Here is a 49,126-nt window from a genome sequence, read left to right as displayed (position 1 = left end):
AACCTCCAGCTACGGTCCGTCGAGCCTGGCTGGAATCGAATATGATCGACAACCGACTCACTGCCTGACTGGCTACAAATTATCGACGCAGGTCACACTCCAGGAAATCCAAACCTTAGATTTATACACAGCCTGCGCCAATAACCCCAGTAGCAGTTAATTTATGCACAGGCAAAAATCTAACATTCAGGAGCAGGTCAGTCCCCGCCTGATATGCAACAGCAGTCATTCGCCACTCGCGACCCTCTCTCAAAACAACAGACGATAAAAAAGCCGGCAAAGCCGGCTTCTTCATTTTCAGCAGTACAAGCTCAGATCATCAGAACTTGTAAGCCACACGTGCCACGGCAAAGTTCACGCCGCCGTTGGGTTGCTTGATGCCACCGTTGGAGAAGTGTTGCAGGCGGATGCCCAGGTCCAGGCCATTGCTGAACACATAGCCGGCACCGATGTGGTCACCGAACTGGAAGGCGGTCGACAACACCTTGTCGTTGTTGCGGTAGAGCTTGGAGAACAGGTGCACGCCGATACCGGCTTCACCGTAGAAACCCTTGCCGTCGTCGCGCTGGAAACGCAGCACCGGGGTCAGGCCCAGGTCGATCAGGTTGCCGCTGTCATTGGTGTTGTTGTAGTGGTTCATGCGCCAGTTGGCCAGCGACAGATCCCAGTAACCACCGATGTGGGTGCCGTTGGACTGCCAGAAATTCCAGTTCGGACCCCAGTTGAACTGCGCACCGATACGGGCCAGCTGGGTGTTGTTGCCAGTACCGTACTCCAGCGACATGCCGTCGATGGCGTAGCTGGGCGACTGGATGGCAATGGCGGCAACGCCAGCAAAAGCGATCTTGGCGACCAGGCTCTTCAATTTAGTCATGGATTCTCTTTCAGCGCGTAAATGGTTTTGAAGGATCTTTGCTTGTATTCGGCGCGGCGCAAGGGCAGCCGCGGGGACGCGATATTCTCTCATAATCATCACAAATGCATACTCGCGTGAAATATTGTGCCGCGTCCTTACCACAGACGGCGCGCAGCCTCATGGGCGATAGCTGTACTCAAGTCTTCCCGCCACCTCCACGCGAATGGCCAGCACATGTCCAGACAGCGGATATTGGGCAAGCTCCGCCTCGCTGCGGCCATTGCGTCCGGTCGTGATGAAGAGCGTGCGCAGATCCTTGCCCCCAAATGCCACCATCGTCGGACAGCGCGCCGGCACGCGGATCTCCTGCAGGATCTCGCCCTGTGGCGACAGCCGCAACACCCGCCCTCCCTCGAACATCGCACACCAGTACGCACCTTCGCTATCGACCGCGGCACCATCCGGACGTCCGCCGTAATCGGGCGCAGTCTTGTCGCTGTCGAACTGGCGCAGCAGGCGGCAATTGCTGGTCTGGCCGGTAGCCAGATCATAGTCATGGACGTTGATGCGGTGCGCCGGCGTATTGGCGTGATACATCAGGCGCTGGTCCGGGCTGAACGCCACGCCATTGGAAGTGACCACGGCATGATGCGCATCACGCAAGGCATTACGTTCGAAGCAATACAAGGTGCCGCCATCGCGATCACGCGGCTCATAGATGGTGCCGCACCAGAAGCGGCCAGAGGCATCGCAGCGCCCGTCATTGAAGCGGATGCGTGCCATATCGTAGGGCGCTTCCAGCAGCGCCGTCAGCGCCCCATTGCCAGTATTGAGATGGAACATGCCCGACCGCAACGCCACCACCAGCCCGCCTTGGGCATGCTTGACGATACTGCCGGGTTCTTCCGGCATGTCCCAGCGCTGGTGCTGCTGCGTGGCCAGCACACGCTTGTGGACGGCTTTGCCGGGAATGTCGATCCAGTAGAGTGCTGCTTCCTCCGCGTGCCACAGGGGCGATTCGCCCAGCAGCATCGGTTCGGGAGAGACGGTGGTGAAGGTGTCAGCAGTCAATGCGGGAGATGCCTGGGACATGGAGCTTGCCTGTAAGCATGAATGAGTAAGCGCTCATTATGCCGCGCGGATCTGGTTTGATAAACCTGATCCGCAACATCCCTCACACCAGCAGGAGGATCAGCGCGCAGCGCGCCAAAAGAAAAACGGCATGCGCGCAGCATGCCGTCCTGATCTGGCGGACCGTTCGTATCATCCGCATCGTCCTGATGCGAGACCCTCGAACGATCCTCCCATCCCCTGCTTAGTTGGACCACCCACCATCAATCATGTGGATCGATCCGGTAGTGAAGTTCGACTCGTCCGATGCCAGGTACAAGGCCAGTGCCGCCACTTCCTCGGCCTTGCCGATGCGGCCCATGGGCTGGCGTGCCACGAAGGCGGCGCGGACTTCGTCTTCGCTCTTGCCGGTCTCCTTGGCTTGCGTGCTGATGCGCTGGTTCAGCGAAGGCGATTCAATGGTGCCCGGGCAGATCGCATTGCAACGGATGCCCTGCGCCACGAAGTCCGCCGCCACCGACTTGGTCAGCCCCACTACGGCCGCCTTGGAGGCTCCGTAGGCAAAGCGATTGGCCACGCCCTTCACGCTCGATGCGGCCGAGGCGATGTTGACGATGGAGCCGGCCTTCTTGGCCAGCATGCCCGGCAGCACCGCACGGATGGTGTGGAACATGGCCTTGGCATTGAGATTGAAGGAGAAATCCCAGGCCTTGTCATCGCACTCCAGAATGTTGCCGGCTGCCACGTAGCCCGCGCAGTTGAAGAGGACATCGATGGTGCCGACCTTGGCCACCAGTGCCTTGATGGCGTCGTCGTCGGTGACGTCCAGCAGATGTGTCTCCACACCAGCGATGGAGGCGAGCTCCTCCAGATGCGTCTTGCTGATATCGGTAGCGATCACGCGCGCGCCTTCACGCGCAAACAGTTCAGTGGAGGCGCGGCCAATACCTTGGGCCGCAGCAGTGATGAGAACGGTCTTGCCGGCGAGGCGGCCAGTGGATGCGGACATGCTTGTTCCTTTGCGATTAAACGAGTTTGCGATTGGCGAGATTCTTGTACAGCGCGGTGAGCCCGAAAGTCCACGGTGCGGTCTGGTCGCTGAAGTTCACGGTGTTCACCAGCGCACCCAGCTTGGGGGTGGAGATCGTCACGATGTCGGCGACCTGGTGGGTGAAGCCCTGGCCGGGACCAAAACGGTCCTGGGTCGGTGCGAACATGGTCCCCAGGAACAGTACCAGTCCATCCGGATACTGGTGATTGGGACCGATCGCATGCTCCACCAGCTGCAGCGGATCGCGGCTGATCATGGACATCGAGCTGCTGCCCTTGAGCGTGAAGCCTTCCGTACCATCGACCCGCATTGTAAGTTCGGCGCGACGCACATCGTCAATTGAAAAGTTTGCATCGAACAGGCGAATGAAAGGCCCGACTGCGCAGGAAGCATTGTTGTCCTTGGCCTTGCCCAGCAGCAGGGCGCTGCGGCCTTCGAAGTCGCGCAGGTTCACATCATTGCCCAGGGTCGCACCGACCACCTTGCCACGGCTGTTGATGGCCAGCACGATTTCCGGCTCGGGATTGTTCCAGGCCGACTTGGGGTGAATACCGACTTCATCGCCCAGGCCCACCGACGACATCGGCTGTGCCTTGGTGAAGATTTCCGCATCCGGGCCGATGCCCACTTCCAGGTATTGCGACCACACGCCTTGCTCCAGCAGCACTTCCTTCAGGCGCGCAGCTTCCGGCGAGCCCGGCACCACGCTGGAGAGATTGTCGCCAATCACCGCCGTGATCGCCTTGCGCACCGATTCCGCCTTGCCGGCGTCACCGCGCGCCTGTTCCTCGATCACGCGCTCCAGCATGCTGGCCACGAAGGTCACGCCGCTGGCCTTGACGGCCTGCAGATCGATGGGGGCCAGCAGCCAGGGGCGCGAGGTATCACGATGGGCGGCGTCGGCATTGTCGAGCAACTCCTGCAAGGTCGCGAGGCGGGTCATGTTGGTGGCGGCGCGTACGGCGGCGGCCGGGTTGTCGAGTTCCAGCAATTCGCTGGAGGTGGCGGCGATGAGCGTGAGGTCATACGCACCGTCGGCGTCGATCCGCACCAGCACCGGGCCCACGCCGGGTTGCCAGAGGCGGCCGATCAGCGTGGCCTGCGCGTGGTCTTCAGGCAGGTGGGCCTGAAGCGAATAAGTGTGTGCCATGTTCTTGATTCCTTATGTTGGAGGCGGACCCGGATGACTCGGGAAGCGGGCGTCGCCACGATGTCGTGTTCTGCAAGGGGGAAGACTCACTGCGGGCGAAACATCCTCGTCCCCGTGGATGCCCGAAGGCAAGGATGCTTGGCCGGCAGTCCGTATTACGCGACCCGGGCCGGCGTAATACGGATCACCATGATTCACTGCGGGATAACACTAGCCCGGCCGCAGCCGGGCCTTCATGATCTGCATCAGCATCAGGTATAGACACCGATGTGCCAGGGCACGAATTCATCCTGTCCGTAGCCATGCAGCTCGCTCTTGGTCTTCTTGCCCGATGCCGTATCGAGGATCATCTGGAAGAAGCGTTCACCGACCTCCTGCGGGGTGACATTGCTGTCGGCAATCTCGCCGCAGTTGATGTCCATATCTTCTTCCTGGCGTTGCCACAGCGCAGTGTTGGTGGCCAGCTTGAGCGACGGTGCCGGTGCGCAGCCATAGGCCGAACCGCGGCCCGTGGTGAAGCAGATCATGTTGGCCCCTCCGGCGACCTGGCCGGTGGCCGAGATCGGGTCGTAGCCCGGCGTATCCATGAAGACGAAGCCGCGTGCGGTGACCGTCTCCGCATACTTGTAGACATCCACCAGATTGGTGGTGCCGCCCTTGGCGACCGCGCCCAGCGACTTCTCGAGGATGGTGGTCAAGCCACCGGCCTTGTTGCCCGCTGAGGGATTGTTGTTCATCTCGGCATCGTTCTTGGCGCAATACTCCTCCCACCAGGCGATGCGGGCCAGCAGCTTTTCACCGACTTCCGGCGAGACCGCTCGGCGGGTGAGCAGGTGTTCGGCGCCATAGATTTCCGGCGTCTCCGAAAGAATGGCCGTGCCGCCATGCCGCACCAGCAAGTCCACTGCCGCACCCAGCGCCGGATTGGCCGTGATGCCCGAATAGCCATCCGAACCACCGCACTGCAGGCCCAGCGTCAGGTGCTTGGCCGACACCGGCTCGCGCTTGATGTCATTGGCCTTGGGCAGCATCTTCTTGATCTTCTCGATCCCCAGCGCCACGGTCTTGGCGGTGCCGCCGGTGCCCTGGATGGTGAAGGTGTGGAAGTATTCGCCTTCCTTCAGGTTGTGGCTTTCCATCAGGCCCGAGATCTGGTTGGTCTCGCAGCCCAGGCCCACTACCAGCACCGCAGCGAAGTTGGGATGCGTGGCATAACCCGCCAGCGTGCGGCGCAGGATCTGCAGCGGCTCGCCTTGCGAATCCGTGGCGCAACCCTGGCCGTGGGTCAGAGCCACCACGCCATCGATGTTGGGATAGTCGGCCAGCACTTCGGGATGGATGTCGCGGCGGAAGTAATCGGCGATGGCGCGTGCCGCGGTGGCCGAGCAGTTCACCGAGGTCAGTACGCCGATGTAGTTGCGCGTGGCCACGCGGCCATCGGGGCGCACGATGCCCATGAAGGTGGCCGGTTCGGCGACGAAATCGACCGGCTTCACGTCCGCGCCGAAATGGTGTTCACGCGAGAACTCGGCCATGGCCAGGTTGTGCGTGTGCACGTGCTGTCCGGGCGCGATGTCCTGGCTGGCCGTGCCGATGATCTGGCCGTAGCGCTTGACCGGCTCGCCCGCAGAGATGGCGCGGGTCGCCATCTTGTGGCCGGCGGGAATGAGGCCCTGGACTTTGAGGCCGCCTTCGTCCTGCAGCACGGTGCCGGAGATGAGCTGCTGGCGGGCGATGACGACATCATCGACCGGGTTCAGGCGGATGATGGGAGAGTTGGCTTTCATGTTGGTCTCGGAGAACGTGGATGCTGCAGGCTGGCCGCTCGGGCGGCGGGCGCATGCCGCGCTGGCTGGCGCGGCATGCCGGAAACGACGGTCTTACTTGGGCGCGAACTGCGCCAGGTCAGGCATGGGGCTGCCTACCCATTGCTGGTAGATGCCGGGCAGCTTGCCATTCTTGAGGTTGGCGGTGATCCATTCGTTGAGCCACTTTTCCAGTGCCGGCTCGCCCTTGCGCAGGCCGATGGCATAGGGAATGTCCTTGATGGCGAACTTGGTTTCCAGGTTCTTGGACGGGTTCTGCTTGGCAATGGCCGAGGCCAGCGAATTGGGCGTGCACAGTGCATCGACCTGGCCCGAGATGATGGCCGCGGTCACGGTGGCATCGTCATCGAAACGCACGATGTTGGTTCCCTTGGGGGCCAGCGGGGTCAGCAGCGAATCCTGCATGTTGCCGCGAACCACCGCCACGCGCTTGCCGACCAGATCATTGAGGCCCTTGATGTTCTCGCCCTTGGGCGCGGCCACCACGAACTGCGAGGCACCGTAGGGCTGTGTGAAGGCCACCACCTTCTGGCGTTCCGGCGTGATCGAGAAGGACGAGATCACCATGTCGGCCTTGCCGGTCATCAGGAAGGGAATGCGATTGGGGCCGGTGACCTGCACGATCTCCAGTTCCACACCCATGTCCTTGGCCAGCAGGCGCGCGGTTTCCACATCCGAGCCCTGCGGCTCCAGCTTGGCGTTGGTCATGCCGAAAGGCGGCGCGCCGAGGTCGATGGCGATCAGCACCTTCTTGCGCGCCTTGATGTCGGCCAGGGCGTCGGCATGTGCGGCCTGGGCAAAACAAGCCAGGCCCAGCACGACGGCGGCGGCCTTCCTGGTGAAGTTGAACAGTTTTTTCATTGATGTCTCCTGGGTGATTGTAGGGATGCTGCTGACAACAAAATCCATACAAGATGGATATGCGATCTTTTACAGATCGCTTGATACGAACTTCTGCAACTCGGCGGTCTTCGGATTGCTGAAGAGTTCGTCGGGCGGACCGATCTCCCACACCTGGCCCTGGTGCATGAACACCAGCACATCGGCCAGCTTGCGGGCAAAGGCCATCTCGTGCGTGACCAGCACCATGGTCATGCCGCCACGGGCCAGGTCTTCCATGACCTTCAGAACCTCGGCGGTCAGTTCCGGATCCAGCGCCGAGGTCACTTCGTCGAACAGCATCAGTTCCGGCGCCATGGCCAGCGAGCGGGCGATCGCCACGCGCTGCGCCTGGCCACCCGAGAGCTGCTCGGGATAGGCTTCCTTCTTGTTCTCCAGGCCCACCAGCTGCAGGACCTTGTGGGCGATCTTCTTGGCTTCCTCGGTGGACATCTTCTTGATGGTGGTCAGCGCCAGCGTGATGTTGCGCTCCACCGTCAGATGCGGGAACAGGTTGTAGCTCTGGAAGACGATGCCGACCTGCTTGCGCAATTCGCGCAGGTTCAGCTTGTCCGGATGATGAATATCATGTCCGCATACATGGATGTTGCCGCCATCCACTTTCTCCAGACCGTTCAGGCAGCGCAGCAGCGTGCTCTTGCCCGAACCGCTCTTGCCGATGATGGCCACCATCTGGCCCTTCTGCACATCCAGCGAAACACCGTTCAATACCTTGTTGCTGCCGAAGCTCTTGTGCAGATCATTGATCTTAACGATGGCTGACATTCAATTTCCTTTCAAAGTGCTTGGACAGCGCCGACAGCGGGAAGCACAGGCAAAAATAGATGAGTGCGACGCAGCCGAACACGGTGAACGGCTGGAAGGTCGAGTTGTTGATGATCTGGCCGGCGCGCGAGAGATCGACGAAGCCGATCACCGAGGCCAGCGAGGTGTTCTTGACGATCTGCACCATGAAGCCCACGGTGGGTGGCGTGGCGATCTTGACCGCCTGCGGCAGGATCACCTTGGTGAGCTGCTCGAAGCGGTTGAAGCCCAGGCATTCCGAGGCTTCCCACTGGGTCTTGGGGACCGCCTGGATGCAGCCGCGCCAGATCTCGCCGAGGAAGGCAGCGCAGTAGATCGCAAAGGAAATCCCGGCCGCCACCAGCGGGGTGAGCTTGAAGCCGGCGATGGCGAGCCCGAAGTAGGCCACGAACAGGATCACCAGCAGCGGGATGCCCTGCACCACCTGGATGTAGGTACTGGCGATGCCCCGCAGCAGGGCATTGGGCGAGACCCGCCACAAGGCGATCACGAAGCCGGCCACGCCGCCGAAGACGAAGGCCACCAGCGACAGCACCACGGTCCAGACGGCGGCTTGCAGCAGGTATTCCACGTGCAGGAAACTGAATGCGTTCATCGCGCCTCCTTACAGGTTGGTGCCAAGCTTGCGCTTGCGCACGAAGGCCATCTGGCTGATTGCCCAGAATGCGCCACGGAACAGGAAGGACAGGGCGAGATACGCCACCGCGATGACCGCATACACCTCGAAGCTGCGGAAGGTTTCCGACTGCACCAGGTTGGCGGTGGCGGTCAGCTCTTCGGCCGAGATCTGCGAGGTGATGCTGGAGGCCAGCATCAGCAGGATGAACTGGCTGGTCAGCGAGGGATAGACGCGCTCCACCGCCGGCAGCAGCACCACGTGCCAGTACACGTGAAAGCGCGACATGCCCAGGCATTCGGCCGCCTCGATCTGGCCCGGATGAATGGAGTTGATGCCGGCGCGCATGATCTCGGTGGTGTAGGCGCCGACGTTGACGGTGAGCGCAATGACGGCAGCGGTCTCGGCGGTGAGCTTCCAGCCGATGCTGGCCAGGCCGAAGAACACCAGGAACACCTGCACCAGCAGCGGCGTATTGCGGATGATCTCGACATACGCCTGTACCAGGCCGCGCACCAGCGCCAGCCGGCTCTTGCCGGCAATCGCACCGAGCGTGCCGACCACGAAGCCCAGTGCGATGGACAGGGCCGAGAGCTGTATCGTCAGCCAGGCACCCATCAAGAGGCGATCCCAGTTGGCGAACACGCTCATGAAATCGAAGGTGTAATTCATCGACGCTCCGTCCGTGCAGCGTCAGGGAAAGGGGGATACAGCAGCATGAGGGTGGTCTCCTTTTTGATTTTCCTGGGGGCGGCCTCTTGTTGGGTGACCTTGAGGTCGGGGCCTTGGCATGATTGCCGGTACTGCTGCGCCTTGCGGCGCGCCTGGGTCCGGGCGGCGCGGCTACAGCTGCCTGACGCCACCCGGTCGCAAGTTCGATTGCACGTGCTGGATGCCATTGACCAGCGGTGCGCCGAAATCGGGAATGCTGATCTCGATGCTGTCACCATCCTCGGTGCGCACGCTGTAGGCGAACGACAGGTTGGCCGCGCCCATGAAGTGCGCATGCACGTCGCCCGCATGCAGCAGGTGCGCGTACTTGAAGGTGTGGTATTCGAGGTTCTCGATGGAGTGGCACATGTTGTCCGGGCCGGTCAGGAATTCCTGTTCCCAGATCACGCGGCCACGGCGACGGATGCGCGTCATGCCGACCAGGTGCGCCGGGGGCAGGCCCACCAGAAGCTCCGGACCGAAAGCGCAGTGGCGCAGCTTGGAGTGGCCTTGATACAGGTAATTGCGGCGCTCCATCACGTGATCCGAAAACTCGTTGCCGATGGCAAAGCCGAGGCGGCGCGGACAGCCTGCGTCATCGATCAGGTAGAGCCCGACGATCTCCGGTTCTTCGCCGCCATCGAGGGCAAAGTCGGGACGCGGCAAGGGCTGGCCGGGCGCGACGATGCAATGGCCATCGCCCTTGTAGAACCATTCGGGCTGCACGCCCACGGTGCCCGGTGCGGGGCGGCCGCCGGCGATGCCCCATTCGATCATCAGTTGCGTATCGGTCTTGTCGAGCTCATCGCCTTCGATGCGGCGATGCATCTTGTCGCGCGTGGTGGCGCTGCCCAGGTGCGTGGTGCCGGCACCGGAGACGCGGCAGTGGGCCGGGTCGGGATGGTCCAGCGGGGCCAGGATGCGGCCCTCGGCCAGGATCGCGGCATAGTCTTCGGAGCGGTCGGTATTGAGCAACTGGGCCAGGCGTTCCAGCCCGGTATGGCGTTCGATGGCCAGCAAGCCGAGTTCGCGCATGGTGTCGACCTCGCCCAGCACCTGGATGCTGGCGCCATTGACGATGCCGACGCGGCGTTGGCCATGCAGATCGCGATATTGAATCAGCCTCACCAGGTCTCCTTTGCCGTCGTCATCCATATGGCCGCCGGTCAGGGGCGGTCAGGGTCCAGGGGAGCGATGTGCAGAACAGGGGCTGCGATTCGCACGCGGCAGGAAACTGCCGCCAGGCGAAGCCACCTGTGGATCAATCTGCCCGTCGTCTCCTGAGCTTTTTTCACGCATCGCCGTGGGCAGGGGGCAGATGCGCTAGCATTGTGTTTTTTCCGGGACGACTATAAGAGGCTGAACCAAGGATGTCTAATGAGCTTAATTCATCGGGTGATAACCGACTCGGCGAGGAGGGCGCGGCAGGCGATGCACTGCCTTCGGTCGGTTCCATCGTCAGCCGCCTGCGCTTTCGCCAGGTCGCGCTGCTGACGGCGCTCGACGAGCAGGGCTCCCTGCACAAGGCAGCCGAAGTGATGCACATGACCCAGCCGGCCGCCACCAAGGCCTTGCATGAAATGGAAGATGCCCTGGGCGTGACGCTGTTCGACCGCTCACCGCGCGGCATCGAGGCCACCGAGCTGGGCCGCTGCGTGATCCGCTATGCGCGACTGATCCAGAGCGATGTCGCCAACCTGCGCGAAGAATTGCAGAACATGATCAGCGGCCGCGGCGGCCGCTTGTCCATCGGCACCATCATGGGGGCGGCGCCCTTCGTCACGCGTGCGCTGTCGCGCCTGCGCGAGATCCAGCCGGACGTCTCCATCGAGATCAGCGAAGACACCAGTGCCCGCCAGCTGCTGCTGCTGGACCAGGGCCGCATCGACCTGATGATCGGCCGTTCCTCGGTCAGCTCGCAGCCCAACCTCTACCATTACGAAATGCTGCGCGGCGAGCCCATGTGCATCGTCAGCGGCATCGACCATCCGCTGGCCACGGCGCAGAAGGTACGCCTGCAGGAGCTGGCCGATGCCTCGTGGATTCTCTATTCGAGCAACATGCCCATGCGCATCTGGATCGAGCACGAGTTCAAGCTGGAAGGCGTGAAGGTGCCGGGCAACGTCATCGAGACCGCCTCCCCCTTCGTCACCATCACCCTGCTGGCGCAATCGAACATGGTGGCGGTGATGCCGCTGGACATCGCGCATTTCTTTGCCGCGCGCCAGATGCTGGGGATCCTGCCGGTGAACCTCAAGACCCGCATCGAGCATTACGGCATCGTCACGCGCAAGAACAGTACCTTGTCGTCGCTGGCCAAGATGTTCATCCAGATCCTGCGGCAGCAAAATTGAGCCAACCGCCGCGTTGCGTTCCTGACGTTTTTTTTACAGGCTAGGGTTTTTCCGGATGCCGTCAGGCGTGATTTTCCTGTTAGTGTTCGTCTGCGGTCGGGGTGGCCGCAGACTTTCCCTCAGAATCCGCTTTCTCCGGTTGGCCTTCATGAATTTGCGTCTTCCGCGTGTGCGCACGCGCCTTGCTGCTCTTGGTCCTGTTTCCCTTCCTGCCTCTGCCGCACGTGCCGTGCTGGCCGCGCTCTGCGTGACGGGGGCCTTGCTGCTGGCCGGCTGCGCCGCGCAGAAGCCCGCGCCGCCGGACGAGGCCGCCCGGCAAGCCAAACAGGCCAAGCTGGACCAGGCCCTGGCACTGTTCTCGGCCAACCCGCCCGAAGGCTTGCCGACCGGCTGGGAGCCGCTGGTGTTCACCCGCAAGAAGATTCCTACTGAATACCGCCTGGTACAGGACAATGGCCGCAGCGTCCTGCACGCCTTTGCCGACCGCGCCTCATCCGGCTTGCGCCATCCGGTCGACATCGACATCAACAAGAAGCCCTGGCTGACCTGGAGCTGGAAAGCCGCCGGCCTGATTCCCACGGCCGATCTCACCCACCGGGAAACCGATGATTCGCCGGTGCGCATCGTGCTGGCCTTCGATGGCGACCACGACAAGCTCTCGCTGATGGATACCATCCTCTTCGATACGGCCAAGCTGCTGACCGGGCATGAGCTGCCTTATGCCACGCTGATGTATGTGTGGGATCCCAAGGCGCCGGCCGGCACGGTGATCGCCAACGGCCGCACCGGCCGCATCCAGATGCTGGTGGTGGAAAGCGGTGCGGAGCATGTGGGGCAGTGGCGCAATTACCAGCGCAACGTCGCGGAAGACTACGAGCGTGCCTTCGGTGAAAAGCCCGGCCGCCTGATCGGCGTGGGCGTGCTCACCGATACCGACAACACCGTGCAGAAGATGGAAGCCTGGTATGGCGACATCCGCCTGATGCGCGATGCGCAGGCGGTGCCGGCTCCCTGAGCATTGACGTGCCGCGGGCTCAGACCCCGCGCCACCAGGCGGCGACGTGGCCCCAGAAGCCCTTGGGGCCGGTCTCGAAGAGCCAGGGCTTTTCGCGCTTGAGCTTGTCCATCATGTCCTGCTCGGCCTTCTCCGAGACATTTCCATAGGCGCGCCCGAGTTTCAGCAGGGTGCGCAGGGCTCCCAGCTTTTCCCGCGCCACCATGCCCGAGGCATGTTCGATGGCGATATGGGTCTCGCGCAATTCCTGCACCATGGCATGGGCCAGTTGCGAGGCCGGTGTCTTCAGGCGTTCCTGCACTACCGCGATATTCGTGGCGGACGCCTTGATCTGCGAGGCCAGCACGTCGATCTGCGTTTCATCGCCCTTGGCCTGCTTGATGATGGCGCCGGCCCAGGCGCGCGAGGCATTGACCAGTTCCTCGGTGCCCCAGTCGTGGCGCACCGCAATCCAGAACCCGTAATTGGCCGCCTGTTCGATCAGGATCTGCACCACGTCCGGGAATTCCTTGTCCATCGCCCGGCGCGCCCACGCATACTGGCCCGAGAGCATCAGGTGCTGCACCGCCTCTTCGGTGAGGAAGTTGGTGTTCTCGGAGAGCTTGGCCAGCAGGTAGCTGTCGAAGGAAGGTTTGACGAAACCCGAATCGATCTTGGTCGAGAGCCGCACGAAGTTGTGATAATCCCGCTCCAGCGAGTCGTAGATATCGTCCTTGAGGATGAGTTTGATCTGTTTCATGCGGCTTCCCCTCGGACCGTGTCCGATGTTGTTGTTGCGCCGGCAAGGCCATGCGGCGTGCCGGACTGGTTGTGATGACGCGGTGTCAATGCTGATGCTGCCAGGAAACTTGTTATCGGCAGCTGTCGTGCCAAACTTTACGCCGCCCCTGCGGCGCGGACCTCAATAACTGCGCAAGCCATAGCGCTGCCGGGTTTCCCCGTCCGGCAACAATTGGTCGCGGTACAGCGCCCAGGCGGGATCGGCCAGGATGGCGGTGCTGGTCTTGCAGCCCTGGCAGAGCTGGGCATGCACGCCGGCCACCACCGCTTCGAGGCCATTGGGATCGGTCACGTAGAACCAGGACTGCTGCTGGCCCTGGCTGAACGCAGTGCCGGCATAGATGCTGCGGGTCTTCTTGCCGATGGCCGCAGCCATCTGATCGGACAGGGCTTCCAACCGGTCCTGCTCGGCCAGCGCCGGCAAACCATCGGGCGTACCCGGCGCATAGCTCACCCGCGTGACCACCACGTACGGAAATCCGGAAAGCGGAAAGCTGCGCCGCAAGCCCATGTCCAGTTTGACCACCGTGAGGCGATCGCCGCGCTGGGCCTGGTAGTTCCACCACTCGGGCTCAGGATCCTGCGCCAGCCCGTGGCGCGCCAGCAGGAGCAGCAGGGTCAGGAGCAGGGCGCGCTTCATGGTTGGCTCGCCGTATCAGCTGGCCAGCAGGGCCAGCAGCGCCAGCAGGGCGGGCAGACCCTGGATGTAGAGGATGGAGCGCTTGGCGGTGAGTCCACCGTAAATACCGGCCACCAGCACGCAGCTCACGAAGAAGATTTGCACCGCATGGTCGCCCGTGGCCAAGCTCCAGAACAGGCCGGCGGCGAGGAAACCGTTGTAGAGACCCTGGTTGGCGGCCAGCACGCGGGTGGCTTCGGCGGCTTCGCGCGACTGGCGGAAGGTCTTCAGACCCAGCGGCTTGGTCCACAGGAACATTTCCAGGATCAGGATCCAGACATGTTCAAGGGCGACCAGCAGGACCAGGATGGTGGCGAGCGTGTGCAAGGTTTCTCCCTGTTGTCGTTATACGTTCTTGCCGCGCCTTCGCAGCGCGTTGCAGAGTGCGCCGGGCGGCGGGCTTTGGCGATCATGCCTGAAATGCGCCCGCGCGCCAATGCCCTGCACGCCGCTGCGGCGCTTACTTCGCCTGCAGGAATTTCTCGGCCAGCCGCACCCAGTAAGTGGCACCGATGGGCAGCAGGTCGTCGTTGAAATCGTAGCTGGGGTTGTGCAGGTTGCACGGACCCAGGCCATGGCCCTGGTCGCGGTGGCCGCCATCGCCATTGCCGAGGAACACGTAGCAGCCCGGCTTGTGCTGCAGCATGAAGGCGAAATCTTCCGCGCCCATGGTCGGTTCGGTCTTGGCATCCACATGGTCGGCACCGAACTGTTCGGTCAGCACTTCGACGGCGAAGGCAGTTTCCTCGGGATGGTTGATGAGCGGCGGATAGTTGCGGTTGAAGCGGAACTCGACCGTGGCATCGAAGGCTGCGGCGGTATGCTCGGCGATCTCCTGCATGCGGCGCTCGATGAGGTCCAGCACCGGCAGGCTGAAGGTGCGCACGGTGCCGACCATCATGGCTTCGTCGGGGATGACGTTGGTGGCGCTGCCGGTGTGGATCTGGGTGATCGACACCACCGCCGGATCATTCGGATTGACGTTGCGCGCCACGATGCTCTGCCAGGCCTGGGCAATGTGGACCGCCGTCATGACCGGGTCGATGGCCTTGTGCGGCTGCGCCGCGTGCGAACCCTTGCCCTTGACGGTGACGTGGAACTCGTTGCTGGAGGCCATCTGCGGACCCGGCGTCACGCCGAAGTGACCGGCCGGGATGCCGGGCCAGTTGTGCATGCCGAAGACGGCATCCATCGGGTACTTGTCGAACAGGCCATCCTGGATCATGCGCTCGGCGCCACGGCCGCCTTCTTCTGCGGGCTGGAAGATGACATACACGGTGCCATCGAAGTCGCCATGCTGCGCCAGGTAACGGGCCGCTCCCAGCAGCATGGCGGTATGGCCGTCATGGCCGCAGGCGTGCATCTTGCCGGGATGACGCGAGGCATGGTCGAAGGTATTGATTTCGGACATGGGCAGCGCATCCATGTCGGCGCGCAGGCCGATGGCACGCGGGCTGTCGCCCTTCTTGATGATGCCGACCACGCCCGTCACCCCCAGGCCGCGCACGACCGGAATCCCCCACTCGGTCAGCTTTTGCGCCACCACGTCGGCGGTGCGCACTTCTTCGTAACACAGCTCGGGATGGGCGTGGATGTCGCGGCGGATCTTCTGCAGGTCGGCGTGGAACTGGACGATGGGGTCAATGAGTTTCATGGAAGTCTGGTGCGATGGCGTTGGTAACAAGTGTGCCTATCTTACCGCGCCTTGGCGGCGCAGGAGCGCCTGTGCAATTTCGTTCAATACAGCGGCCGCGGGCCTGCCTAGCATGCGCATTTTTAACAGGGGGCGCCGGGCAGGCGTCGACACACATGATGCTTTCTTCCGAATTCTTCCTGCTGGCGGGTGCGCATTTGCTGGCGCTGGCCAGTCCCGGTCCGGATTTCTTCTTGCTGCTGCGGGGCAGCCTGCGCCATGGGCGGGGCTATGGGTTGGCAGCATCGTTCGGGATTGCGCTGGCCAACGGACTCTACATCGCGCTGGCCATCGGCGGCTTCAGCCTCCTGCAGCGCGCACCACTGCTGCTGGCGGCCATGCAGTGGCTGGCGGCGCTCTACCTGGCCTGGCTGGGATGGGTCTTCTGGCGCGCCGGACGGCAACCGGCGGTGTTGCCCGCTGCGGGCGTTTCGCCTGCCAGGGTCGCGCCATGGGCCGCACTGGGAACAGGTTTTCTTTCGGCCGCACTCAATCCCAAGAATGGCGTGTTTTACTTTGGCCTGTTTACCGTCATCGTGTCGGCGCAGACCGGCGCGTCGACCAAGCTCTTCTATGGCGTCTGGATGTTTGGGGCCGTGCTGGCTTGGGATGCGGGGCTGGTGTATTTCATCGCGCAGCAGCGCGTGATGCGGGCGCTCACGCGCGTACTGCCGCTCATCGAGCGCGGCGCGGGCTTGCTGTTGATGCTCGCTGCAGCCGCACTGGTGGCCAGCCGCAGCTAGGCCCGCCGATATTGCAGCGGTGTGGCCGCCACCCGCGACTTGAAGGCGCGATGGAAGTGGCTCTGGTCGGCGAAGCCGGTATCGAGCGCGGCATGGACGGTGCTGGCGCCCTGTTGCAGCAGGGTGCGCGCCTGGCGGATCTTCATGTCCAGCTGCAGGGCATGCGGGGTCAGGCCGAAGCGGCGGCGGAACTGGCGGATCAACTGGTAGCGGCTGGTGCCGGCGAGTTCCGCCAGGGTCGCCAGCGAGACGCGGTCGCGGCAATGCGCCAGCAGGAAATCATGGGCACGCTGCAGGCCGTCGTCATCAGGCGCATCGCTGGCCTGCGCGGGCGGGCAGGCATCGGCGCACGCGCGCATCACGTGCTGCAGGCAACGTATTACCTCGCTCTCCAGATCCGGATGGCCGGTCTCCAGTGCGTGGGTCATGCGGTCCAGCCATTGCAGTGCCTCGGGCGAGCGCACCACCTGCGACGGCATGCCTGCGAGCAACCCGCATGTGGCCGGGGTTTGTGCCAGCAGGGTGGCCAGCCAGTTGCTGTCCAGATGGAACATGCGATAGCTCCAGCGCTGCAGGTCCGCCGGATTGCAGCTGTGCACATCGCCTGCCCGCACGAGGATCACGTCGCCAGGGAAAATGGGCTCGCTGCGATCGGCCAGCGTAAAGACGCTGTGGCCGCCATCGACGACGCCGATGGAAAAACTGTCATGCGTATGCGGCGCATAGCAGGACAGGCTGCCGGTAGCGCGACGGCCTTCGAAGAAGGGCAAGGCGGGAGGACGCCAGAAGTGCGGTGAAGGAGACATGGCGGCACTACGGAAGAGTCGTGACGCGCCATTTTAAGATAAAGTAGCTGCCTGCCTCGCGTGCGCCGAGGGCTTCCCTGTTTTCTTTCCCCGCTTTCTTCTCTGCCATGACCACCACCATCGTCCGTGCCGCCTGTCCCCATGATTGCCCTGATACCTGCGCCCTGCTGGTGACCGTCAAGGACGGCGTCGCCACGGAAGTGCGCGGCGATCCGGAGCACCCGCCGACGGCCGGCGTGCTCTGCACCAAGGTCTCGCGCTATGCCGAGCGCACCTATCACCAGGACCGCCTGCTGCATCCCATGCGCCGCGTGGGCAAGAAGGGCGAGGGCAAGTTCGAGCGCATCAGCTGGGACGAGGCCATCGCCACCATCGCACAGCGCCTGGGCCAGATCGCCTTGCGCGATCCGCAAGCCATCCTGCCCTACAGCTACGCCGGGACCATGGGTCAGGTACAGGGCGAATCGATGGCCGGCCGTTTCTTCAATCGTCTCGGTGCGTCGCAGCTGGACCGCACCATCTGTGCCTCCGCCGGTGGCGCAGGCTATCGCTACACCATTGGTGCGCGCATCGGTACCGATCTGGAACAGGTCGATCACGCCAAGCTCATCATCATCTGGGGCGGCAATCCGATTGCCTCCAACCTGCATTTCTGGACCCGCGTGCAAGCGGCCAAGCGCAACGGAGCGCGCCTGATCGCCATCGATCCGTATCGCTCGCTGACCGCCGAGAAGTGCCACCAGCACATCGCGCTCTTGCCCGGGACCGATGCGGCCCTGGCGCTGGGCCTGATGCACGTGCTGATCGCGGAAGACTTGCTGGACCACGATTACATCGCACGCTACACGCTCGGCTTCGAGCAGCTCAAGGAGCGCGTGGCTGAATGGACGCCGGCCCGTACCGCTGAAGTGTGCGGCATCAGTGCGGAGGAAGTGCAGAACCTGGCGCGCGAATATGCCCGAGTGGCGCTGGCTGGCGAGGGTGCCTTCATCCGCGCCAACTACGGCCTGCAGCGCGTGCGCGGCGGCGGCATGGCCGCGCGCAACGTGGCTTGCCTGCCAGCGTTGGTCGGCGCTTGGCGTCATGCTTCCGGGGGCATCCAGCTGTCGGTATCGGACAGCTTCCCCAAGGACACGGCCGCCTTGAGCCGTCCCGACCTGGCCGCGCGTCACGGCAAGCCCAGCCGCATCATCAACATGAGCACCATCGGCGATGACCTGTTGAAGCCGGCCTCGCCCGACTTTGGTCCCCAGGTAGAAGCAGTGATCGTCTACAACTCCAACCCGGTGGCGGTGGCCCCGGAGTCGGGCAAGGTAGCGCAGGGCTTTGCGCGCGAAGATCTGTTCACGGTGGTGCTGGAACATTTCCAGACCGATACCGCCGACTACGCCGATATCCTGCTGCCTGCGACGACCCAGCTGGAGCACATCGACGTACATGCGTCGTATGGCCACGTCTACATGATGGCCAACAATGCTGCCATTGCGCCGCTGGGCGAGGCCAAGCCCAATACCGAGATCTTCCGCCTGCTGGCGGCCGCGATGGGCTTTGAAGAAGACTGCTTCAAGGACAGCGACGATCAATTGGCCGCCGTGGCCTTCAAGCGCGATGATCCGCGCAGCGCCGGCTACAACTGGGAACAGTTGAAGGAGAAGGGATGGCAGCGCCTGTCGGTGCCGGTCGCGCCCTTTGCCGAAGGCGGGTTTGCCACGCCCTCGGGCAAGTGCGAGTTCTATTCCGAGCAGATGAAGAGTGCAGGTCTCGATCCCTTGCCGGCCTATATCGCGCCCTATGAATCGGTGGCCAGCAATCCGCAGCTGGGCGCGAAATATCCGCTGGCGATGATCTCGCCGCCGGCACGCAATTTCCTCAATTCTTCCTTCGTCAATGTACAGAGCCTGCGTGATACGGAGGGCGAACCGCACCTCGACATGCATCCGCAGGACGCCGCTGCACGCGGCATTGCGCAGGGAGATACGGTGCGCATCTTCAATGATCGCGGCAGCATGCAGGCACGCGTGCGCGTGACCGACAAGGCGCGCGTGGGGCTGGTGGTGGGCCTGTCGATCTGGTGGAAGAAATTTGCCGCCGATGGCAAGAACGCCAACGAAGTCACCAGCCAGCGCCTGACCGACATGGGCAATGCGCCCACCTTCTATGACGTGCTGGTGCAGGTGGAAAAACTGCAGCAGCCGGTCGTGGCCGCCTGAGTTTTTTCATGCTGCGTCGTGGCTTGCGTCGTTCTGTGCGCTGGCGGCTGACCTTGGCGGTGCTGGCGCCGCTGTGCGGGCTGTCGGCTTGTTCTACGGTCTCGTATTACGCCCAGGCCGCGCACGGCCAGTTCTCGCTGCTGGCGCAGGCAAAACCGCTGGAGGAGTGGCTCGATGACCCGGCCACCTCGCCCGCGCTCAAGTCCAAGCTGCAGACGGTGCGCGAGATCCGCCGCTATGCCGTCACCGAACTCGATCTGCCCGACAACGGCAGCTATCGCAGTTACGCGCAACTGGACCGGCCTTTCGTGCTGTGGAATGTGGTGGCCGCGCCTGAGCTGTCGTTGAAGCCCCGGCAGTGGTGTTTCCCCATTGCCGGCTGCGTGGACTATCGCGGCTACTATCACCTCAGTGATGCGCAGGCCTATGCCGACACGCTCAAGGCCGAAGGTTATGACGTGCAGGTCGCCGGAGTGCCGGCGTATTCCACGCTGGGCTGGTTCGATGATCCGGTGATCTCCACCTTCATCCAGTATCCCGATGGCGAACTGGCGCGGCTGATCTTCCATGAGCTGGCGCACCAGACCGTGTATGCGCCCGGTGATACGTCCTTCAATGAAGGGTTTGCGGTGGCGGTGGAAGAGCTGGGTGTGGAGCGCTGGCTGGCGGCGCGCCACGATCCGGCGATGGTCCAGGCCTACCAGCGTTTTGCCGCCCGCAAGCGCGAGTTCCTGGCCTTGCTGGACAAGTACCGTGCCCAATTGAAGGAGAACTACGACAGCGACGCCAGCGATGCCGACAAGCGCCAGCGCAAGGCGGCCATCTTCGATGCCCTGCGCGCTGAATATGCGCAGATCAAGGTCACCCGCTGGAATGGCTATGCCGGGTATGACCGCTGGTTCGCGATGCCGCTGTCCAATGCGCATCTCGCACTGGTGGGGGCGTATCACGACCTGGTCCCTGCCTTCCGTCAGTTGTTTGCCCGCAGCAGCGGCTTCCCCGATTTTTATGACAAGGTGCGCGCACTGGCACGCATGGACAAGGCCGCACGCCATGCTGCGCTGGGAGACGCGCCCTTGACCACGGGCAAGGCGGAGGCGGAAATGTTTCCCACCTGCACCACGGAACGGCCCAAGAGCAAGGACCCGGCGTATCATGCCGGATGAATTTGAATGCAATACCGGTTTGCCGGGCCGTGCAATACGCGCAGACTGACCGCGATATCGCAGCCGTTGCCAACCTTTTTGCAAAAAATCTCAAGTTTGGGGCGCAAAAAGCTTGCCCCGCAGTCGAATGCTGGATAGCATCTGCGATAAATAAAAAAACACTCGTGCTTTTTTTGCTGTGCGCGCCAACGCGGTGGCCTTGTATCACCGCCCAGCCCCAGCGCACGTTATGACCGGAGACAGAGGACACACTATGGAAAGATTCTGGCTTGCATCGTATCCCGCAGGCGTTCCCGCTGACATCGACCCCAGCCGTTACGGTTCGCTGGTGCAGATGATCGAAGAGGCTTTCGCCAAGCATGCCGATCGCAACGCTTATGTCTGCATGGGCAAGTATCTCCGTTATGGCGAGCTCGATGCCATGTCGCGCGCCATGGGGGCCTGGCTGCAAGGCCTGGGCCTGCAGAAGGGCGCCCGCGTGGCGATCATGATGCCCAACGTGCTGCAATACCCGATCGCCATCGCCGCCATCCTGCGTGCGGGCTACACGGTGGTCAACGTCAATCCGCTCTACACGGCCCGCGAGCTGGAACACCAGTTGAAGGATTCCGGCGCCGAAGCCATCTTCGTGCTGGAGAACTTTGCCTGCACGCTGCAGAAGGTGGTGGCGCATACTCAGGTCAAGCACATCGTGGTGGCCAGCATGGGCGAGCTGCTCGGCACCCTCAAGGGCGCCATCGTCAACCTGGTGGTGCGGCACGTCAAGAAGATGGTGCCGTCCTGGTCGCTGCCCAATGCGATCTCCTTCAGCCGCGCGCTGTCGCAGGGCGAGGGCAAGACGTTGCAGAAGGTATCGCTGACGCCCGATGACGTCGCCTTCCTGCAATACACCGGGGGGACCACGGGTGTGGCCAAGGGGGCGGTGCTGACCCATCGCAACCTGATCGCCAACGTGCTGCAGGCCGAAGAATGGCTGACCCCGGCGCTGAAGTCAGGCAAGCCCATCGACCAACTGGTGTTCGTCTGCGCGCTGCCGCTGTATCACATCTTTGCGCTCACCGTCTGCAACCTGCTGGGCACGCGTGAAGGCGCGCTGAACCTGCTGATCCCGAACCCGCGCGACATTCCCGGTTTCGTCAAGGAGCTGGCCAAGTACAAGGTCAACACCTTCCCCGCGGTCAACACGCTCTACAACGCGCTGCTCAACAATGCCGATTTTGCCAAGCTGGATTTCTCCGGCTATCGCTGCTGTGTGGGTGGCGGCATGGCGGTGCAGAAGAGCGTGGCCGACAAGTGGAAGAAGCTGACCGGCTGTCCCATCATCGAAGGTTACGGTTTGTCCGAAACTTCGCCGATTGCCAGCGCGAACCCCTGCACCATCGATGAATACACCGGCACCATCGGCCTGCCGCTGCCATCCACCGAAATCGCCATCCTCGATGATGACGGCCAGCCAGTACCGCTGGGCCAGCCGGGCGAGATTGCGATTCGTGGTCCGCAGGTGATGCCGGGCTACTGGCAGCGTCCGGATGAGACGGCCAAGGTCATGACGCCGGATGGTTTCTTCAAGACCGGTGACATCGGTGTGATGGATGCGCAGGGCTACACCAAGATCGTGGACCGCAAGAAGGACATGATCCTGGTCTCGGGCTTCAACGTTTATCCGAATGAAATCGAAGGCGTGGTGGCGCAGCATCCTGCGGTGCTGGAGTGCGCCTGTGTGGGCGTGCCCGATGAACACACCGGCGAAGCGGTCAAGCTCTTCGTGGTTCGCAAGGACAAGTCGCTGACCAGTGAGCAGCTGATGACTTACTGCAAGGAGCAGTTCACCGGCTACAAGAAGCCCAAGTACATCGAGTTCCGCGATGAGCTGCCCAAGACCAACGTGGGCAAGATCCTGCGCCGCGAGTTGCGGGATGATCCTGCGAAGGCGCCGCAGAAACAGGCAGCATGAAACGAGCGCTGCCGTAATCTGATCTTCTTGCGTTCGTCAGTCAGTTTCTGCATCAAGGCCTGAGTTCGGTATTGCACCGGACTCAGGCCTTTTCAGTTTGGGCTCACACGAGATGGCTGGTGTTGAGTCGTCATTTTCCTGGGCAGATCGGATTCTCGGGAGGGACAGGCCGGCTCCTTGCCTGAAGGGGTATCGCACCTTGGGGCGAAAATTCATGCAGTCGCCCGCCGTCGTCATTCAGGAGTTGCGCGTTTCCATTGGGAAATATTAAAATGCGCGCCGGTGTTACATCAGGGAGGGAAACTTGATGAACACAGGAATCCTGCATGCGCAAAACCCTCCGGGGTCTGGAGCAACTGCTTTCAGACTATCAGCACGCCCGCATTCTGCGGCTCACTTTCCCACACAACGACGCCCCCCTTTCTGAACTGCTCGTCAACAAGCTTGACGCCAGCGAAGGCCTGTCGCGCGACTTCGAATTCACCGTCGAGCTGTTGGCCGACAACGCCACGCTCGAACTCAAGGACCTCCAGGGCAAATTGCTTTGCGTGGAGCTCGTCCGGCAAGACGGCAGCCTGCGCTACTTCACCGGTTACGTCTTCAGCTTCCGCTTCGTCAAGACTGACGGCGATGTCGCATTCTACGAAGCCAGGCTGGGTCCGTGGCTGAAGTACCTTTCCTTGCGTACCAACTGCATGCTGTTCCATGGCGTGCGTCTGTACGAGCAGACGCAGCGCATCTTCGAGCATTACAGCGCCTTGCCCGACTGGGAGTTCCGTCATCATGGTCAAGACCTGCCCGTGACCGAAGCGTGCCAGTTCAACGAGTCCGACCACAATTACCTGAGCAGGCGCTGGGAGGCCGCAGGCTGGCACTATGCCTATGAGCATACGGCCAACGGCCACAAGCTGGTACTGGGCGACGACTCCACCCAAGCGGAGGCCATCGATGGCGTAGAGATCCCATTCCAGCGTCATGCCGGAGTGCAAGAAGAAGACGGTATTCATGAATGGTCCGCTGAGCGGCACATCGTTCCCGCGAGCGTGACCCTGACCTCCTACGATTTCAAATCCCCCTGGCCAAAAACCGTCGAGGTCCCCACGCGCAACAATCAAGGCCTGGTCCTGCGCAAGGAAGCCTACGAATACACCGGTGCCTATGGATTCAAGGATCGCCAGGCCGGCGACCTTCTCGCCACGCAACGCATGGAAGAATTCGAACATGCGGGAAAATTCTTCGAGGCCGCAGGCAACAACCGCAACGTGGTACCGGGCCGCTGGTTCCATCTCACCGGCCACTTCGAGGGCGGCAGCCAGGAAGAGCGCGAATTTCTCGTCATCGAAGCACACCACAGTGCCAGCAACAATTACCACGTCAAGAGCGACATCCGGCCTCACTACGAGAACCGTATCTCCTGTATCCGCAAGTTCATTCCCTGGCGTCCCGGCCGCGGCTTCAACAGCGTCGAACCAAAAATCTATGGACTGCAGACGGCCACCGTCGTCGGACCCAAGGGCGAAGAAATTCATACGGATGAGTACGGGCGGGTCAAGGTCCAATTTCATTGGGACCGTGACGGCGAGTTCGATGAAAGGAGTTCGGCATGGCTGCGCGTGGCCACTGCCTGGGCGGGGTCGAACTTCGGTGCGACCTTCATTCCCCGCATCGGTTGTGAAGTCATCGTGCAGTTCCTGGACGGCAATCCGGATCGCGCACTCATCACGGGCATGGTGCCCAATGCCGCCAACATGCCGGCCTGGGAGCTGCCGGCGAACAAGACCCAGAGCGGCATCCTGACACGCTCAACGCCCAAGGGCGGCTACGACAATGCCAATGCGCTGCGCTTCGAAGACAGGAAGGGCCAGGAGCAGTTATGGCTGCACGCCGAGCGCGACCAACTGACCGAGGTCGAGCACGACGAAGACAAATGGGTCTCCTAACCTCCCAAATGTTCAATTGAATGGACTTAAGTTATTTGAAGTTCCAGGGGCATATGCCTTTAAGGTTTTGCACGATTGGGACAGTGCACCTCTTTCAAAAACGGGCACGAGTATCTTTCTTAAGCTTGGACTGGCTGCCGGAGGCTTCTTGTATGAGGACGATAGTGACAAATCGGTGACAGTATTTGCAAAAGGGCGATGGGATTGGCTATCGCAAAAAAACTAAAGAATTTTATTTTCTGAGATCTTGGATTTGGTGTGCCGTTCTTTGGAAGCGCCAGGGTAAAACTCGGCCCACTTGAACCGCACGAAATCTATGGATTCGAGCCCGCCATCGTACTGGGAGGAAAAGTCCTCCTCGAAAATCTGGCAAAAGTGAATGCCAATGTGCACCTGACGATTCTCCGCCAATTCGCCGACCCGGAACTACCATTTTCCGGGATCGATATTGAAAAGTTGCTCAATTCTTGAACCATGCAGCCATGAAAGGATGACTCAAAAAAAGGACAGTTAAAAAACAGGCGTAGCACCTTATTTTTCTAAGAGGAATAAAACCGAGGAAATGAGATGAGAGATGAAGACTTCGAATATTTTTCAAGCAAATTTGGCGAGGCCACCAAGCGCACTCCGGTACCGGCCAAAAGCCTAATGCCGCGCACCGTATCGCCAGCTATATCAGCAAATACGTTTCAAAGAATTTGGAGGAAGCGCGCTTCAACAAAAAAAACTATTGGGCTTCTCGCGGCATTCCGAAACCGAACCAGTACAAAATCTATTTCAAGGCGGATACGGACAGTTTTGACATTGTGGTGCTAATCGCGCAGGAATTTTCTATGCGGGGTTTCAACGACATCACCCAATATCATGACCGTCTCAATTCCTTCTACTGGTTTGCGGCGGGGGAAATTTAGGATGCGCACGTTGAGGAATGTTGAGGATTTCCTTTTGTTCATAGAGGTTAACATTTCCCTTGAATGAGGGGGAAAGGGGGCTGCAGATGGTAGTTGAGAAAACGTGGGATGACGCTGTAGCGATGTGGCTCATAGACAAAGCGGAGAAGCGCTCATTGAAGTCTGATGAGTCAAATATTCGTTGGTTGAACATGTTTCTACGCGGGATCCCTTTGCTGCATATTGACCGTGAAGTTGTTGCTCTCTTGCGGACGAAGAAGATTGCAAGTGGTGTGTCTAAATGCCACCGTTAATCGCATGCTAGCTTTGTTGCGCTCGATTCTGAGGATGGCGGTGGTTGAGTGGGATTGGCTTAAGTCCGCACCACATGTGAGATTGCTGCGCGAGCCTCAGCGCCGTGTTCGGTTTTTGTCTCCCAAACAGGCCGCTCGGTTGCTTGAAGAACTTCCTCCACATCTGGCCGCTATGGCGGCATTTTCATTGGCGACCGGGCTGCGCCGCTCAAATGTCACCGGGCTGCGTTGGGAGCAGATTGATATGAGAGAGCGGACAGTTTCTTTCGATGGCGCTTTAACGAAGAATGGAAGATCTCAAGCTGTTCCATTGAACGATGACGCGATGCGCATCCTTACTGCTAGGAAAGGTTGCCACCCCGTGTTCGTGTTTACCTATAACGGTAAGAAAATCGTCCAAGTGAGCACTGCTGCGTGGTACAAGGCTCTGAAGCGAGCTGGCATCAATGACTTTAGGTGGCATGATTTACGGCATACGTGGGCAAGTTGGCACGTTCAAAGCGGGACGCCACTACTCGCCCTGCAGGAGCTAGACGGTTGAGTGTATATAGCCGTCTGAAAATGGATCTGCAAGCGTTAGCGCCTTTATCCAATCCCAGTCCGTTTCTTATTATTGCTTTGTCGCTCGACGAGGCCAAAGCCCAAATTATTGAGATTCCTACAGATGTGGATGTCCAAAGTGTGAGTGTTGTTGTTAACCGCGCTATTGAGTTTCCTCCTGAATACAGGCAAGCGGGTAAACAAATGGCGCAACAAACTCTCCGATCAGCTATTGAAATACTGGGAGCAAGAAGGATGGTGCGAATATGCCAATGGACTCTTTTGCACAGTTAACCCTGATGACTATGCAGGTCTCGTCGATGACTGGCTCGCGGACACCGAATTGGAGGGGGTTGACGTCTTCCACGTCATTGCGAGATCTGCATTTGGCAAACTTTACGTGTGTGGTGAGAAGACAGGCAGAAGCGTTTCGATGAACTGCGTGATCCATAGCGTCTCTGCTTTCGAAAATGAACTGAAGCCCAAATCCAAGGAAGACTTGGATTTTTCGATTCGTTCGCTATTTGCGTGCCTTGAGCCAGCTCAGCTTGACCTGAAAGACGAGGATGGACAGCCCCTCTTCGAACGTGCGCGATCCAAACTAGGTCCGCTTGATCCGCATGAAATATATGGTTTCCAGCCCGCCATCGTCCTGGGCGGGAGTTTCCTGCTCGACAATCTGGTGAAAGTGAAGGCCAATGTGCACCTGACGCTTCTCCGCATGTTCGGCGAGCCGACATTCCCATTCTCGGGAATCGACATTGAAGAGTGGCTGGACGAGGCAGACACGCAGTAGTGACAGCACACCCCAAGTCATCATCCAAGCATGGAATGACTCAGGACAAGACTCCTTGGACTGAAACCGCTCCCCCTGAACTCATCGGCAAAAAGCCGCTGTCCGTGACCCCCTCCGGCAGCGGCTTTCCCCCTGTATGAATCTTCAGTCAGGCACCGGCGTCACCACGGGCTTGCCAGAAAAATGCGCCTGCAAATTGGTGAACGCCAGTTCCGCCATGGCCGTCCTGGTGACCAGCGTGCCGCTGGCCATGTGCGGCGTCAGCACCACGTTCTCCAGCGCGGCCAGTTCGGCCGGAATGTTCGGTTCATTCTCGAACACGTCCAGCCCCGCACCGGCAATCGTCCCAGCCTGCAGCGCCGCGATGAGCGCCTTTTCATCCACCACCGAACCACGCGCCACATTGATGAGGAAGCCCTTGGGTCCCAGTGCCTCCAGCACCTCGGCATTGACCAGCGCCCGCGTCCCGGCACCACCCGGCGTGATCATCACCAGGAAATCGACCTCGCGCGCCAGCGAGACGATGTCTTCCACATAGGTGTAGGGCACGTCCTTGCGCGAACGGTTGTGATACGCAATCTGCATGTCGAACGCCGCCGCCCGCTGCGCGATGGCTTGCCCGATGCGGCCCAGGCCGACGATGCCCAGGCGCGCGCCGCTGACCTTGGTGGTGAAGGGGAAGGGCCCCTTCTTCCATTCGCCGCTACGAGCAAAGCGGTCGGCCCGCACCACGTTGCGCGCCACGGCCAGCATCAGGGCAATGGCCATGTCGGCCACATCCTCGGTGAGCACGTCGGGCGTGTGGGTCACATGGATGCCGCGCTCGCGGGCAGCCGGTACATCCACCCCGTCATAGCCGACCCCGAACACCGAGACAATCTCCAGCGCCGGAAAGCGCGCCATGAACTCGCGCCCGACCTTGGCTTCGCCATTGGCGGCAATGCCGCGCACCTGCGGCGCGATGGCAGCGAGCGCTTCCTCGGTGAGTGGATCGAGGATGAGGTTGTGGCAGGTGAAGTTCTGCTGCAGCAAGTCCAGCAGGTGTTGCGGCAGACGGGCGACGATGAGGACGACAGGGCGGCTGGAGGAGGTCATGGGCAGTATGAAGAAGAGGAAGAGGAAGACAGTGAGGGAGGCATAACGATACGTCTGCGCCGCACGCTGCGGGCTGAAAAATTTTCAAGCCCGCAGGAGGGGAAGGGCGGCGCTCAGATCGCCGGGCTGGCCCCCGCTTCGCGCACCGGATCCAGTGGCGGCAGCGGACGCGGCTTGCGGTTTTCATCGGTGGCCACGTAGGTGAGGGTGGCTTCGGTCACCTTGACGATTTCGGTCTGCAGGCGATTGCGCTCCGCATACACTTCAACGTTGACGGTGATGGAGGTATTGCCGACCTTGACGATATCGGCATAGAAGGACAGCAGGTCCCCCACGAACACCGGATTCTTGAACAGGAAGGAATTGACCGCAATGGTCGCCACCCGCCCGTTGGCGCGGCGGGTGGCCGGCAGCGAGCCGGCGATGTCGACCTGGGCCATGATCCAGCCGCCGAAGACGTCGCCATAGACATTGGCATCCGACGGCATGGGCATGACGCGCAGCTGCGGTGCCTTGCCCGGCGGAAGTTGGGAAACGGTGGATGACATGGAAGGCTCCTTTGCAGGTGATGTCCGGCGGCGCGCCGGGATGGCTCTTATAATTCGGGTTTGCGGCTGTGCGCCCGCAGGCGCGGCAACGGCCTAGTGTATCGGATGTTGCCCTCCTGCTGTGTTGCCGTGCCCGCCCCCTTTCAACCCGACCCGCCCATGCGCCGCTACCCCAATTCCGCCTCCTCATCGCAAGCCCCCATCAAACGCCAGCGTGGCGACTGGGAAGTCGTCCGCACGCTGCTGCCCTACCTGTGGACCTACAAGTGGCGCGTGATGCTGGCGCTGGCCTTCCTGGTCGGGGCCAAGCTGGCCAACGTAGGCGTGCCGCTGGTGCTGAAGAGACTGGTCGATGCCATGACCATCACGCCCGCGCATCCGCAAGCCCTGCTGGTTTTGCCCCTCGGCCTGCTGGTGGCCTACGGCGCGCTGCGGCTGGCCACGGCGCTCTTCACCGAATTGCGCGAACTCATGTTTGCCCGCGTCACGCAGCGCGCCGTGCGCACCATCGCACTGCAGGTCTTCCGCCACCTGCATGCGCTGTCGCTGCGCTTCCACCTGAACCGCCAGACCGGCGGCATGACGCGCGACATCGAACGCGGCACGCGCGGGGTCTCCACGCTGGTGTCCTATACGCTCTTCTCCATCCTGCCCACCATCATCGAGATCGTGCTCGTGCTGGCCTACCTGAGCACGCATTACGACATCTGGTTCTCGCTCATCACGGCCGGTGCGCTGGTGCTCTACATCCTCTTCACCATCACCGTGACGGAGTGGCGCACGCATTTCCGGCGCACCATGAACGAACTGGATTCGCATGCCAACACGCGCGCCATCGATTCGTTGCTCAACTACGAGACGGTGAAGTATTTCGGCAACGAGGAATTCGAAGCGCGCCGCTATGACGAAGGCCTGCAGCGCTATGAACGCGCGGCCGTCAAATCGCAGAGTTCGCTGTCGCTGCTCAACACCGGGCAGTCGGCCATCATCGCCATCGCCGTCACGCTCATCCTGTGGCGCGCCATCGCCGGCGTCATCGATGGCAGCATGACGCTGGGCGACATGGTGCTGGTCAATGCCTTCATGATCCAGCTCTACATTCCGCTCAACTTTTTGGGCGTGCTCTATCGCGAGATCAAGCAGAGCCTGGCCGACATGGAACGCCTGTTCTCTCTGCTGGAAGAAAACCGCGAAGTGGCCGACCGGCCCGGTGCACAGCCCTTGAAGACGCAGGGCGCGGAGCTGCATTTCGAGCATGTCGACTTCAGCTACGAGCGCAATCGCCAGATTCTCTTCGATGTGGATTTCAAGGTGCAGGCCGGTACCACCACGGCAGTGGTCGGTCATAGCGGTTCGGGCAAGTCGACGTTGTCGCGCCTGTTGTATCGCTTCTATGATGTCGACCAAGGGGCCATCCGCATTGATGGCCAGGACCTGCGCAATGTCACGCAAGCCTCGCTGCGCCAGGCCATCGGCATCGTGCCGCAGGACACGGTGCTCTTCAACGACACCATCGAATACAACATCGCCTACGGCAAGCCGGGGGCCACGCGCGAGCAGATCGTGGCAGCGGCCAAGGCGGCCTATATCCATGACTTCATCGAGTCGCTCCCCGATGGCTACGCCAGCATGGTCGGCGAGCGCGGACTGAAATTGTCGGGCGGCGAAAAGCAGCGTGTGGCGATCGCCCGCACCCTGCTCAAGGATCCGGCCATCCTCATCTTCGACGAAGCCACCTCGGCCCTCGATTCACGCGCCGAGCAGGCCATCCAGCAGCAGCTCGAAGAGATCGCGCGCGAGCGCACCACGCTGGTCATTGCGCATCGCCTCTCCACCATCGTCAATGCGCAGCAGATCCTGGTGATGGACCATGGTCGCATCGTCGAACGCGGCACCCACGCCGGGCTGCTGATGGCCGATGGCCTGTATGCGCAGATGTGGCTGCGCCAGCAGGCCGGCGCGGAAGAGGAGGGCGGTTCGGTGGTGCCGCAGCCGGAGGACGTGGCACCGGTGGCCGAGCCTGGTGCCGAACCGACAGTGCTGATGCCGGCCGAGCGTCGCTGAGGCCCTCGCCCGCGCGCGCAGCTTGCGCCGGCGCGGGCACAGCGGCACAATTCGCGCATTCGACCTAGAACGGGAAGTGGGCGGGCAATGGAAAGCAAATGGCTTGAGGATTTCGTCTCCCTGGCGGAAACGCGCAGTTTCAGTCGCTCGGCGGAGCTGCGGCACGTGACGCAACCGGCCTTCTCGCGGCGCATCCAGTCGCTGGAAGCCTGGCTGGGCACCGACCTGATCGACCGCACCTCCTATCCCACGCGCCTGACGGCCGCCGGTGAAGTCTTCTATGAACAGGCCGTGGCCATGCTGGGCCAGATCAACAACACGCGCGCGCTGCTGCGCGGCAAGCGGCCCACGGCGCAGACCACCATCGACTTCGCCGTCCCCCATACGCTGTCGCTGACCTACATGCCCAAGTGGCTGAGCGCCCTGGAGTCTGGCTTCGGCTCCATCAACACGCGCCTGATCGCGCTCAATGTCCACGATGCCGTGATGACCATCGTCGAAGGCGGCTGCGATTTGCTGCTGTGCTATCACCATCCGCGCCAGCCGGTGCAGCTCGATGCCAGCCGCTACGACATGCTGACCATGGGCACCGAAACCCTGCGCCCGTATTCGCGCTGCGACCGCAACGGCAAGCCCGATTACGTCTTCCCCGGCAGCGCCAAGGCTCCCGTGCCTTTCCTCTCCTACACCAGCAATGCCTACCTGGGCCGCATGGTGGAGCTGATGATGGCCGATACCAAGCGCCCGCTGCACCTGATGAAGCACTACGAGACCGACATGTCGGAAAGCCTCAAGATGATGGCGCTGGAGGGCCATGGGGTGGCCTTCCTGCCGGAATCCTCGGTGCTGCGCGAAGTGCGCAACCGCCAGCTGGCGCGCACCGACGGGCCCACCGGGGAGTGGGAAGTGGAGATGGAAATCCGGCTGTATCGCGAGCGCCCGACTGCCCAGCGTACCGGCAAGGCGCTGGTGGCGCGGCTGTGGGAATACCTGGTGGAGCTGGATGCGCAGCGGCAGGAAAAGGCCGAGCGCGGTGAACGTGGGGAGCGTTCCAAGGGGGCTGGCGGAAAAAGTCCGCGCACGGCTGAAAAACGCGATTCCTGATCAAAAATTAACAGGTGAAAATGGCGCAATCCCTTATCCATCAAGGGATTTCAAAGGTTATGCAAGCGCTGCATAATTGCATGCTCACAAAGCATTAGCGTTGTTTTGAGCGGCTGGCTACGATGGCGGCGCTGAATCGGACAGGCACGAATTTCCAGCAGGCGCAGCCCGCGCCGCGCTGGCGGGCGCGCCTCCGTCGCCGCCTTCTTGCGCGCCTTGTGGTGCGGCTTGCAGGCCGCTGCCGACGGAGTAACATGCCTGGCGGACTTTCGGAATTTGCAGGCCTTTTGTCTTTGAACAGCACGGCTATCCAAAGGAGCGATTGCATCATGTCGAACGTACCTAATCACGAAGTGCCTTCCTATCTCGTCCCGCACGGCATCGGTCCGTGGGGCGTCTATCTCGAACAGATCGACCGCGTCACGCCCCACCTGGGCTCGCTGGCCCGCTGGGTGGAAACCCTCAAGCGTCCCAAGCGCATCCTGGTGGTCGACGTGCCCATCGAGCGCGACGACGGCACCATTGCCCACTTCGAGGGCTATCGCGTGCAGCACAACACTTCGCGCGGTCCCGGCAAGGGCGGCGTGCGTTTCCACCAGGATGTGACGCTGTCCGAAGTGATGGCCCTGTCGGCCTGGATGACCATCAAGAATGCCGCCGTGAACGTGCCCTATGGCGGTGCCAAGGGCGGTATCCGTGTCGATCCCAAGACGCTCTCCCGTGGCGAGCTGCAGCGCATGACGCGCCGCTATACCAGCGAGATCGGCATCATCATCGGCCCCAACAAGGACATCCCGGCACCGGACGTGAACACCGATTCGCAGATCATGGCCTGGATGATGGATACCTACTCCATGAACCAGGGCAGCACGTCCTCGGGCGTGGTGACCGGCAAGCCCATCTCCCTGGGCGGCAGCCTGGGCCGCCATGAAGCCACCGGCCGTGGCGTCTTCGTGGTCGGTTGCGAAGCCGCTGCCAAGCGCGGCATGGACATCAAGGATGCCAAGGTCGCGGTGCAAGGTTTCGGCAACGTCGGCGGCATCGCTGCGCGCCTGTTCGCTGAAGCCGGTTCCAAAGTGGTGGCGGTGCAGGATCACGTGACCACCGTCTTCAATGCCGGTGGCCTGGACGTGCCGGCACTGCAGGCTTACGTGGCCAAGCATGGCAGCGTCAAGGGCTTCGAAGGTGCGGATGAAATCACCGACCGCGCCCAATTCTGGTCGGTCGACTGCGACATTCTGGTGCCTGCCGCACTGGAACAGCAGATCACCGAAGCCAACGCCAATCACATCAAGGCCAAGATCATCCTGGAAGGCGCCAACGGCCCGACCACCCCGGCCGCCGATGACATCCTGCGCGACAAGGGCGTGCTGATCGTGCCGGACGTGATCGCCAACGCCGGTGGCGTGACGGTGAGCTACTTCGAATGGGTGCAGGACTTCTCCAGCTTCTTCTGGACCGAAGACGAAATCAACCTGCGCCTGACCCGCATCATGCGCGAAGCCTTCGCCGCCGTCTGGCAGCTGGCCGAAGAGAAGAGCGTGTCGCTGCGTACCGCGGCCTTCATCGTGGCGTGTACCCGCGTGCTGCAGGCGCGTGAAATGCGCGGCCTGTATCCGTGATGCAGTGATGCTGTAAAAAAACGGTCCGGCGAGCACCGGACCACCACGGCCAAAGACGGCGGCGCACTGCGCCACAGACCGTCGGCCGCATGATTCCAGAGCACTCTGGTTCGGAGGAGACGTGGTTGCTGTGCGCATGCGCACCGCAGGCCAACCAGCCTTGCGGCGCAAGATCTTCAGTGACGGACCCGGCATCAACATGCCGGGCGCTGCCGCATGTGCGGATGATCCGGCACGGGCTGCTGCGGCCTGTCATGCCGATGTCGTGCACGTTATCGGACGGTGTCGTTTTGACCTGTCTCTTCACGTTTGTCGCACTCGCATTCGCCGCACTGACGCTGGCTTCCATTCTTCCCTGCACGTTTCTGCATATCGCCCTGCAAGCGGCGTCCACACTGGCTCTGCGCTGGTGCCTCCGGCTTCTGTCCATTCCCCGATCACCGCTGTCATGATGCTGCCTGCCGCAGCACGCCCATGCGCTCGCGTGCTGCGTGCGGATGGCGTTTCTGGCATGGATATTGCTGAAAGGAATGGGGTTGCTGCCGTGCTGCCGACGTCCTCTTCAGGGCTTCCTGCGAGGTGCGAAACCCTCCTCATTGCGTCGGATCGTGGTACCGCCGCCATGAGGGTTTCTGCGGATTGCCAGACCGGGCGGCATATGTCGTACAATGCGCCCGCCGACAGTTGCGCTCGGGTAATTTGCCAGTCTGCGCTTCACCGAGGGGGTGGTCATCGCCAGAGATCGCCAGTGGTGGAGCAAACAAAGCTGGCAAAGAACTGTGTTAGCACACAGAATAGGCGACACGGCAGAGAACAATAACAGGCTCGTCAATACGGCCGGCCAGCCCGGTAGGGGCAGCGCGCAAGCGGATTCGCTACCAGGCCATTTGAACCGTTACGTAAAAAATTTTTCCAGGAGGTCACACAATGAAGTTATTGAAGCTAGCAGGGGTTTTGGTTGGGGCAAGCGTACTGATGAGCTCGGTGCATGCTGAGGAATTCACCGGCCGTCTGAAGAAGATCAAGGACTCGGGCACCCTGACGCTGGGCGTGCGCGATTCGTCGATTCCCTTCTCCTATCTGGACGACAAGCAGTCCTACCAGGGCTACTCGATCGACCTGTGCCTGAAGGCCGCGACCGCGATCCAGAAGAAGCTGGGCCTGACCTCGCTGAACATCAAGATGGTGCCGGTGACCTCGGCCACCCGCATCCCGCTGATCGCCAACGGTACCACCGACATCTCCTGCGACTCCGCGACCAACAACCAGGAACGTTGGAACCAGGTGGCCTTCTCGGTGACCGAGTTCGTGACCGCCAACAAGTTCCTGTCCAAGAAGTCGGCCAACCTGAAGACGCTGGATGACCTGAAGGGCAAGACCGTGGTCTCGACCTCCGGTACGTCCAACCTGAAGCAGATCACCGCACTGAACGCCGAACGCAACCTGGGCATGAACATCCTGGCTGCCAAGGACCACGCCGAAGCCTTCCTGATGGTGGAAACCGGCCGTGCCGCCGCCTTCGTGATGGACGACATCCTGCTGTCCTCGCTGGCCGCCAACTCCAAGGCCCCGGCTGACTACCAGGTTTCCTCGGAAGCCCTGTCGGTCGAGCCGTACGGCCTGATCCTGCCGAAGGGCGACAACGACTTCAAGAAGGTCGTCGACGAAGCCCTGACCGTGGTCTACAAGGGTGACGACATCAAGAAGATCTACGCGAAGTGGTTCCAGTCGCCGATCCCGCCCAAGGGTGTCAACCTGAACGTGCCGATGAGCCCGCAGCTGCAAGCCGTTCTGGCCAAGCCGACCGACTCCTACGATCCGGCTGCCTACGCTGTCGTGCCGGAAGCGCAGAAGAACCTGGGCAAGAAGAAGTAAAAGCGCATTGCTTCGTGCAATCGAACGAAACGGGGGCCTGTCCCCCGTTTTGTTTAGCCGGAACTGTCCCGCTTGCCTTGCGGCAATGCCGGGGTGGCCAAGGCGCTGAACCAACAAGAAGCGGCGCGGCATTTGCCTGGTGACCGCGCCCGAGAACACAGACTTCGAACCACAGACGAGGCCATTTATGCATTACAACTGGAATTGGGGAATCTTCTGGGAGATGTCTCCCGATGGCATTCCCTACATCGACACGCTGCTGGCGGGCCTGAAATGGACCCTGGCCACAGCCGCCTGCGCCTGGATCATGGCACTGATCCTGGGCACCATCTTCGGTACCCTGCGGACCACCACCAAACCTTGGGTGGTGCGCATTGCCAACGGCTACGTGGAACTGTTCCGCAACATTCCGCTGCTGGTCCAGATGTTCCTGTGGTATTTCGTGGTGCCGGAACTGCTGCCCAGCGCCATCGGTGACTGGATCAAGAGCCTGCCGGATGCGTCCTTCGTGACCGCGACCCTGGCCCTGGGTTTCTTCACCTCTTCCCGTGTGGCCGTGCAGGTGACCACCGGCATTCAGGCGCTGCCGCGCGGCCAGCGCATGGCGGGTGCCGCCCTGGGCCTGACCCCGGTGCAGACCTATCGCTACGTGCTGCTGCCGATGGCCTTCCGCATCATCATCCCGGCACTGACCAACGAGTTCGCCGCCATCATCAAGAACAGCTCGGTGGCACTGACCATCGGCCTGGTGGAACTGACTGCCGCAACCTACTCGATGCGCGAATTCACTTTCCAGACCTTCGAGGCGCTCAGCGGTGCCACGATCATCTATCTGATCATTTCCGTGATCGCGCTGTTGATGGCGCGTCTGCTGGAAAAGGTCACCGCCGTTCCGGGCTACATCACCGGCGGCAGCACCAGCGCAGGAGGGCATTGATCCATGTTCAGCAATTTCGATTTCGACGTCATCCAGCGCTCGTGGGTCTACCTCTTCACGACCGGCCTGAAGTTCACGCTCATCCTGACCTTCTCGGCCATGCTGGGCGGGATCATCCTGGGCACGCTGCTGGCCATGATGCGCCTGTCGTCCAACAAGCCGCTGTCGTTCATCGCGACCACCTACGTCAACCTGATCCGCTCCATTCCGCTGGTGCTGGTGATCTTCTGGTTCTACTTCCTGGTGCCCTTCATCGGTGCCTGGATCATTGGTGCCTCCGAACCCATCCAGGTCGGTGCGTTCCAGTCGGCCCTGATCACCTTCATCCTGTTTGAAGCCGCGTATTATTGCGAGATCATGCGTTCGGGCATCCAGTCCATTCCGCGCGGGCAAGTGTTCGCCGGCTATGCGATCGGCATGAACTACTGGCAGATGATGGGCAACGTGGTGCTGCCGCAGGCCTTCCGCAACATGACCCCGATCCTTCTGACACAGACCATCGTGCTGTTCCAGGACGTCTCGCTGGTCTACGTGCTGGGCTCGGTGCCGGACTTCGTGACCAGCGCTTCCAAGATCGCGCAGCGTGATGGCCGCCTGGTGGAAATGTATCTCTTCGTGGCCGTGGTGTATTTCGTGCTGAGCTTTGGCCTGTCGCAACTGGTCAAGCGCTTCCAGAAGAAGATTGCCATCATCCGCTAAATGTTTTTGACGGCCGCCGCCCGCGCTTTGTCGCGCCAGGCTGGCGGCCAGTGAATCCAGAATTCAGAAATCCAGGAGAATCAAATGATCGAACTCAACAATGTCAGCAAGTGGTATGGCAGCTTCCAGGTCCTGACCGACTGCTCGACCTCCGTCAAGAAGGGCGACGTGGTGGTGGTGTGCGGCCCGTCCGGTTCCGGCAAGTCCACGCTGATCAAGACCGTCAACGGCCTGGAGCCGTTCCAGAAAGGCACCATCACCGTCGATGGCGTCTCCGTCGGCGACCCCAAGACCAACCTGTCCAAGCTGCGCGCGCGCATCGGCATGGTGTTCCAGAACTTCGAACTGTTCCCGCACCTCTCCATCCGCGAGAACCTGACCATCGGCCAGATCAAGGTGCTGGGCCGCTCCAAGGAAGAGGCCACTGAAAAGGGCTTGAAGTACCTGGACCGCGTGGGCCTGCTGGCGCACAAGGACAAGTTCCCCGGCCAGCTCTCCGGCGGCCAGCAGCAGCGTGTGGCGATTGCCCGCGCGCTGTCGATGGACCCGATCGCCATGCTGTTCGATGAACCGACCTCGGCGCTGGATCCGGAAATGATCAATGAAGTGCTCGACGTCATGGTCGGCCTGGCCCAAGAAGGCATGACCATGATGGTCGTGACCCACGAAATGGGCTTCGCCCGCAAGGTCGCCAACCGTGTCGTGTTCATGGACAAGGGCCTGGTCGTGGAAGATTGCGCCAAGGATGAGTTCTTCGCCTCGCCGCGCTCGGAACGCGCACGCGACTTCCTGGCCAAGATCATCACCCACTGATCGCGCAGATTGGTATCGCGGCAAGGGCTGCCCCGGCAACGGGGCGGCCCTTGTCGTTTGTGCCAGGTCAAAAGCGGGTCAGGGCTTGCCCTCCGGGGTGCTTGACGGCTACGGTAGAATGTCGCCCTTGAAGACATCGCGGCTGGCTCTCCACAGCCCGCATCCGCCGGGATGCCTTGCCTGATCCGTAATCCTCAGACCGACACCACTCCAAGACCGAAAGATCCGCAATGAGCAATGTACTGACCATCACCCGCCCGGACGACTGGCACCTGCACCTGCGCGACGGCGCCACCATGCAGGACGTGCTGCCGCATACGGCACGCCAGTTCGCACGCGCCATCGTCATGCCCAACCTGAAGCCGCCGGTGACCACCACCGCGCAGGCCGGTGCGTATCGCGATCGCATTCTAGCCGCCTTGCCCGCAGGCATGTCCTTCGAGCCGCTGATGGTGCTCTACCTGACCGACAACACACCGCCCGAGGAAATCCGCCGTGCCAAGGAAAGCGGCTTCGTCAAGGCCGTGAAGCTCTATCCGGCTGGTGCCACCACCAACTCCGACGCCGGCGTGACCGACCTGTCGAAGTGCTACAAGACCTTGGAGGTGCTGCAGGAAGTGGGCATGCCCTTCCTGGTCCATGGTGAAGTGACCGATCCCGAGATCGACCTGTTCGACCGCGAAGCGGTCTTCATCGAGCGCATCATGAAGCCGCTGCGCCAGGCCATGCCGGAACTGAAGGTGGTCTTCGAGCACATCACCACCAAGGAAGCGGCCGACTACGTGCTGGCCGGCGAAGGCCCGACGGCCGCCACCATCACGGCGCACCATTTGCTCTTCAACCGCAACGAGATCTTCAAGGGCGGCATCCGTCCGCACTACTACTGCCTGCCGGTCTTGAAGCGCGAGACCCATCGCAAGGCGCTGGTGGCGGCAGCCACTTCGGGCAATGACAAGTTCTTCCTCGGTACTGATTCGGCCCCGCACGCCAAGGGTGCCAAGGAACACGCCTGTGGCTGCGCCGGCTGCTACACCGCGCTGCATGCGCTGGAGTTGTATGCCCAGGCCTTCGACAGCGCCGGTGCGCTGGACAAGTTCGAAGCCTTCGCCAGCTTCAACGGTCCGGACTTCTACAACCTGCCGCGCAATACCGGCACCGTCACCTTGCAGCGCGAGACCTGGGCCATCCCGGCCGAGCTGCCCATGGGCGATGCCACGGTGGTGCCGCTGTCGGCGGGCGAACAGATCCACTGGAAGATGGTCTGATCCGTTTCAGGGATCAGCCGTATTCCTTCGTCCCCGGTCCGCGCGCCCAGGCGGCGCGGCCGGGATGTCCATCACAACGAGAGAAAGGCGAGTTGTATGCAAGTCGTCGATGAACTGATTACCGATTTCGACAAGGCGCTGCGCGTGATCAGCGGCGTGGTGTTCGAGAGCCGTCCCAACCCGGGGCGCGGCCTGCCGGACGGTGTCATGAACGAGGCCGAGAAGCGCCACGCGGCCGGGCTGATGCGGGTCAACAACGTGGGCGAGGTCTGTGCCCAGGCGCTCTACGACGCCCAGGGCCGCTTCGCCCAGACGGAAGATATCAAAGCGGCCTTCAGGCGCGCCGGCATCGAGGAAGAGGATCACCTCGCCTGGACCGCCGAACGCCTGCGCGAACTGGGGTCGCATACCAGCCTGCTCAATCCGCTGTGGTATGGCGGCGCCTATGTGCTGGGCAGCATCGCCGCACGGCTGGGCGATGCGCGCAACCTGGGCTTCGTCTCCGAGACCGAGCGCCAGGTCGAGCACCACCTGCTGGGCCACCTGGACAAGCTGCCGGCCCAGGACAACCGCTCGCGCGCCATCGTCGACCAGATGCGTCTTGATGAGATCGAGCACGGCCAGGCCGCACGTGACCTGGGCGCTGCCGAGGTGCCGGCTCCGGTCCGCGGGCTGATGAAGGCCATGGCCAAGGTAATGACCACGGTGGCTTATCGGATCTGAACCCGGAAGGCGGCCGGAGCGCCGGACATGAAAAAAGCGGCCTCGGCCGCTTTTTTCTTGCTGCATCCTGTATCCGGATCTTACTGCTGCTGGACGGCTGCAGAGGACGTATCGGTGAGGTCGTCGATGATCTCGAAGGAGTGCGTGATCTCGGCCGTCTTCTCCAGCATGATCGAGGCCGAGCAATATTTGTCGTGGGACAGCTTGATGGCGCGCTCGACCACGTTGGTCTTGAGGTTGCGGCCACGCACGGTGAAGTGGAAATGAATCTTGGTGAACACCTTGGGATCGGTCTCGGCGCGCTCGGACTTGAGGGTCACGTCGCAGCCGCGCACGTCCTGGCCGCTCTTGCGCAGGATCACCACCACGTCATAGGCGGTGCAGCCACCGGTACCGGCCAGCACCACTTCCATCGGACGCGGGGCCAGGTTGCGGCCGCCGCCATCGGGCGCGCCATCCATCGTCAGCAGGTGGCCCGAACCGGTTTCCGCCGTGAAGGTCATGCCGGACAAGCCGGTCCAACGTACTGTGCATTCCATCTGTCTCGTCCCAATCGGTTCAATGAAGCTGCGTATTGTAGCTTTTGACGCGCATACCTGCAGCCGGTGCAGGGGAGGGCATGTGAAGCTCCGTGATTTTTGCGCTGCGGAAAAATTGTCGAATGAATATTCATCTATCGCGTTTCCACTGTGCTTTCAGCAACTTGTAACCCAGCAGTGACGCCGCTTGCAGACAGTTACAAATTTATTCGCCTCGCGTTATTGCGTTGCACAAACCGCTTTGCTATATTGAATTCAACGGAAGTTTTTGCAGCACGTAACGATGTCTCCTCCACCCTCCTCATTGGTGTGGATTAAACCCGGAACCTCAGTGTCCGGGTTTTTTTTGTCCTTTTTTCGCCAAGCTTGGCCAAAGTGCGACGCAAAGTTGTGCCACCGGCAATGAAATGCAGTCTTCCAGCGATAAAACCCCGGCAAATTGCCGGATTGACGCCACAATCCCCCGAAACCTTTTGACGCTAAGTCCTTGAAAAGGCTATACTTGCCGGCTTTCCCATGCGCTCGGGAAGATAAAAGGATGAGTCCGCGAAGCGAAGTACCCAGGACAGCAGGCATCCGCCGGCTGGCCCGCATGAGCGGAACCGCCATTTGAGCGTTTATATACTGATAGAGAAAGTCAAACATGAAGACCTTTTCCGCTAAAGCCCATGAGGTTCAGCGCGAGTGGTTCGTGATTGACGCGACGGACTTGGTCCTCGGACGTGTTGCCAGCGAAGTGGCACTCCGACTGCGCGGCAAGCACAAACCCGAATTCACTCCGCACGTCGATACCGGTGACTTCATCGTCGTCGTCAACGCAGGCAAGCTGCGCGTGACCGGCACCAAGGCCACTGAGAAGACCTATTTCCGCCACAGCGGTTATCCGGGCGGCATCTACGAAACCAACTTCCTGAAGATGCAACAGCGTTTCCCCGGCCGTGCGCTGGAGAAGGCCGTCAAGGGCATGCTGCCCAAGGGTCCGCTGGGCTACGCCATGATCAAGAAGCTGAAGGTTTATGCAGATGGCAACCATCCGCACGCCGCGCAGCAACCGAAACCCCTCGCCCTCTAAGGAACAGACATGATCGGTAACTACAATTACGGAACCGGCCGTCGCAAGAGTGCAGTGGCGCGTGTTTTCATCAAGGCAGGTTCGGGCAACATCATCGTCAATGGCAAGCCCGCCGCTGAGTACTTCTCCCGCGAAACCGGCCTGATGGTGATCCGTCAGCCGCTGGAACTGACCGGCAACGTCGAACGTTTCGACATCAAGGTGAACGTCCACGGTGGCGGCGAATCCGGCCAGGCCGGCGCTGTTCGCCACGGCATCACCCGCGCCCTGATCGACTACGACGCCGGCCTGAAGTCGGCTCTGTCGAACGCGGGCTTCGTCACCCGTGACGCGCGTGAAGTCGAACGTAAGAAGGTTGGTCTGCGCAAGGCACGTCGCGCAAAGCAATTCTCGAAGCGTTAATCGTTTCTTGTATTACGGAAAGCCGTCGGCATCTGTGCCGGCGGCTTTTTGCTTTTATGCGTTGCGGCTGCAGGTTTGGCTTGCTTGCGCAACGTCTCGTAGTGTGACGATAATTTCGGCTATTTGCGGAAATTACTGTCCGAGCGGAAATCAGCGGGAAATATTCTCCTGCTAAAATTGACCGCTTTTCAGCGTGCCCTGCACGCGCGTCCGGCGCTCGTCCGCCACGGCGTTTTCTCTTCGCCTTTTCTCGCAAGGAACAGACATGATCAAGGTAGGTATCGTTGGCGGAACCGGTTACACCGGCGTCGAATTGCTGCGTATTTTTGCGACCCACCCGCAAGCCCGGGTGGAGGCCGTGACCTCGCGCAAGGAAGACGGCATGCCGGTATCCGAGATGTATCCCTCCCTGCGCGGCCGCGTCGATGTGGCCTTTTCCTCGCCCGACAAGGCGCGCCTGACCGACTGCGACGTGGTCTTCTTCGCCACCCCGCACGGCGTGGCCATGGCCCAGGCCCCGGAACTGGTGGCCGCCGGCGTGAAGGTGATCGACCTCGCCGCGGACTTCCGCATGCAGGATGTGGCCGCCTTCGAGAAGTGGTACAAGCTGCCGCACAGCTGCACTGACCTGCTCAAGGAAGCCGCCTACGGCCTGCCCGAACTGAACCGTGAGGCCATCCGCAAGGCGCGCGTGGTGGGCAATCCTGGCTGCTATCCGACCACCATGCAGCTGGGCTTCGCACCTCTGCTGAAGGCCGGCGTGATCGATGCCTCGCACCTGATCGCCGACTGCAAGTCCGGCGTCTCCGGCGCCGGTCGCAAGGCGGAACTGAGCCTGCTGTTCTCGGAAGCCTCGGACAACTTCAAGGCTTATGGCGTCTCCGGCCATCGCCACTCGCCCGAAACCATCGAACGCCTGTCGCACCTGACCAGCGACAAGGTCGGCCTGCTGTTCACGCCGCACCTGGTGCCGATGATCCGTGGCATGCATTCCACCCTGTACGCCCGCCTGAGCAAGGACATCGACAACGCTGCCCTGCAGGCCCTGTTCGAAGACGCCTACAAGGACGAGCCCTTTGTCGACGTGCTGCCCTTCGGTTCGCATCCAGAGACCCGCACCACGCGCGCTTCCAACATGCTGCGCCTGGCCGTGCATCGTCCGGACAATGGCGACACGGTGGTGGTGCTGGTGGTCCAGGACAACCTGGTCAAGGGTGCTTCCGGCCAGGCCGTGCAGTGCATGAACCTGATGTTCGGTCTGGAAGAAACCAGCGGCCTGCAGCAGGTCCCGGTCCTGCCGTGAAGTACCGCTTGTGGCGTCGGCGCATGACGATTTCTGCGCCGAAGATGACCATCAAGCGCCATCTGCCGCTGCCGCTGCTGATCCTTCTGTGGGCAGCGGTGGTGGCCGTGGGCGCGGCGGCGGCGGTCTGGACTTACCAGCTCGGCCGCAACAACCTGCCCGGCCTGCATGGCGATGCCGGCGAGCAGATCGAGCAGCTGAGCGAACAGGTCAAGAAGCTGACCGCGGAAAATGAGCGCTTGCAATCTGCCTCCAACGCGTCGCAAAATGAACTGAAGATTGCCCAGACGGCGCAAGCCACGCTGGCGACCCAGGTCAAGAACATGGAGGCGGAAATCAACCGCCAGAAGGAAGATCTGGCCTTCTTCGACAGCCTGCTGCCGACCAACCTGGGCGCACCCGGCATCACTATCCAGCGCTTCAAGGCCGAACAAGCCGCGCCCAACCAGCTGCGCTATCGCGTGCTGGTCATGCAAGGTGGTGGGGGAACGCAACAGTTTGCAGGAAACCTGCAGCTTAGTGTCAATATGGTGCAGGGCGGCAAAGGTGTTACCATCAACTTCCCGGAAGGCAATTCCGCTGACCAGGCGCGCTATCGGCTCGCATTCAAGTATTACCAGCGGGTCGAAGGCCTGCTGACCATTCCCGAAGGTGCCATCGTGAAGTCGGTGGCAGTCCGAGTTCTCGACCGCGGCCAGGTGCGTGCCCAGCAGTCGGTAGATCTGTGAGGTGATTCCATGTTTACACGCAAGACCAAAAGCACGATCGACAGCCTGATCGGCATGTCCACCAGCATCACGGGCGATGTCGGCTTCAAGGGCGGCCTGCGCATCGACGGCGCCATCACCGGCAACATCAACGCCGAAACCGGCCAGCCCAGCGTGCTGGTCATCTCCGAGCACGCCAAGGTGGTCGGCGAGGTGCGCGCGGCACACCTGATCGTCAACGGCGAGATCGTCGGCGATGTCCACTCCACCGAACTGCTGGAGCTGCAGCCCAAGGCTCGCATTACCGGCAATGTCTTCTACAAGGCGCTGGAGATGCATGGCGGGGCACTGGTCTCCGGCAAGCTCAGCCATGACCAGCAGGTGGAGACGCCGGTGCTGAAGCTGGCTGCATCGTCGGAAGCATGAAAATCCGCAAGCGCTTATAATGGCTTTATCGATCTAATGTATTGATCCGCCTCAAGCCCAGCAGGAGCCCGAAATGAATGCCGTAGCCGAACTGCAACAAACCGACATGCCCGCCCCGATCAACTTCAGCGACAGCGCAGCCGCCAAGGTGGCCCAGCTGATCGAGGAAGAAGGCAATCCCGACCTGAAATTGCGCGTCTTCGTGCAGGGCGGCGGTTGCTCGGGTTTCCAGTACGGTTTCACCTTTGATGAAATCGTCAACGAAGACGACACCACCATGAGCAAGAACGGCGTCCAGCTGTTGATCGACTCGATGAGCTACCAGTACCTGGTGGGCGCCGAAATCGACTACAAGGACGACCTGGAAGGCGCGCAATTCGTCATCAAGAACCCGAACGCCACGACCACTTGCGGTTGCGGCTCTTCGTTCTCGGTGTAAGCGCTGCCAGACTCCCCGCCTGGCGCAGCTTTGCGGGGAGATGAAGAAAAAGGACGCCTCGGCGTCCTTTTTTCATGTCCAGAACCTTCATATCGCCCTGGACCCACCGTGCAGCGGGCATTTCCGGGAACGGCCAGGCGCCACCGGAACTGCCCGCACCAGCCTCAGCCCAGTTCGATGAAGGCTTTGGCCGCAGCGGCGATGGTTTCCTCGATGATCGCATCGCTGTGCTGGGCCGACACGAAGCCGGCTTCGAAGGCTGAAGGCGCGAAGTACACGCCCGCATCCAGCATCTTGTGGAAGAAGCGGTTGAAGCGTTCCTTGTCGCCCTGCATCACCTCGGCATAGCTGGTGGGCACCTTGGCATCGAAGTAGAGGCCGAACATGCCGCCGATGGCATCGGCTGCGAAGCTCACGCCGGCTGCCTTGGCGGCAGCGGCGAGGCCATCGGCCAGCTTGCGGGTCTGGGCCGTCAGATGGGTGTAGAAGTCCGGCTGCTGGATGATCTTCAGGGTCGCCATGCCGGCCGCCACCGTCACGGGGTTGCCCGAGAGGGTACCGGCCTGGTAGACGCCACCCAGCGGTGCCAGATGCTTCATCACCTCGGCGCGGCCACCAAAAGCGGCCACCGGCAGGCCACCGCCGATCACCTTGCCCAGCGCCGTCAGGTCGGGAACGATGCCGTTCAATTCCTGGGCGCCGCCACGTGCCACGCGGAAGCCCGACATCACTTCATCGAAGATCAGGATGGCGCCGTATTCGGTACACAGGCGGCGCATGGTGCGCAGGAATTCATCCGACGCACGCACCAGGTTCATGTTGCCCGCCACCGGTTCCACGATCACGCAGGCGATCTCGTTGCCGGCATTCTTGAAGGCCTCTTCCAGCTGGGCGGCGTTGTTGTAGTCCAGCACCAGGGTGTGCTTGGCGAAGTCTTCAGGGACCCCGGCCGAGGTCGGATTGCCGAAGGTCAGCAAGCCGCTGCCTGCCTTCACCAGCAAGGAATCGGCGTGGCCATGGTAGCAGCCTTCGAACTTGATGATCTTGTCGCGGCCGGTGGCGCCACGGGCCAGGCGCAGCGCGCTCATGGTCGCTTCGGTGCCGGACGAGACCAGGCGGATCTGCTCGATGGAAGGCACCAGCTTGATGATCTCTTCGGCCATCTCGATTTCAGCCTCGGTCGGTGCACCGAAGGACAGGCCGCGTGCAGCTGCCTGCTGTACCGCCTTGACCACTTCCGGATGGGCGTGGCCGACGATGGCCGGGCCCCAGGAGCCGATGTAGTCGATGTAGCGCTTGCCTTCGGCATCCCAGAACCAGGGGCCTTCGGCGCGTTCGATGAAGCGCGGGGTGCCGCCTACCGAGCGGAAGGCGCGAACCGGGGAATTGACGCCGCCCGGCGTACTTTGCTGGGCGCGGGCGAACAGGGATGCATTGGTCTTGGTCATGAGTGTGCGGACGATACCGTCCGGGTGCAGTGAATCAGTTGATGGAAGGCGGCGCGTCCAGATCGGCGGGATCTTCCGATTCGCGCGCCCAGAAATAGCGGTCGGGCAGCAGCTTGCCCATGCCGATGCGCTGCGCATTGGCCAGCGCGGCCAGCGTGAACTCCTGCGCTTCGGACGCCGCCAGCGGCACTTCCAGGTCATTGGCCAGCATCGCTGCCATGGCCGCCGAGAGCGTGCTGCCGGCACCGACGAAGGAGCCCGGCAGGCGCGGCCAGGCATCCTGGCGCACCAGGCCGGATTCGTCGAAGAGCGAATTGGCCACTTCCTGCAGGTCGGTCTGGGTATTGGTCACCAGCAGGTATTCGCAGCCCATTTCGATGATGCGCATCGCATCCAGCTCCAACGCATCGCCCGGCACCGGCTCGCGCCAGGTTTCGGCCAGGCGGGTCAGTTCGCCGGCCGAGCAGATCAGCACCGTGGCCTGCGGGATCAGCAGTTCGCGGATGGCGATCAGGCGATCATCCTCGTCTTCCTGGTTGGCCAGGGCACTGATGAAGGGATCCAGGATCAGCGGTACGTCGGGATAGTCGGAGACGATCTCGGCAATCACCGAGATGTTCTCGATGCTGCCCAGCGCACCGACCTTGAAGGCGGCCACGGCCATGTCTTCGAGGATCACGCGGGCCTGGTCGGCGACCCAGTCGACGTCGACCACCTGCACGTCTTCGACGCGGGCGGTGTCGCCGATGAGCAAAGCCGTCACCACCGACAAACCGTGGCAGCCCATGGCGGCGAAAGTGGCGAGATCGGCCTGGACGCCCGTGGCGCCGACCGGATCAGCTGCGCCGAAGCTGAGGATGAGGGGAGGAGTTTGGTTTTGCACGTCGAGTAGATTAAGATAGCTGACTTAGCATTTTACTTGATTGATTTTAGGGATAGTCAGCCGTGACGAATAGCAGCCAAACCGAATTCAAAACCTGGATGTGCCTGATCTGTGGTTGGATCTACGACGAAGAAGCAGGCCTGCCCGAAGAAGGCATCGCCCCGGGCACCCGCTGGGACGACGTGCCCATCAACTGGACCTGCCCGGAATGCGGCGCCCGCAAGGAAGATTTCGAGATGGTCGCGATCTGATCGCTTCCTGATCGCCTGCACCGCCGCCGACGGCTTCGGCATTGCGTCCCGCGGCCATCTGCCCGGCGGCACGCTGGCGGCGCTTCCTTAGCCGGGAGTTGCCGCTCACCCTCCTGTTTTCCTGCCTTGCGGGATTTGATCTACATCAAACTCTCGCTTTGTCACGGTTTTCGTCGCGTTTTCCCATCATTTTTTTCTGCCTGCTGGTGCCATGTCTTTGCCGGGCGGAAAAGCAGCGAACTTTTCTGGGTAAAATCGTGAGCAGTACCAGCTTTGCCCGCATGACCGGATAACAGGACGCACAGACGTCCGCCCGGCCCCTGTAAGGCATCTCCCCCGACGGTCTTGTCCATTGAGCCCAGCCCCGCCATCGCGCCGCTGGCCCGCTTCGGCGTGCGCGCAAGCGTGCGGCGGCATGGCCTTTCTTAACCGCTTCATGAGGGCTGGTATGCCACACACCAAGGATTTCGTCATCAACGCGCCCGCCGCCCGCAGCTTTCCCGGCCTGCCGGAGCGCGAGGGACTGGAGCAGTTCCAGGCTTCGCTGCTGGCGCGCATGGCCGCTTCCGACAACGAAAGCATGCGCTCGCGCCGCCTGGCGGTGGCCATGGGCGAACACTGCTATCTGGTCCCGCTGGCTCAGGCCGGCGAGATCGTACCGCTGTCCGGCCTTGCCATCACCCCCGTACCCGCCACCCGCGACTGGTTTCGCGGCCTGCTCAACATCCGCGGCAGCCTGATCGGCCTGGCCGATCTCATGGGCCTGGCCGGTGCCGTCCCCCAGGAAATCGGCCGCAGCAGCCACGTCCTGCTGCTGGCTCACGGCCTGGCACCGCAATGCGGCTTGCTGGTGTCAAGGGTATTGGGCCTGCGAGACATCACAGAAATGACGCAAATATCGAAAAATTACGATACGGAAATTCCCTTGCTGGGCCTTGCCGGACGTTATAAAGACAGCGGTGGTCAGCAATGGGATGAACTGGACCTGTCGCTGCTGAGCCAGGACAGCCGTTTTCTGCAGATCGGCCGCTAGCAGCGGTGTCGCAAGCGACGCCGAGGCGGCCTCTGCAAGCCACTGCAGCTGCAGGCCTGAAAATCAGAAAAACCTGAGAAATCCAGAAGATCTGCGAGATCTGTAAAGAGGGAATAGGAACGCCGGCCATGGAACCGACCTTGCCGTATCTGTCGAAAAAGAAGCTCCAGGCCGCCCCTGGGGCCGGCACCGGGAGCGCTGCCGTGGCCGGAGACGATCCAGGCCGGTCGGCCGGGCAGGGCGGCCCTGGCCTGCGCCTGCCCTGGCTGCACCGTTATTCCCTGCGTACCCAGACCCGGGTGCTGCTGGGCGTGCTGGCGCTGTCGCTGGCGGCCCTGTGCCTGTTCATGTGGCTGGGCGCGCGCCTGTACCTGCTGGCGACATTGCAGACCAACCTGGCCTCGGATCTGGTGATGCATTCCCAGCGCATTGGCAAGGCCGTGCCCAATGCCATCCAGGGCAATCCCCAGGCCTTCGTGCAGCTGGCGCAAAGCCGGCTCGAATTCAATCGCGGCCTGCTGCTGCTGAGCAGCGGCGGTCCGTATCAAGGGCAGAACATCGGCCTGCCCGATCCGGCGCTCAAGCCGGCACTGGACAACGTGGCCCGCATGTGGCGTCGTACCGATCTGGCCGCCGAGACCATCCTCGGCATGGAAAAGGAATTGACCGGTTTCGGTACCACGCTCAAGCGCCTCAACCAGCTGCTGCCCGTGATGCTGGATCTGAGCGAGCAGATCGCCATGCTGCAGTCGCAGGGCCGGCCCACCACGCGCGAGATGGCCGCCGCCAGCCAGCTGGTGATGCTGACCCTGCGCCTGGGCCGCAGCTCCAATGAGTTCCTCACTTCCGATGGCGTCAATGCGGAAACTGCCTTCATGCTCGGCAAGGACATCACCGCCTTTGGCGACCTGTTGAAGAGCCTGCTGGAAGGCAATGAGATGCTGCGCCTGCGCGCCGCCACCGATGCTGACCTGCGCAGCAAGCTGCAGGAACTCACGCGGGTCTTCGGCGAA

Annotated in this window: 49 protein-coding genes (1 of these 49 running past the window's edge); 28 read left to right on the top strand and 21 right to left on the bottom strand. The window is 61.8% G+C overall.

Features of this window, described 5'->3' with window-relative positions:
* Positions 1-319: 319 nt before the first annotated feature.
* From J2X56_RS11835 to araD1, 10 genes are all read right to left on the bottom strand, one after another.
* Positions 320-874 carry an acyloxyacyl hydrolase gene (locus tag J2X56_RS11835; RefSeq protein WP_034329858.1) on the bottom strand — a complete coding sequence of 185 codons (555 nt, stop codon included), beginning with the start codon at positions 872-874 and terminating at the stop codon, positions 320-322.
* 159 nt (positions 875-1,033) lie between these two features.
* Positions 1,034-1,948, bottom strand: a complete 915-nt coding sequence (locus J2X56_RS11830; RefSeq protein WP_209567622.1) for an SMP-30/gluconolactonase/LRE family protein — start codon at positions 1,946-1,948, stop codon at positions 1,034-1,036.
* Between the two features lie 223 nt (positions 1,949-2,171).
* A complete protein-coding gene (locus tag J2X56_RS11825) occupies positions 2,172-2,936 on the bottom strand; it encodes an SDR family oxidoreductase (RefSeq protein ID WP_034329862.1) in 765 nt (254 codons plus the stop codon).
* A 16-nt stretch (positions 2,937-2,952) separates the two neighbouring features.
* A complete protein-coding gene (locus J2X56_RS11820; protein ID WP_034329864.1) occupies positions 2,953-4,128 on the bottom strand; it encodes a fumarylacetoacetate hydrolase family protein in 1,176 nt (391 codons plus the stop codon).
* Between the two features lie 251 nt (positions 4,129-4,379).
* Positions 4,380-5,915, bottom strand: coding sequence for a UxaA family hydrolase (locus J2X56_RS11815; protein ID WP_039786861.1), 1,536 nt, complete (start codon positions 5,913-5,915; stop codon positions 4,380-4,382).
* A 93-nt stretch (positions 5,916-6,008) separates the two neighbouring features.
* The gene (locus tag J2X56_RS11810; RefSeq protein ID WP_039786863.1) at positions 6,009-6,815 is read right to left on the bottom strand and encodes a transporter substrate-binding domain-containing protein; all 807 of its coding nucleotides are present in this window, start codon (positions 6,813-6,815) and stop codon (positions 6,009-6,011) included.
* Between the two features lie 69 nt (positions 6,816-6,884).
* The gene (locus tag J2X56_RS11805; RefSeq protein WP_034333235.1) at positions 6,885-7,619 is read right to left on the bottom strand and encodes an amino acid ABC transporter ATP-binding protein; all 735 of its coding nucleotides are present in this window, start codon (positions 7,617-7,619) and stop codon (positions 6,885-6,887) included.
* Positions 7,603-8,253 (bottom strand): amino acid ABC transporter permease, encoded by a 651-nt coding sequence (locus tag J2X56_RS11800; RefSeq protein WP_121043912.1) that lies wholly within the window; start codon positions 8,251-8,253, stop codon positions 7,603-7,605. Before J2X56_RS11800 ends, J2X56_RS11805 begins: the two co-directional genes overlap by 17 nt.
* 9 nt (positions 8,254-8,262) lie before the next feature.
* Positions 8,263-8,946 (bottom strand): amino acid ABC transporter permease, encoded by a 684-nt coding sequence (locus J2X56_RS11795; protein WP_121043909.1) that lies wholly within the window; start codon positions 8,944-8,946, stop codon positions 8,263-8,265.
* Positions 8,947-9,117: 171 nt separating this feature from the next.
* Positions 9,118-10,113, bottom strand: a complete 996-nt coding sequence (gene araD1, locus J2X56_RS11790) for an AraD1 family protein (protein WP_039787376.1) — start codon at positions 10,111-10,113, stop codon at positions 9,118-9,120.
* A 242-nt stretch (positions 10,114-10,355) separates the two neighbouring features.
* Between araD1 and J2X56_RS11785 the strand changes: the two genes are divergently transcribed.
* Together J2X56_RS11785 and J2X56_RS11780 are read left to right on the top strand one after the other, a co-directional pair.
* The gene (locus J2X56_RS11785) at positions 10,356-11,339 is read left to right on the top strand and encodes a LysR family transcriptional regulator (protein ID WP_034333243.1); all 984 of its coding nucleotides are present in this window, start codon (positions 10,356-10,358) and stop codon (positions 11,337-11,339) included.
* A 229-nt stretch (positions 11,340-11,568) separates the two neighbouring features.
* Positions 11,569-12,354: a DUF3047 domain-containing protein gene (locus J2X56_RS11780; protein WP_204726032.1), complete on the top strand. Its 786-nt coding sequence runs from the start codon at positions 11,569-11,571 to the stop codon at positions 12,352-12,354.
* Positions 12,355-12,373: 19 nt separating this feature from the next.
* Here the strand turns inward: J2X56_RS11780 and J2X56_RS11775 are convergent, their stop codons facing one another.
* The 4 genes from J2X56_RS11775 to J2X56_RS11760 form a co-directional block, all read right to left on the bottom strand.
* Positions 12,374-13,093, bottom strand: coding sequence for a DUF4088 domain-containing protein (locus J2X56_RS11775; RefSeq protein WP_121043903.1), 720 nt, complete (start codon positions 13,091-13,093; stop codon positions 12,374-12,376).
* Between the two features lie 162 nt (positions 13,094-13,255).
* Positions 13,256-13,774, bottom strand: coding sequence for a DUF695 domain-containing protein (locus tag J2X56_RS11770; RefSeq protein WP_039786873.1), 519 nt, complete (start codon positions 13,772-13,774; stop codon positions 13,256-13,258).
* Positions 13,775-13,789: 15 nt separating this feature from the next.
* Positions 13,790-14,140, bottom strand: coding sequence for a DUF1304 domain-containing protein (locus J2X56_RS11765; RefSeq protein WP_034333253.1), 351 nt, complete (start codon positions 14,138-14,140; stop codon positions 13,790-13,792).
* Between the two features lie 133 nt (positions 14,141-14,273).
* Entirely contained in the window at positions 14,274-15,467 is a 1,194-nt protein-coding gene (locus J2X56_RS11760) for a M20 aminoacylase family protein (RefSeq protein WP_204725996.1), read from the bottom strand.
* Positions 15,468-15,625: 158 nt separating this feature from the next.
* On the opposite strand from J2X56_RS11760, the gene J2X56_RS11755 reads away from it, so the two are divergent.
* Positions 15,626-16,249 carry a LysE family translocator gene (locus J2X56_RS11755; protein ID WP_121044022.1) on the top strand — a complete coding sequence of 208 codons (624 nt, stop codon included), beginning with the start codon at positions 15,626-15,628 and terminating at the stop codon, positions 16,247-16,249.
* Here J2X56_RS11755 and J2X56_RS11750 read toward each other — a convergent pair.
* Positions 16,246-17,055, bottom strand: a complete 810-nt coding sequence (locus J2X56_RS11750) for an AraC family transcriptional regulator (RefSeq protein ID WP_121043894.1) — start codon at positions 17,053-17,055, stop codon at positions 16,246-16,248. The genes J2X56_RS11755 and J2X56_RS11750 overlap by 4 nt on opposite strands.
* Before the next feature lie 107 nt (positions 17,056-17,162).
* Between J2X56_RS11750 and J2X56_RS11745 the strand changes: the two genes are divergently transcribed.
* From J2X56_RS11745 to J2X56_RS11715, 7 genes are all read left to right on the top strand, one after another.
* A complete protein-coding gene (locus J2X56_RS11745) occupies positions 17,163-19,265 on the top strand; it encodes a molybdopterin-dependent oxidoreductase (protein WP_204725995.1) in 2,103 nt (700 codons plus the stop codon).
* A gap of 8 nt (positions 19,266-19,273) precedes the next feature.
* A complete protein-coding gene (locus J2X56_RS11740; protein WP_310160439.1) occupies positions 19,274-20,431 on the top strand; it encodes an aminopeptidase in 1,158 nt (385 codons plus the stop codon).
* Positions 20,432-20,684: 253 nt separating this feature from the next.
* Positions 20,685-22,385: a long-chain fatty acid--CoA ligase gene (locus tag J2X56_RS11735; protein ID WP_121043885.1), complete on the top strand. Its 1,701-nt coding sequence runs from the start codon at positions 20,685-20,687 to the stop codon at positions 22,383-22,385.
* Between the two features lie 326 nt (positions 22,386-22,711).
* A complete protein-coding gene (locus J2X56_RS11730; RefSeq protein ID WP_310160437.1) occupies positions 22,712-24,325 on the top strand; it encodes a type VI secretion system tip protein TssI/VgrG in 1,614 nt (537 codons plus the stop codon).
* Between the two features lie 258 nt (positions 24,326-24,583).
* Positions 24,584-24,796, top strand: a complete 213-nt coding sequence (locus J2X56_RS11725; RefSeq protein WP_227022729.1) for a T6SS immunity protein Tdi1 domain-containing protein — start codon at positions 24,584-24,586, stop codon at positions 24,794-24,796.
* Between the two features lie 668 nt (positions 24,797-25,464).
* Positions 25,465-26,070: a site-specific integrase gene (locus J2X56_RS11720; protein ID WP_310160434.1), complete on the top strand. Its 606-nt coding sequence runs from the start codon at positions 25,465-25,467 to the stop codon at positions 26,068-26,070.
* Between the two features lie 144 nt (positions 26,071-26,214).
* Entirely contained in the window at positions 26,215-26,865 is a 651-nt protein-coding gene (locus J2X56_RS11715) for a GAD-like domain-containing protein (protein WP_310160431.1), read from the top strand.
* Positions 26,866-27,009: 144 nt separating this feature from the next.
* Here the strand turns inward: J2X56_RS11715 and J2X56_RS11710 are convergent, their stop codons facing one another.
* Together J2X56_RS11710 and J2X56_RS11705 are read right to left on the bottom strand one after the other, a co-directional pair.
* Positions 27,010-27,960 carry a 2-hydroxyacid dehydrogenase gene (locus tag J2X56_RS11710; RefSeq protein ID WP_121043870.1) on the bottom strand — a complete coding sequence of 317 codons (951 nt, stop codon included), beginning with the start codon at positions 27,958-27,960 and terminating at the stop codon, positions 27,010-27,012.
* A 113-nt stretch (positions 27,961-28,073) separates the two neighbouring features.
* Positions 28,074-28,508 (bottom strand): acyl-CoA thioesterase, encoded by a 435-nt coding sequence (locus J2X56_RS11705; protein WP_008331921.1) that lies wholly within the window; start codon positions 28,506-28,508, stop codon positions 28,074-28,076.
* A gap of 159 nt (positions 28,509-28,667) precedes the next feature.
* Here J2X56_RS11705 and J2X56_RS11700 point away from each other — a divergent pair, with 159 nt between their 5' ends.
* The 9 genes from J2X56_RS11700 (at position 28,668) to coq7 (ending at position 39,610) form a co-directional block, all read left to right on the top strand.
* Entirely contained in the window at positions 28,668-30,572 is a 1,905-nt protein-coding gene (locus J2X56_RS11700; protein ID WP_121043867.1) for an ABC transporter ATP-binding protein/permease, read from the top strand.
* An 87-nt stretch (positions 30,573-30,659) separates the two neighbouring features.
* A complete protein-coding gene (locus J2X56_RS11695) occupies positions 30,660-31,676 on the top strand; it encodes a LysR family transcriptional regulator (RefSeq protein WP_039786886.1) in 1,017 nt (338 codons plus the stop codon).
* Between the two features lie 329 nt (positions 31,677-32,005).
* Positions 32,006-33,298 (top strand): Glu/Leu/Phe/Val dehydrogenase, encoded by a 1,293-nt coding sequence (locus tag J2X56_RS11690; protein ID WP_121043864.1) that lies wholly within the window; start codon positions 32,006-32,008, stop codon positions 33,296-33,298.
* 927 nt (positions 33,299-34,225) lie between these two features.
* Positions 34,226-35,173: an amino acid ABC transporter substrate-binding protein gene (locus J2X56_RS11685; RefSeq protein ID WP_121043861.1), complete on the top strand. Its 948-nt coding sequence runs from the start codon at positions 34,226-34,228 to the stop codon at positions 35,171-35,173.
* A 187-nt stretch (positions 35,174-35,360) separates the two neighbouring features.
* Entirely contained in the window at positions 35,361-36,110 is a 750-nt protein-coding gene (locus tag J2X56_RS11680; RefSeq protein WP_121043858.1) for an amino acid ABC transporter permease, read from the top strand.
* Positions 36,111-36,113: 3 nt separating this feature from the next.
* Positions 36,114-36,809 carry an amino acid ABC transporter permease gene (locus J2X56_RS11675; RefSeq protein ID WP_039786895.1) on the top strand — a complete coding sequence of 232 codons (696 nt, stop codon included), beginning with the start codon at positions 36,114-36,116 and terminating at the stop codon, positions 36,807-36,809.
* Positions 36,810-36,893: 84 nt separating this feature from the next.
* Positions 36,894-37,622 carry an amino acid ABC transporter ATP-binding protein gene (locus J2X56_RS11670; protein ID WP_008331909.1) on the top strand — a complete coding sequence of 243 codons (729 nt, stop codon included), beginning with the start codon at positions 36,894-36,896 and terminating at the stop codon, positions 37,620-37,622.
* A gap of 230 nt (positions 37,623-37,852) precedes the next feature.
* A complete protein-coding gene (pyrC, locus tag J2X56_RS11665; protein WP_121043855.1) occupies positions 37,853-38,887 on the top strand; it encodes a dihydroorotase in 1,035 nt (344 codons plus the stop codon).
* 96 nt (positions 38,888-38,983) lie between these two features.
* Positions 38,984-39,610, top strand: coding sequence for a 2-polyprenyl-3-methyl-6-methoxy-1,4-benzoquinone monooxygenase (gene coq7, locus J2X56_RS11660; RefSeq protein ID WP_034329872.1), 627 nt, complete (start codon positions 38,984-38,986; stop codon positions 39,608-39,610).
* 80 nt (positions 39,611-39,690) lie between these two features.
* Here coq7 and J2X56_RS11655 read toward each other — a convergent pair whose 3' ends face one another.
* Both J2X56_RS11655 and J2X56_RS11650 read right to left on the bottom strand, forming a co-directional pair.
* On the bottom strand, positions 39,691-40,149 hold the full coding sequence (locus J2X56_RS11655) for an OsmC family protein (protein ID WP_134136561.1): 459 nt from the start codon (positions 40,147-40,149) through the stop codon (positions 39,691-39,693).
* Positions 40,150-40,404: 255 nt separating this feature from the next.
* A complete protein-coding gene (locus J2X56_RS11650) occupies positions 40,405-40,794 on the bottom strand; it encodes a hypothetical protein (RefSeq protein WP_134136562.1) in 390 nt (129 codons plus the stop codon).
* Here J2X56_RS11650 and rplM point away from each other — a divergent pair.
* From rplM to erpA, 6 genes are all read left to right on the top strand, one after another.
* The gene (rplM, locus tag J2X56_RS11645; RefSeq protein ID WP_013235788.1) at positions 40,793-41,221 is read left to right on the top strand and encodes a 50S ribosomal protein L13; all 429 of its coding nucleotides are present in this window, start codon (positions 40,793-40,795) and stop codon (positions 41,219-41,221) included. The two genes, J2X56_RS11650 and rplM, sit on opposite strands and share 2 nt — an antisense overlap.
* Positions 41,222-41,230: 9 nt before the next feature.
* Positions 41,231-41,623, top strand: a complete 393-nt coding sequence (gene rpsI / locus J2X56_RS11640) for a 30S ribosomal protein S9 (protein ID WP_006461968.1) — start codon at positions 41,231-41,233, stop codon at positions 41,621-41,623.
* Positions 41,624-41,888: 265 nt separating this feature from the next.
* Positions 41,889-42,926: an N-acetyl-gamma-glutamyl-phosphate reductase gene (argC, locus tag J2X56_RS11635; RefSeq protein ID WP_121043852.1), complete on the top strand. Its 1,038-nt coding sequence runs from the start codon at positions 41,889-41,891 to the stop codon at positions 42,924-42,926.
* Positions 42,927-42,949: 23 nt separating this feature from the next.
* The gene (locus J2X56_RS11630) at positions 42,950-43,654 is read left to right on the top strand and encodes a DUF6776 family protein (protein WP_121044014.1); all 705 of its coding nucleotides are present in this window, start codon (positions 42,950-42,952) and stop codon (positions 43,652-43,654) included.
* A gap of 9 nt (positions 43,655-43,663) precedes the next feature.
* A complete protein-coding gene (locus J2X56_RS11625) occupies positions 43,664-44,059 on the top strand; it encodes a polymer-forming cytoskeletal protein (RefSeq protein WP_039786903.1) in 396 nt (131 codons plus the stop codon).
* Positions 44,060-44,132: 73 nt separating this feature from the next.
* The gene (erpA, locus tag J2X56_RS11620) at positions 44,133-44,498 is read left to right on the top strand and encodes an iron-sulfur cluster insertion protein ErpA (protein ID WP_008331898.1); all 366 of its coding nucleotides are present in this window, start codon (positions 44,133-44,135) and stop codon (positions 44,496-44,498) included.
* Positions 44,499-44,662: 164 nt separating this feature from the next.
* Here erpA and hemL read toward each other — a convergent pair whose 3' ends face one another.
* Both hemL and J2X56_RS11610 read right to left on the bottom strand, forming a co-directional pair.
* The gene (gene hemL, locus J2X56_RS11615) at positions 44,663-45,946 is read right to left on the bottom strand and encodes a glutamate-1-semialdehyde 2,1-aminomutase (protein WP_134136565.1); all 1,284 of its coding nucleotides are present in this window, start codon (positions 45,944-45,946) and stop codon (positions 44,663-44,665) included.
* A 34-nt stretch (positions 45,947-45,980) separates the two neighbouring features.
* Positions 45,981-46,829 carry a bifunctional hydroxymethylpyrimidine kinase/phosphomethylpyrimidine kinase gene (locus J2X56_RS11610; protein ID WP_039786906.1) on the bottom strand — a complete coding sequence of 283 codons (849 nt, stop codon included), beginning with the start codon at positions 46,827-46,829 and terminating at the stop codon, positions 45,981-45,983.
* A 98-nt stretch (positions 46,830-46,927) separates the two neighbouring features.
* Between J2X56_RS11610 and J2X56_RS11605 the strand changes: the two genes are divergently transcribed.
* The 3 genes from J2X56_RS11605 to J2X56_RS11595 form a co-directional block, all read left to right on the top strand.
* Positions 46,928-47,080: a rubredoxin gene (locus tag J2X56_RS11605; RefSeq protein WP_006461975.1), complete on the top strand. Its 153-nt coding sequence runs from the start codon at positions 46,928-46,930 to the stop codon at positions 47,078-47,080.
* Positions 47,081-47,528: 448 nt separating this feature from the next.
* Entirely contained in the window at positions 47,529-48,113 is a 585-nt protein-coding gene (locus J2X56_RS11600) for a chemotaxis protein CheW (RefSeq protein WP_121043846.1), read from the top strand.
* Positions 48,114-48,241: 128 nt separating this feature from the next.
* Positions 48,242-49,126: the 5' portion of a methyl-accepting chemotaxis protein gene (locus J2X56_RS11595; RefSeq protein ID WP_310160414.1), read on the top strand. Its footprint extends 1,332 nt past the window's final position; the window shows 885 of its 2,217 coding nt (coding positions 1-885); it begins with the start codon at positions 48,242-48,244; its stop codon lies off the right edge, out of view.

This window comes from Herbaspirillum sp. 1173, from assembly GCF_031455335.1.
GTDB classification, from domain to species: Bacteria; Pseudomonadota; Gammaproteobacteria; order Burkholderiales; family Burkholderiaceae_D; genus Herbaspirillum; species Herbaspirillum huttiense.
This window is presented reverse-complemented; position numbering and strand designations above follow the sequence as displayed.

Excerpts from the sequence above, each read along its gene's own strand:
- J2X56_RS11700 (WP_121043867.1), top strand. The coding sequence starts at position 28,668 with ATGCGCCGCTACCCCAATTCCGCCTCCTCATCGCAAGCCCCCATCAAA.
- J2X56_RS11745 (WP_204725995.1), top strand. The coding sequence starts at position 17,163 with ATGACCACCACCATCGTCCGTGCCGCCTGTCCCCATGATTGCCCTGAT.
- J2X56_RS11750 (WP_121043894.1), bottom strand. The coding sequence starts at position 17,055 with ATGTCTCCTTCACCGCACTTCTGGCGTCCTCCCGCCTTGCCCTTCTTC.
- J2X56_RS11655 (WP_134136561.1), bottom strand. The coding sequence starts at position 40,149 with ATGGAATGCACAGTACGTTGGACCGGCTTGTCCGGCATGACCTTCACG.
- J2X56_RS11835 (WP_034329858.1), bottom strand. The coding sequence starts at position 874 with ATGACTAAATTGAAGAGCCTGGTCGCCAAGATCGCTTTTGCTGGCGTT.
- pyrC (WP_121043855.1), top strand. The coding sequence starts at position 37,853 with ATGAGCAATGTACTGACCATCACCCGCCCGGACGACTGGCACCTGCAC.
- J2X56_RS11705 (WP_008331921.1), bottom strand. The coding sequence starts at position 28,508 with ATGTCATCCACCGTTTCCCAACTTCCGCCGGGCAAGGCACCGCAGCTG.
- J2X56_RS11740 (WP_310160439.1), top strand. The coding sequence starts at position 19,274 with ATGCTGCGTCGTGGCTTGCGTCGTTCTGTGCGCTGGCGGCTGACCTTG.
- J2X56_RS11680 (WP_121043858.1), top strand. The coding sequence starts at position 35,361 with ATGCATTACAACTGGAATTGGGGAATCTTCTGGGAGATGTCTCCCGAT.
- J2X56_RS11830 (WP_209567622.1), bottom strand. The coding sequence starts at position 1,948 with ATGTCCCAGGCATCTCCCGCATTGACTGCTGACACCTTCACCACCGTC.
- J2X56_RS11760 (WP_204725996.1), bottom strand. The coding sequence starts at position 15,467 with ATGAAACTCATTGACCCCATCGTCCAGTTCCACGCCGACCTGCAGAAG.
- J2X56_RS11815 (WP_039786861.1), bottom strand. The coding sequence starts at position 5,915 with ATGAAAGCCAACTCTCCCATCATCCGCCTGAACCCGGTCGATGATGTC.
- J2X56_RS11675 (WP_039786895.1), top strand. The coding sequence starts at position 36,114 with ATGTTCAGCAATTTCGATTTCGACGTCATCCAGCGCTCGTGGGTCTAC.
- J2X56_RS11605 (WP_006461975.1), top strand. The coding sequence starts at position 46,928 with ATGTGCCTGATCTGTGGTTGGATCTACGACGAAGAAGCAGGCCTGCCC.
- argC (WP_121043852.1), top strand. The coding sequence starts at position 41,889 with ATGATCAAGGTAGGTATCGTTGGCGGAACCGGTTACACCGGCGTCGAA.
- J2X56_RS11825 (WP_034329862.1), bottom strand. The coding sequence starts at position 2,936 with ATGTCCGCATCCACTGGCCGCCTCGCCGGCAAGACCGTTCTCATCACT.
- rplM (WP_013235788.1), top strand. The coding sequence starts at position 40,793 with ATGAAGACCTTTTCCGCTAAAGCCCATGAGGTTCAGCGCGAGTGGTTC.
- J2X56_RS11785 (WP_034333243.1), top strand. The coding sequence starts at position 10,356 with ATGTCTAATGAGCTTAATTCATCGGGTGATAACCGACTCGGCGAGGAG.
- J2X56_RS11735 (WP_121043885.1), top strand. The coding sequence starts at position 20,685 with ATGGAAAGATTCTGGCTTGCATCGTATCCCGCAGGCGTTCCCGCTGAC.
- J2X56_RS11710 (WP_121043870.1), bottom strand. The coding sequence starts at position 27,960 with ATGACCTCCTCCAGCCGCCCTGTCGTCCTCATCGTCGCCCGTCTGCCG.
- J2X56_RS11625 (WP_039786903.1), top strand. The coding sequence starts at position 43,664 with ATGTTTACACGCAAGACCAAAAGCACGATCGACAGCCTGATCGGCATG.
- J2X56_RS11755 (WP_121044022.1), top strand. The coding sequence starts at position 15,626 with ATGCTTTCTTCCGAATTCTTCCTGCTGGCGGGTGCGCATTTGCTGGCG.
- J2X56_RS11795 (WP_121043909.1), bottom strand. The coding sequence starts at position 8,946 with ATGAATTACACCTTCGATTTCATGAGCGTGTTCGCCAACTGGGATCGC.
- J2X56_RS11670 (WP_008331909.1), top strand. The coding sequence starts at position 36,894 with ATGATCGAACTCAACAATGTCAGCAAGTGGTATGGCAGCTTCCAGGTC.
- J2X56_RS11695 (WP_039786886.1), top strand. The coding sequence starts at position 30,660 with ATGGAAAGCAAATGGCTTGAGGATTTCGTCTCCCTGGCGGAAACGCGC.
- erpA (WP_008331898.1), top strand. The coding sequence starts at position 44,133 with ATGAATGCCGTAGCCGAACTGCAACAAACCGACATGCCCGCCCCGATC.
- J2X56_RS11685 (WP_121043861.1), top strand. The coding sequence starts at position 34,226 with ATGAAGTTATTGAAGCTAGCAGGGGTTTTGGTTGGGGCAAGCGTACTG.
- J2X56_RS11775 (WP_121043903.1), bottom strand. The coding sequence starts at position 13,093 with ATGAAACAGATCAAACTCATCCTCAAGGACGATATCTACGACTCGCTG.
- J2X56_RS11630 (WP_121044014.1), top strand. The coding sequence starts at position 42,950 with ATGACGATTTCTGCGCCGAAGATGACCATCAAGCGCCATCTGCCGCTG.
- J2X56_RS11810 (WP_039786863.1), bottom strand. The coding sequence starts at position 6,815 with ATGAAAAAACTGTTCAACTTCACCAGGAAGGCCGCCGCCGTCGTGCTG.
- J2X56_RS11770 (WP_039786873.1), bottom strand. The coding sequence starts at position 13,774 with ATGAAGCGCGCCCTGCTCCTGACCCTGCTGCTCCTGCTGGCGCGCCAC.
- J2X56_RS11650 (WP_134136562.1), bottom strand. The coding sequence starts at position 40,794 with ATGTTTGACTTTCTCTATCAGTATATAAACGCTCAAATGGCGGTTCCG.
- coq7 (WP_034329872.1), top strand. The coding sequence starts at position 38,984 with ATGCAAGTCGTCGATGAACTGATTACCGATTTCGACAAGGCGCTGCGC.
- hemL (WP_134136565.1), bottom strand. The coding sequence starts at position 45,946 with ATGACCAAGACCAATGCATCCCTGTTCGCCCGCGCCCAGCAAAGTACG.
- J2X56_RS11800 (WP_121043912.1), bottom strand. The coding sequence starts at position 8,253 with ATGAACGCATTCAGTTTCCTGCACGTGGAATACCTGCTGCAAGCCGCC.
- J2X56_RS11730 (WP_310160437.1), top strand. The coding sequence starts at position 22,712 with ATGCGCAAAACCCTCCGGGGTCTGGAGCAACTGCTTTCAGACTATCAG.
- J2X56_RS11690 (WP_121043864.1), top strand. The coding sequence starts at position 32,006 with ATGTCGAACGTACCTAATCACGAAGTGCCTTCCTATCTCGTCCCGCAC.
- J2X56_RS11600 (WP_121043846.1), top strand. The coding sequence starts at position 47,529 with ATGCCACACACCAAGGATTTCGTCATCAACGCGCCCGCCGCCCGCAGC.
- J2X56_RS11805 (WP_034333235.1), bottom strand. The coding sequence starts at position 7,619 with ATGTCAGCCATCGTTAAGATCAATGATCTGCACAAGAGCTTCGGCAGC.
- J2X56_RS11820 (WP_034329864.1), bottom strand. The coding sequence starts at position 4,128 with ATGGCACACACTTATTCGCTTCAGGCCCACCTGCCTGAAGACCACGCG.
- rpsI (WP_006461968.1), top strand. The coding sequence starts at position 41,231 with ATGATCGGTAACTACAATTACGGAACCGGCCGTCGCAAGAGTGCAGTG.